At 40.9% G+C, this 57,551-nt stretch carries 61 protein-coding genes and 1 pseudogene (2 of these 62 only partly in view); 22 read left to right on the forward strand and 40 right to left on the reverse strand.

Going from position 1 to position 57,551, the window contains the following annotated elements; genetic code table 11:
- The 4 genes from J7I90_RS04910 to J7I90_RS04925 form a co-directional block, all read right to left on the reverse strand.
- A protein-coding gene (locus J7I90_RS04910) for a dihydrolipoamide acetyltransferase family protein (RefSeq protein ID WP_214768728.1) crosses the window boundary here: on the reverse strand, positions 1-532 show its start. 827 nt of this gene lie to the left of the window's left edge; the window shows 532 of its 1,359 coding nt (coding positions 1-532); it begins with the start codon at positions 530-532; its stop codon lies beyond the left edge, outside the window.
- Positions 533-652: 120 nt separating this feature from the next.
- The gene (locus J7I90_RS04915) at positions 653-1,630 is read right to left on the reverse strand and encodes an alpha-ketoacid dehydrogenase subunit beta (protein WP_034314063.1); all 978 of its coding nucleotides are present in this window, start codon (positions 1,628-1,630) and stop codon (positions 653-655) included.
- Positions 1,631-1,633: 3 nt separating this feature from the next.
- Positions 1,634-2,749: a pyruvate dehydrogenase (acetyl-transferring) E1 component subunit alpha gene (gene pdhA, locus J7I90_RS04920; protein WP_214768730.1), complete on the reverse strand. Its 1,116-nt coding sequence runs from the start codon at positions 2,747-2,749 to the stop codon at positions 1,634-1,636.
- A 643-nt stretch (positions 2,750-3,392) separates the two neighbouring features.
- On the reverse strand, positions 3,393-4,052 hold the full coding sequence (locus J7I90_RS04925) for a YkyA family protein (protein ID WP_214768732.1): 660 nt from the start codon (positions 4,050-4,052) through the stop codon (positions 3,393-3,395).
- Positions 4,053-4,266: 214 nt separating this feature from the next.
- Between J7I90_RS04925 and J7I90_RS28030 the strand changes: the two genes are divergently transcribed.
- Complete coding sequence (locus J7I90_RS28030; RefSeq protein WP_063576945.1) at positions 4,267-4,422, forward strand: YjcZ family sporulation protein; 156 nt, start codon at positions 4,267-4,269, stop codon at positions 4,420-4,422.
- 238 nt (positions 4,423-4,660) lie between these two features.
- Positions 4,661-5,215, forward strand: a complete 555-nt coding sequence (gene def, locus J7I90_RS04935; RefSeq protein ID WP_096338302.1) for a peptide deformylase — start codon at positions 4,661-4,663, stop codon at positions 5,213-5,215.
- Positions 5,216-5,262: 47 nt separating this feature from the next.
- Here the strand turns inward: def and J7I90_RS04940 are convergent, their stop codons facing one another.
- Complete coding sequence (locus J7I90_RS04940) at positions 5,263-6,030, reverse strand: Cof-type HAD-IIB family hydrolase (protein ID WP_214768734.1); 768 nt, start codon at positions 6,028-6,030, stop codon at positions 5,263-5,265.
- Positions 6,031-6,913: 883 nt separating this feature from the next.
- Here J7I90_RS04940 and J7I90_RS04945 point away from each other — a divergent pair.
- Positions 6,914-7,123 carry a DNA-dependent RNA polymerase subunit epsilon gene (locus J7I90_RS04945; protein ID WP_034314070.1) on the forward strand — a complete coding sequence of 70 codons (210 nt, stop codon included), beginning with the start codon at positions 6,914-6,916 and terminating at the stop codon, positions 7,121-7,123.
- Positions 7,124-7,126: 3 nt separating this feature from the next.
- Complete coding sequence (gene rnjA, locus J7I90_RS04950; RefSeq protein ID WP_034314071.1) at positions 7,127-8,797, forward strand: ribonuclease J1; 1,671 nt, start codon at positions 7,127-7,129, stop codon at positions 8,795-8,797.
- Between the two features lie 562 nt (positions 8,798-9,359).
- Here rnjA and J7I90_RS04955 read toward each other — a convergent pair.
- The 4 genes from J7I90_RS04955 to J7I90_RS04970 all read right to left on the reverse strand — a co-directional run bounded on the left by J7I90_RS04955 (position 9,360) and on the right by J7I90_RS04970 (position 13,000).
- A complete protein-coding gene (locus tag J7I90_RS04955; protein ID WP_034314073.1) occupies positions 9,360-10,019 on the reverse strand; it encodes a potassium channel family protein in 660 nt (219 codons plus the stop codon).
- 61 nt (positions 10,020-10,080) lie between these two features.
- Entirely contained in the window at positions 10,081-11,205 is a 1,125-nt protein-coding gene (locus tag J7I90_RS04960) for an N-acetyldiaminopimelate deacetylase (protein ID WP_214770068.1), read from the reverse strand.
- A gap of 75 nt (positions 11,206-11,280) precedes the next feature.
- On the reverse strand, positions 11,281-11,991 hold the full coding sequence (dapD, locus tag J7I90_RS04965; protein WP_034314078.1) for a 2,3,4,5-tetrahydropyridine-2,6-dicarboxylate N-acetyltransferase: 711 nt from the start codon (positions 11,989-11,991) through the stop codon (positions 11,281-11,283).
- A 124-nt stretch (positions 11,992-12,115) separates the two neighbouring features.
- Positions 12,116-13,000: a transcriptional regulator CcpC gene (locus tag J7I90_RS04970; RefSeq protein WP_034314080.1), complete on the reverse strand. Its 885-nt coding sequence runs from the start codon at positions 12,998-13,000 to the stop codon at positions 12,116-12,118.
- A 449-nt stretch (positions 13,001-13,449) separates the two neighbouring features.
- Between J7I90_RS04970 and J7I90_RS04975 the strand changes: the two genes are divergently transcribed.
- The gene (locus J7I90_RS04975; RefSeq protein WP_311380990.1) at positions 13,450-13,932 is read left to right on the forward strand and encodes a TSUP family transporter; all 483 of its coding nucleotides are present in this window, start codon (positions 13,450-13,452) and stop codon (positions 13,930-13,932) included.
- Here the strand turns inward: J7I90_RS04975 and J7I90_RS04980 are convergent.
- The 4 genes from J7I90_RS04980 to J7I90_RS04995 form a co-directional block, all read right to left on the reverse strand.
- A complete protein-coding gene (locus tag J7I90_RS04980; protein ID WP_214770069.1) occupies positions 13,889-15,379 on the reverse strand; it encodes an MDR family MFS transporter in 1,491 nt (496 codons plus the stop codon). The genes J7I90_RS04975 and J7I90_RS04980 overlap by 44 nt on opposite strands.
- Positions 15,380-15,520: 141 nt before the next feature.
- Positions 15,521-15,961, reverse strand: a complete 441-nt coding sequence (cbpB, locus tag J7I90_RS04985; protein ID WP_034314084.1) for a cyclic-di-AMP-binding protein CbpB — start codon at positions 15,959-15,961, stop codon at positions 15,521-15,523.
- 120 nt (positions 15,962-16,081) lie between these two features.
- Positions 16,082-16,228, reverse strand: a complete 147-nt coding sequence (locus J7I90_RS04990; RefSeq protein WP_094246583.1) for a hypothetical protein — start codon at positions 16,226-16,228, stop codon at positions 16,082-16,084.
- Between the two features lie 115 nt (positions 16,229-16,343).
- Complete coding sequence (locus J7I90_RS04995) at positions 16,344-16,583, reverse strand: YkuJ family protein (RefSeq protein WP_214768737.1); 240 nt, start codon at positions 16,581-16,583, stop codon at positions 16,344-16,346.
- Positions 16,584-16,766: 183 nt separating this feature from the next.
- On the opposite strand from J7I90_RS04995, the gene J7I90_RS05000 reads away from it, so the two are divergent.
- Both J7I90_RS05000 and J7I90_RS05005 read left to right on the forward strand, forming a co-directional pair.
- Complete coding sequence (locus J7I90_RS05000) at positions 16,767-17,726, forward strand: MBL fold metallo-hydrolase (protein WP_214768739.1); 960 nt, start codon at positions 16,767-16,769, stop codon at positions 17,724-17,726.
- A gap of 89 nt (positions 17,727-17,815) precedes the next feature.
- Positions 17,816-18,049 (forward strand): glutaredoxin family protein, encoded by a 234-nt coding sequence (locus J7I90_RS05005; protein ID WP_214768741.1) that lies wholly within the window; start codon positions 17,816-17,818, stop codon positions 18,047-18,049.
- 71 nt (positions 18,050-18,120) lie between these two features.
- Here the strand turns inward: J7I90_RS05005 and J7I90_RS05010 are convergent, their stop codons facing one another.
- The 3 genes from J7I90_RS05010 to J7I90_RS05020 all read right to left on the reverse strand — a co-directional run bounded on the left by J7I90_RS05010 (position 18,121) and on the right by J7I90_RS05020 (position 20,277).
- A complete protein-coding gene (locus J7I90_RS05010) occupies positions 18,121-18,600 on the reverse strand; it encodes a DUF3993 domain-containing protein (RefSeq protein ID WP_214768743.1) in 480 nt (159 codons plus the stop codon).
- Positions 18,601-18,769: 169 nt separating this feature from the next.
- Positions 18,770-18,997, reverse strand: a complete 228-nt coding sequence (locus J7I90_RS05015) for a hypothetical protein (protein WP_034314096.1) — start codon at positions 18,995-18,997, stop codon at positions 18,770-18,772.
- A 74-nt stretch (positions 18,998-19,071) separates the two neighbouring features.
- Positions 19,072-20,277, reverse strand: coding sequence for an EAL domain-containing protein (locus J7I90_RS05020; RefSeq protein WP_214768745.1), 1,206 nt, complete (start codon positions 20,275-20,277; stop codon positions 19,072-19,074).
- A gap of 466 nt (positions 20,278-20,743) precedes the next feature.
- Between J7I90_RS05020 and J7I90_RS05025 the strand changes: the two are divergent.
- Positions 20,744-20,916 (forward strand): annotated as a pseudogene (locus tag J7I90_RS05025) (transposase); the annotation flags it as partial.
- Here J7I90_RS05025 and J7I90_RS05030 read toward each other — a convergent pair.
- Positions 20,917-22,773 (reverse strand): SLC13 family permease, encoded by a 1,857-nt coding sequence (locus tag J7I90_RS05030; protein ID WP_251025099.1) that lies wholly within the window; start codon positions 22,771-22,773, stop codon positions 20,917-20,919.
- Positions 22,774-22,936: 163 nt separating this feature from the next.
- Here J7I90_RS05030 and J7I90_RS05035 point away from each other — a divergent pair, with 163 nt between their 5' ends.
- Positions 22,937-23,800, forward strand: a complete 864-nt coding sequence (locus J7I90_RS05035) for a metallophosphoesterase (RefSeq protein ID WP_214770071.1) — start codon at positions 22,937-22,939, stop codon at positions 23,798-23,800.
- Between the two features lie 171 nt (positions 23,801-23,971).
- Here J7I90_RS05035 and crcB read toward each other — a convergent pair whose 3' ends face one another.
- Together crcB and J7I90_RS05045 are read right to left on the reverse strand one after the other, a co-directional pair.
- Positions 23,972-24,334 (reverse strand): fluoride efflux transporter CrcB, encoded by a 363-nt coding sequence (gene crcB, locus J7I90_RS28035; protein ID WP_214768749.1) that lies wholly within the window; start codon positions 24,332-24,334, stop codon positions 23,972-23,974.
- Complete coding sequence (locus J7I90_RS05045) at positions 24,331-24,711, reverse strand: fluoride efflux transporter FluC (protein WP_214768751.1); 381 nt, start codon at positions 24,709-24,711, stop codon at positions 24,331-24,333. The genes crcB and J7I90_RS05045 overlap by 4 nt, the downstream gene beginning before the upstream one ends.
- 162 nt (positions 24,712-24,873) lie before the next feature.
- Between J7I90_RS05045 and J7I90_RS05050 the strand changes: the two genes are divergently transcribed.
- Positions 24,874-25,182 (forward strand): hypothetical protein, encoded by a 309-nt coding sequence (locus J7I90_RS05050; protein WP_396020056.1) that lies wholly within the window; start codon positions 24,874-24,876, stop codon positions 25,180-25,182.
- A gap of 295 nt (positions 25,183-25,477) precedes the next feature.
- Complete coding sequence (locus tag J7I90_RS05055; protein ID WP_095389989.1) at positions 25,478-25,984, forward strand: YkyB family protein; 507 nt, start codon at positions 25,478-25,480, stop codon at positions 25,982-25,984.
- 55 nt (positions 25,985-26,039) lie between these two features.
- On the opposite strand, the gene J7I90_RS05060 is transcribed toward J7I90_RS05055, so the two are convergent.
- Positions 26,040-26,945, reverse strand: coding sequence for a chemotaxis protein (locus J7I90_RS05060; protein ID WP_048678203.1), 906 nt, complete (start codon positions 26,943-26,945; stop codon positions 26,040-26,042).
- 548 nt (positions 26,946-27,493) lie between these two features.
- Complete coding sequence (gene corA / locus J7I90_RS05065; protein ID WP_214768755.1) at positions 27,494-28,468, reverse strand: magnesium/cobalt transporter CorA; 975 nt, start codon at positions 28,466-28,468, stop codon at positions 27,494-27,496.
- 154 nt (positions 28,469-28,622) lie between these two features.
- Here corA and J7I90_RS05070 point away from each other — a divergent pair, with 154 nt between their 5' ends.
- Positions 28,623-29,771 (forward strand): aminotransferase A, encoded by a 1,149-nt coding sequence (locus J7I90_RS05070; protein WP_214768757.1) that lies wholly within the window; start codon positions 28,623-28,625, stop codon positions 29,769-29,771.
- A gap of 101 nt (positions 29,772-29,872) precedes the next feature.
- Here J7I90_RS05070 and J7I90_RS05075 read toward each other — a convergent pair whose 3' ends face one another.
- The 7 genes from J7I90_RS05075 to J7I90_RS05105 all read right to left on the reverse strand — a co-directional run bounded on the left by J7I90_RS05075 (position 29,873) and on the right by J7I90_RS05105 (position 35,904).
- A complete protein-coding gene (locus tag J7I90_RS05075) occupies positions 29,873-30,238 on the reverse strand; it encodes a hypothetical protein (RefSeq protein ID WP_034314117.1) in 366 nt (121 codons plus the stop codon).
- Positions 30,239-30,303: 65 nt separating this feature from the next.
- Positions 30,304-31,206: an NAD(P)-dependent oxidoreductase gene (locus J7I90_RS05080; protein WP_285289407.1), complete on the reverse strand. Its 903-nt coding sequence runs from the start codon at positions 31,204-31,206 to the stop codon at positions 30,304-30,306.
- A gap of 6 nt (positions 31,207-31,212) precedes the next feature.
- Positions 31,213-31,998 carry an SDR family oxidoreductase gene (locus tag J7I90_RS05085; RefSeq protein ID WP_214768761.1) on the reverse strand — a complete coding sequence of 262 codons (786 nt, stop codon included), beginning with the start codon at positions 31,996-31,998 and terminating at the stop codon, positions 31,213-31,215.
- A 304-nt stretch (positions 31,999-32,302) separates the two neighbouring features.
- Positions 32,303-34,021, reverse strand: a complete 1,719-nt coding sequence (ptsP, locus tag J7I90_RS05090; protein WP_214768763.1) for a phosphoenolpyruvate--protein phosphotransferase — start codon at positions 34,019-34,021, stop codon at positions 32,303-32,305.
- Complete coding sequence (locus J7I90_RS05095; RefSeq protein ID WP_034314127.1) at positions 34,021-34,287, reverse strand: phosphocarrier protein HPr; 267 nt, start codon at positions 34,285-34,287, stop codon at positions 34,021-34,023. Before J7I90_RS05095 ends, ptsP begins: the two co-directional genes overlap by 1 nt.
- Positions 34,288-34,489: 202 nt before the next feature.
- Positions 34,490-35,275, reverse strand: coding sequence for an ABC transporter permease (locus J7I90_RS05100; protein WP_214768765.1), 786 nt, complete (start codon positions 35,273-35,275; stop codon positions 34,490-34,492).
- Positions 35,275-35,904, reverse strand: coding sequence for an ABC transporter ATP-binding protein (locus tag J7I90_RS05105; RefSeq protein WP_214770074.1), 630 nt, complete (start codon positions 35,902-35,904; stop codon positions 35,275-35,277). The genes J7I90_RS05100 and J7I90_RS05105 overlap by 1 nt, the downstream gene beginning before the upstream one ends.
- Before the next feature lie 179 nt (positions 35,905-36,083).
- On the opposite strand from J7I90_RS05105, the gene J7I90_RS05110 reads away from it, so the two are divergent.
- A complete protein-coding gene (locus J7I90_RS05110; protein ID WP_214768767.1) occupies positions 36,084-36,902 on the forward strand; it encodes a thermonuclease family protein in 819 nt (272 codons plus the stop codon).
- A gap of 646 nt (positions 36,903-37,548) precedes the next feature.
- Entirely contained in the window at positions 37,549-38,043 is a 495-nt protein-coding gene (locus J7I90_RS05115) for a sigma-70 family RNA polymerase sigma factor (protein ID WP_214768769.1), read from the forward strand.
- A 47-nt stretch (positions 38,044-38,090) separates the two neighbouring features.
- Here the strand turns inward: J7I90_RS05115 and J7I90_RS05120 are convergent, their stop codons facing one another.
- The gene (locus tag J7I90_RS05120; RefSeq protein ID WP_095389998.1) at positions 38,091-38,285 is read right to left on the reverse strand and encodes a hypothetical protein; all 195 of its coding nucleotides are present in this window, start codon (positions 38,283-38,285) and stop codon (positions 38,091-38,093) included.
- Between the two features lie 452 nt (positions 38,286-38,737).
- Here J7I90_RS05120 and J7I90_RS05125 point away from each other — a divergent pair, with 452 nt between their 5' ends.
- Both J7I90_RS05125 and J7I90_RS05130 read left to right on the forward strand, forming a co-directional pair.
- Positions 38,738-38,914 (forward strand): YkvS family protein, encoded by a 177-nt coding sequence (locus J7I90_RS05125; protein WP_064505160.1) that lies wholly within the window; start codon positions 38,738-38,740, stop codon positions 38,912-38,914.
- 193 nt (positions 38,915-39,107) lie between these two features.
- Positions 39,108-39,734, forward strand: coding sequence for a hypothetical protein (locus J7I90_RS05130; RefSeq protein WP_214768771.1), 627 nt, complete (start codon positions 39,108-39,110; stop codon positions 39,732-39,734).
- Positions 39,735-39,784: 50 nt separating this feature from the next.
- Here the strand turns inward: J7I90_RS05130 and J7I90_RS05135 are convergent, their stop codons facing one another.
- The 3 genes from J7I90_RS05135 to J7I90_RS05145 form a co-directional block, all read right to left on the reverse strand.
- A complete protein-coding gene (locus J7I90_RS05135) occupies positions 39,785-40,825 on the reverse strand; it encodes a YkvI family membrane protein (protein ID WP_214768773.1) in 1,041 nt (346 codons plus the stop codon).
- A 424-nt stretch (positions 40,826-41,249) separates the two neighbouring features.
- Positions 41,250-42,944 (reverse strand): M3 family oligoendopeptidase, encoded by a 1,695-nt coding sequence (locus tag J7I90_RS05140; protein ID WP_214768775.1) that lies wholly within the window; start codon positions 42,942-42,944, stop codon positions 41,250-41,252.
- A gap of 223 nt (positions 42,945-43,167) precedes the next feature.
- On the reverse strand, positions 43,168-43,605 hold the full coding sequence (locus tag J7I90_RS05145; protein WP_214768777.1) for a MarR family winged helix-turn-helix transcriptional regulator: 438 nt from the start codon (positions 43,603-43,605) through the stop codon (positions 43,168-43,170).
- Between the two features lie 235 nt (positions 43,606-43,840).
- On the opposite strand from J7I90_RS05145, the gene J7I90_RS05150 reads away from it, so the two are divergent.
- The 3 genes from J7I90_RS05150 to J7I90_RS05160 all read left to right on the forward strand — a co-directional run bounded on the left by J7I90_RS05150 (position 43,841) and on the right by J7I90_RS05160 (position 47,472).
- Entirely contained in the window at positions 43,841-45,259 is a 1,419-nt protein-coding gene (locus J7I90_RS05150) for an ATP-binding protein (protein WP_214768779.1), read from the forward strand.
- 144 nt (positions 45,260-45,403) lie between these two features.
- Complete coding sequence (locus J7I90_RS05155) at positions 45,404-46,627, forward strand: MFS transporter (protein WP_214770078.1); 1,224 nt, start codon at positions 45,404-45,406, stop codon at positions 46,625-46,627.
- A gap of 113 nt (positions 46,628-46,740) precedes the next feature.
- Entirely contained in the window at positions 46,741-47,472 is a 732-nt protein-coding gene (locus tag J7I90_RS05160) for a ZIP family metal transporter (protein WP_034314151.1), read from the forward strand.
- A 285-nt stretch (positions 47,473-47,757) separates the two neighbouring features.
- On the opposite strand, the gene J7I90_RS05165 is transcribed toward J7I90_RS05160, so the two are convergent.
- On the reverse strand, positions 47,758-48,000 hold the full coding sequence (locus J7I90_RS05165) for an aspartyl-phosphate phosphatase Spo0E family protein (protein WP_034314155.1): 243 nt from the start codon (positions 47,998-48,000) through the stop codon (positions 47,758-47,760).
- Between the two features lie 465 nt (positions 48,001-48,465).
- Positions 48,466-50,625, reverse strand: coding sequence for a PAS domain S-box protein (locus tag J7I90_RS05170; protein ID WP_214768781.1), 2,160 nt, complete (start codon positions 50,623-50,625; stop codon positions 48,466-48,468).
- A gap of 276 nt (positions 50,626-50,901) precedes the next feature.
- On the opposite strand from J7I90_RS05170, the gene J7I90_RS05175 reads away from it, so the two are divergent.
- Positions 50,902-51,927 carry an acyltransferase family protein gene (locus J7I90_RS05175; RefSeq protein WP_214768783.1) on the forward strand — a complete coding sequence of 342 codons (1,026 nt, stop codon included), beginning with the start codon at positions 50,902-50,904 and terminating at the stop codon, positions 51,925-51,927.
- A 204-nt stretch (positions 51,928-52,131) separates the two neighbouring features.
- On the forward strand, positions 52,132-53,892 hold the full coding sequence (locus J7I90_RS05180) for a B12-binding domain-containing radical SAM protein (RefSeq protein WP_095391730.1): 1,761 nt from the start codon (positions 52,132-52,134) through the stop codon (positions 53,890-53,892).
- Between the two features lie 36 nt (positions 53,893-53,928).
- Here J7I90_RS05180 and J7I90_RS05185 read toward each other — a convergent pair whose 3' ends face one another.
- Both J7I90_RS05185 and J7I90_RS05190 read right to left on the reverse strand, forming a co-directional pair.
- Positions 53,929-54,075 carry a hypothetical protein gene (locus J7I90_RS05185; protein WP_164468810.1) on the reverse strand — a complete coding sequence of 49 codons (147 nt, stop codon included), beginning with the start codon at positions 54,073-54,075 and terminating at the stop codon, positions 53,929-53,931.
- Positions 54,068-54,232: a hypothetical protein gene (locus tag J7I90_RS05190; RefSeq protein WP_057278994.1), complete on the reverse strand. Its 165-nt coding sequence runs from the start codon at positions 54,230-54,232 to the stop codon at positions 54,068-54,070. Before J7I90_RS05190 ends, J7I90_RS05185 begins: the two co-directional genes overlap by 8 nt.
- A gap of 122 nt (positions 54,233-54,354) precedes the next feature.
- Between J7I90_RS05190 and J7I90_RS05195 the strand changes: the two genes are divergently transcribed.
- The gene (locus J7I90_RS05195) at positions 54,355-54,690 is read left to right on the forward strand and encodes a DUF3905 domain-containing protein (protein ID WP_214768785.1); all 336 of its coding nucleotides are present in this window, start codon (positions 54,355-54,357) and stop codon (positions 54,688-54,690) included.
- A 70-nt stretch (positions 54,691-54,760) separates the two neighbouring features.
- On the opposite strand, the gene J7I90_RS05200 is transcribed toward J7I90_RS05195, so the two are convergent.
- The 4 genes in view from J7I90_RS05200 to J7I90_RS05215 are tightly spaced (at most 34 nt apart) and all read right to left on the reverse strand, a layout consistent with a single transcriptional unit that may run on beyond the window.
- Positions 54,761-55,738: a quinone oxidoreductase family protein gene (locus J7I90_RS05200; RefSeq protein ID WP_214768787.1), complete on the reverse strand. Its 978-nt coding sequence runs from the start codon at positions 55,736-55,738 to the stop codon at positions 54,761-54,763.
- A gap of 13 nt (positions 55,739-55,751) precedes the next feature.
- Entirely contained in the window at positions 55,752-56,531 is a 780-nt protein-coding gene (locus J7I90_RS05205; protein WP_214768788.1) for an enoyl-CoA hydratase/isomerase family protein, read from the reverse strand.
- Positions 56,532-56,548: 17 nt separating this feature from the next.
- Positions 56,549-57,328, reverse strand: a complete 780-nt coding sequence (locus J7I90_RS05210) for an SDR family NAD(P)-dependent oxidoreductase (protein WP_214768790.1) — start codon at positions 57,326-57,328, stop codon at positions 56,549-56,551.
- Positions 57,329-57,362: 34 nt separating this feature from the next.
- Positions 57,363-57,551, reverse strand: the end of a protein-coding gene (locus tag J7I90_RS05215) for a 2-phosphosulfolactate phosphatase (protein WP_251025101.1). Its footprint extends 570 nt past the window's final position; only the last 189 of its 759 coding nucleotides appear in the window; its start codon lies off the right edge, out of view; the stop codon is at positions 57,363-57,365.

A 57,551-nucleotide genomic window follows, 5' to 3' on the forward strand; every position in this document is an offset into this window, starting at 1 on the left:
CCTTCATGACGCGGCCGTTATCCCCAGAACCAGTGATCTCACGAATATTTACCCCTTGTTCGCGTGCATATTTCCTGACAGAAGGCATGGCGATAATACGACGTGAAGGATCTGCCTCAACCTGTGGTTGTGCTCCCGCGCCCGTTACTCCGCTATTTTCTTGAACCGGAGCAGCCTCTTTCTTGACTTCCTGTCCAGCTTCAGCAGTTGCTTGAACCTGGGCCTCCGTATTCTTCTCGCCTTCTGCCTTCGCTTCTTCTCCATGATCCCCTTTAAACTGAAGATTTTCATAACCTGGAGCATCGAATGTTACAAGTACATCGCCAACAACGGCAACCGTTCCTTCTTGAACAAGGATTTCTTCAACGGTACCTTCCACCGGTGATGGGATTTCAACAACGGCCTTATCGTTTTGAACCTCGCAAAGCACGTCATCTTCTTGTATCTTATCTCCTGGTTTTACAAACCATTTCACTATTTCACCTTCGTGTATACCTTCTCCGATATCAGGGAGTCTAAATTGGAATGCCACTGAGTTCAACCTCCTATATTAAATCATACTTAGTGCTTTGAATAAAGTCCTTTATCTTGCATTACCGTTAATGCAAAATCACTTTCCCAAGCAGGACATTCATTCCATTACTTAAGATTGTTAAAACTTCAAGACTTTAGTCGCCGTTTCAATAATGTCTTTATAATTAGGGAGCCATACTGTTTCAGCTTGTGAAAACGGGAATACCGTATCAGCTGCCGCTACGCGCAGTACTGGAGCATCCAAGCTCAAAATGGCACGTTCGTTAATTTCCGCTACGACATTCGCTGCTATACCAGCTTGCTTTTGTGCTTCTTGAACAACGATAGCGCGTCCTGTTTTTTCTACAGAAGCAATGATTGTATCGATATCCAATGGTGATACAGTCCGCAAGTCGACCACTTCGACGGAATGACCATCCTTAGCCAATTCCTCAGCTGCCTTGATGGATTCCTGCACCATCGCACCATAAGTAATAATGGATAAATCCGTTCCTTCTCTTTTCACATCCGCTTTTCCTAATGGAATTGTATATTCTTCTTCAGGAACTTCCTGACGGAAAGAACGGTACAATTTCATGTGCTCAAGGAAAATGACAGGGTCATTATCACGAATTGCTGAAATCAATAAGCCCTTTGCATCGTAAGGAGTGGAAGGGATAACTACCTTTAACCCTGGTTGCTGAGCCATTAAGCCTTCTAAGCTATCAGCATGCATTTCCGGAGTATGCACTCCGCCCCCAAAAGGTGAGCGAATTGTAACCGGTGCACTGTAACGTCCGCCTGAACGGTAGCGCATACGAGCAAGCTGACCGCTTACGGAATCCATTACTTCATATACAAACCCAAAGAATTGAATTTCAGGAACAGGACGGAAACCTTGTAAAGAAAGACCGACCGCCAATCCACCGATTCCAGATTCAGCAAGAGGTGTATCGAATACACGATCTTCACCGAATTCTTTTTGAAGATTTTCCGTTGCACGGAAAACCCCTCCATTAAGACCTACATCTTCTCCAAAAACGAGTACATTCTCGTCATTTTTAAGTTCTGTACGTAATGCTTCTGTAATTGCTTGAATCATCGTCAATTGAGCCATGGCTTACTTCGACTCCTTCTCTTTATAAATTTCATATTGTTCTTTTAAGTTATAAGGCATTTCTTCATACATGATTTCAATTAGGTCTGTAACCTTTTGTTTAGGTTCTGCATCAGCCAATTTGATTGCTTCTTTAATATCGTCTTTGGCTTTCTCTATCGTTTCGTTTTCTAATTCTTCATTCCAAAGTTTTTTGCTTTCCAAGAACTTGCGGAAACGAACCAATGGATCTTTCAGTTCCCACTCGTTATCCATTTCGGAAGTACGGTAACGTGTCGGGTCATCCCCAGCCATCGTATGTGGTCCATAACGGTAAGTTAATGTTTCAATCAATGTAGGGCCTTCACCATTGATCGCACGTTCACGCGCTTCTTTAACGGCTGTATAAACGGCCAACGCATCCATACCATCAACCTGGATTCCAGGAATACCTGCAGCCACACCCTTTTGAGCCAATGTTTTCGATGCTGACTGCAAATCAACTGGCGTAGAGATTGCGAAACGGTTATTTTGCACGATGAAGATAGCTGGCGCTTTAAATGCACCTGCAAAGTTAATCCCCTCATAGAAGTCACCTTGTGAAGTTCCACCGTCACCCGTATATGTAATGGCAACAGCTTTTTTACCGCGTTTCTTCAACCCAAGAGCCACTCCGGCAGCTTGGATATATTGAGCGCCGATAATGATTTGAGGAGAAATTACATTGACGTCTTCAGGGATTTGATTTCCCTTAAAATGACCCCGGGAGAATAAGAATGCTTGCCAAAGCGGCAGGCCATGCCAAACGATTTGCGGAACATCACGATAACCAGGTAAAATGAAATCTTCCTTTTCCAGAGCATACTGGGAAGCGATTTGAGAAGCTTCTTGACCGGCAGTCGGTGCATAGAAACCTAATCTTCCTTGACGGTTCAGTGATATGGAACGTTGGTCCAAGATGCGTGTATAAACCATACGGCGCATTAATTCTTGCAATTGTTCATCACTTAATTCAGGCATAGCCGCTTCATTCACGACTTCTCCCTCTTCATTTAAAATTTGAAAAGTTTCAAATTGTTCTTCTACTTTCTTAAGCTGATCCTGAACATTAATTTTAGCTTGTTTAGTTTTTTGAGCCATTTGGCACCTCATCCTTTCATTAAAAAGGTTTGCTATTATTATTCTATAAAGCAAAAATAGTTTGCTTTTTAGTTTCTGCAACAATACATTCTTTTATTTTTCCCTTAAGACCAATCCTCAAACGTGGATATGCTTAATATGTCTCAATCTTATTCTGTACCATAAAAAAAATCAAGGAAAATGATACAAGAATTTTTATAAATTAAGTTTACAAGATGAATTATTATCAAGTCAATCACTTGGAGTTCCTTATAATTTTTGATTAATAGAATTTCCAATACTCATACTTCTTCTCTGTATTAGTTTTCAATTTACAACTGTACTATTAAATTTCCCGTATTTATCAATTTAAAGGTGGCGAAGGATAACATTTCAATTCCCCAGCATATCCCATCGATTCCAAAACCGCTTTAACTAAAGGCATTTGAGCCTTTAAGATAATATTCCGAAAAAATAATCAAACGCTTTCATCTAAGTCTGCTGTTAGATTTTTAATTATCGTTTTTTTTTAGTACAGGTATGAAAATTTCACATCAGGCTGGTTGCCAAAAAAATGACCATTCTAAAATTTCCCAGCTCAAAAATGAACTGGATTAAAAAAATATGGGCTGTGAGTGAGGATCACAGCCCATCATTATTTATATTATTTTGTTGAATCCGCCATTTCTATGCCGGAACTATTATAAAAACTTTCTTTTTTTTGATTTGATTTTTCCGTTAATGCATTAAATTCCTCATTCGCTTTCAAAACTTTTGAATAAGAGGTATTTATTTTCTCGATTTGCACTTGTAATTCATCCATTTTCAAATCCTCTTTTTTGAAAAGATCATATAATTCACGATCATAAGCGAGACTTTGTTGATAGGCATCATATAAATCATCATAAGTGCTATAGCGCTCACTCATGATCTTTTTCATTTCAGTCGCTTCTTTTTTTATCTTTTCATCCTCTATTTTCCCGATTTGTTCATCTATTTGATTGAATTGTTCTTTTGAGGATTGCATACGGCTTTGTTCCTTTTCAATTATTTTTTCCCTTTCGTCGATATTCTTGGTTGCTTCATCTGAAAGCTCGACGATCTGTTCATAATCATCCAATCCAAGTTTAATGATTTTCTCATATTTTTCTTTTTCCTTTTTCTCCAAATCATTAAGCGGCTCTTGATTCTCGGTGAAACCACTTTCCTTTTCTGCAGTTTTCTCCAGGATTTTGTGGATTCTTTCTTCCGGTGAACCATTAAAACAACCAGTCAAGATCACTAAAGAAAGAAGTAAGATAACAAATGGACCAAAACGTTTCAACATAGCCAACTCCTTCTGATAGTTCTTCGAAGATTCATGTTCCTCAATACATTCTTAAGCCGCAGACAATTTGTTTCAATCATATTCCGAACAGGTTTTTTTCATTACTGGGCGCTAGCCTACACCCTTTAAACCATACTGCATAGGCTGTAGGGACCGTTTCAAATGAAAATGGTCAGCATTTTAATAAATACAAAAACGGAGGTATGAAATTATGTATGGAGGTTTCAACCAAGAATGTTGTTATCCGGTTTCCGCTGCACCTAGCTATGGATATGGCGATGGTGGAGGCTGCGGCTTTGGAAGCGGCTTTGCCCTGATCATTGTCCTGTTCATTCTGTTAATCATCGTCGGCGCGTGCTTATGCTAACCAGGTAATTACTATTACCTTTACCCGAAAATGTTAACGATTTACCCTGATTCACAAAAAATGATAATATTTTTTAAATAGACCAACATGCAATTAAAATAATGGCAGGGATAGGAAATCATCGACTTGACTCCATCCCCTCCATTTTTCTTTCATTAAACCATTCATTAACTTTCAGCCTTTTTTTTGTTAAAATAACCCTATACATACTATAAGAATTTTTATGGGGTGAAAGATTATGCTTACCATGGATGATTTTGTTAATGAAGACGACCCAATCTTAAGGCAAGTCGCGGTAGAGGTTCCGCTTCCGGCATCAAATGAAGATAAGCAACTTTTAGCCAGCTTGATGGAATATGTCCAAAACAGCCAGAAACCTGATATTGCCGCTCTATACGGGTTAAGGGCAGGAATTGGCTTGGCCGCACCACAGGTTAATGTTTCAAAAAGGATGATTGCGGTTCACTTAAAAGAAAAGGATGATCAACTTTATAGCTATGCACTTTTCAACCCTAAACTCGTTAGCCATTCAGTCGAAAAAGCATACTTGACATCCGGAGAAGGCTGTCTTTCCGTAAATCGTCCCGTTTCCGGCTATGTGCCACGTTATGCCAGAATAACGGTTGCGGGTACGGACCTGGAAGGAAAACCGGTTCAACTCCGCCTGAAAGGCATCGCAGCCATTTGCTTTCAACATGAAATCGACCACCTTAATGGTATCATGTTTTATGATCATATCAATCCGGAAGACCCCTATGCCATTCCGGAAAATTCAATTGCGGTGGAAAGGTAACGTAATAAGCAATACCCCCGTCTGTTGGTTGACGGGGGCTTTATTTTTTATATCAGTTCAAGTTCCTTCAAACCAAAAAGTATGCCATCATCATCGACATCCTTCGTTACAAAGTCGGCCTCTTGCTTCACAAGCTGACCGGCATTCCCCATAGCCACGCCATATCCCGCTACTTTTAACATCTCTATATCGTTTAAGCCATCTCCAAAGGCGTAAACATCCTCAAGAGCAAACCCGACTTTTTCCATTAATATTTTAATGCCTTCAGCCTTTGAACCCCCGAATGGAAGTACATCCGTCGAATACTCATGCCATCTAATGAAGTGAAAATCATCATATTTCCCAACAAAGTTCCCTTCTTCATCTTCCGAGCAGAATAATAAGGCCTGGTATATATCATGATCCACATAAAAATCCGCTACATGTTCAGGGTGGGGAAACTTAAGGCTGCTTAATGCTTCTTCAATTCTGCTATGATGTGGAACACTCGATTTCATGGTCTCCTCATTCATGAAAACGATCGGTATTTCATTTTTTTCAGCATGTTCGTGAAGGCGTTTTATCTCAGGTATGCTTAAAGGGTTTTTATAAACGACTTTCCCTTCAAAAACAACGTATTGTCCATTGAAACTTACGAATGTATCGATGCCAAGCTCTTCCCTTAAAGACTCGAACATGAACGGAGCCCTTCCTGTGGCAATCGCTACAAAGACCCCGCTATCCTGCAGTTGCTTAATGGCTTCTTTTGTTGAAACAGGTAACTTTTTTTCATGATCAAGCAATGTTCCGTCAATATCAAAGAATACGATTTTCACTTACGATTCACTTCCAATTCATTCATTTTTTCCTTTTTAATATGTACCCATTTAATAATTGTCATCAAGATAAGTCAAGTAACTCTACCGGATCCAACTCAAAGTTACGTTTTTTATTCAGGAATGGGCATATACTATCCTTAATAGAAACCAACTCAGGCTTTCCAGATTACACTTCTCCCACTCTTCGGTCTCTTATATCCCAGTTGCTTGTTTGAAAGAGCCTTTTTTTTCAAAAATGGGCCATGTACCTGTAAAGACGTATTTACATTATTGAATAATCCTATACAATAATAACTAAGGGAGCGTGATCGCCATGTTAAAAAAGCTTCGTAAAAAGCTTGCTAAACAGTGGAATGATCTTTTAAGAAAAAAATCTATCGCATGATTTGCCATTCATTACTGCCTTGGCCGTCATCCATATGCGAATTTTTTTCGGACAGCCCTTCAAAAACTTGCGGAGGGCTTCTTCCTTGTTGTAAAGTTCTTGTTAGGCATTCTTTCTATCTTGGCTTTTATTTGGTCAGGTGAATACATATTTCAATCAATATATGAGTTGCTGTGTTTTCTGAAAAGCTGTACACAGTGGTACTGTATTAACTTAGAAAGAAATCGTTTACGAAAAAAGATCCCATGATTTAAGTTTTACACATGGCAAAAACGGATAGGATATAAGATAGAGGAAGCTACAATTGGATTGATACCAGATTCGGCCATCTATTTTTTTATATACTTTTAGACATTGGTATATTTAATTCATCAAACCCCTTCCGTTTTTATGGCGGAGCTGGGTTTATTTTTACATGATGTTGAAAAACATGAAAAAATTGTTGTTTTTATATATAATGAAAAAAGCAATGCAAACAAGTGAGGAGAGATTAAAATGGTTTTTAAGGTATACTATCAAGTAACCATATCAGAGGTTCCCATCAGGGAGAATACTAAAACAATGTTTGTCGAAGGTGAATCCGTTCGTGACGTTCGTTTAAAATTAAAAAAAGAACCTTATAACGTAGAAATCGTACTACCCGTAACCGGAGCATATTTAGAATATGAAAAACAAAATGAAGATTACAAAGTATTGGAGCTATAATTTATGAAATTCGTAAAAAACGATCAAACAGCTGTATTCGCCCTGGGCGGTTTAGGCGAAATCGGTAAGAACACATATGCTGTACAGTTTCAAGATGAAATCATCATCATTGATGCTGGAATTAAATTTCCTGAAGATGAACTCCTCGGTATTGACTATGTGATTCCAGATTACAGCTATTTAGAGAAAAATGTAGATAAAATCAAAGGTGTCTTCATTACCCATGGTCATGAAGACCACATTGGTGGGATTCCTTATTTACTTAGAAAAGTGAATGTCCCTGTATACGGCGGGAAGCTTGCACTTGGACTGCTTCGTAATAAGTTGGAAGAACACGGCCTTTTACGTCAGACAACCATGATTGAAATCAGTGAAGATGAAGTGATCAAGTTCCGGAAAACGTCCGTCTCCTTCTTCCGTACAACTCACAGTATCCCTGACTCATATGGAATCGTCGTAAAAACCCCACCTGGACAAATTGTCCATACTGGTGATTTTAAATTCGACTTCACCCCAGTGGGTGAGCCTGCAAACCTGACCAAGATGGCTGAAATCGGTAAAGAAGGTGTTTTGTGCTTACTCTCGGATAGCACAAATAGTGAAGTGCAGAACTTTACTATGTCCGAAAGCCGTGTCGGTGATACCATTCAAGACATTTTCCGCAAGGTTGACGGCCGGATTATTTTTGCAACGTTTGCATCGAACATCCATCGCCTACAGCAAGTTGTGGAAGCAGCCGTGGCTAACGGCCGTAAAATAGCCGTTTTTGGCCGAAGCATGGATTCAGCCATATCAATCGGACAAGATCTTGGTTATATCGTTGCGCCTAAAGATACATTTATTGATGTACAGCAATTGAATCGTATGCCTGCGAATAAAGTAACCATCCTTTGTACAGGCAGCCAAGGTGAACCAATGGCAGCACTATCGCGCATAGCGAACGGCACTCACCGTCAAATTCAAATCATTCCTGGTGATACGGTAGTATTTTCATCTTCACCCATCCCAGGTAACACAATCAGTGTTTCCAGAACGATCAATCAATTATATCGTGCAGGAGCAGACGTCATTTCAGGTCCTCTTAATGACATTCATACATCAGGACATGGCGGACAGCAGGAACAAAAGCTTATGCTCCGTTTGATAAAACCAAAATTCTTCATGCCAATCCATGGTGAATACCGTATGCAAAAACTGCATGCCCGCCATGCAGTCGATTGCGGCGTTCCGGAAGAAAATTGCTTTATCATGGATAATGGTGAAGTTCTTTCCTTAAGTGAGAACACAGCTCAAATCGCTGGTAAAATCCCTTCAGGTTCGGTTTATATCGATGGAAGCGGCATTGGGGATATCGGTAATATCGTTCTCCGTGATCGTCGGATTCTTTCCGAGGAAGGCCTTGTCGTTGTTGTTGTCAGCATCAATATGAAGGAATTCAAAATTGCATCCGGTCCTGACATCATCTCTCGCGGATTTGTTTATATGAGAGAATCAGGAGACCTTATCAGCGATGCTCAATCCTTGATCACAAAGCATTTAAATAAGGTGATGGATCGCAAAACTACACAATGGTCTGAAATCAAAAATGAAATTACAGACACTCTATCTCCATTCCTATATGAAAAAACGAAACGCCGTCCGATGATCCTGCCGATCATCATGGAAGTGCAATAAATAATAGAAGAAGCCCAGCCATCATTTGGCTGGGCTTCTTTTGTTTAGGTTTGTAAATCCCCAACCTTGAATTCCACTCCAGACACACAATTTCCGCGGCTGTCCGGGAAGCTCCCCGGATCCTTAGAAGCCTGTGGGTTCTACCTGGACACTTTACTCCCGCAGGAGTCTCGAATACCCGCTCCAATCAACTTTGTTTTAACAGTAGATAGAACTCCTTTTGCCTACAGTCTTTTTTGTTTTAAAAAAGGATTGTTAAAACTTGAGGTGACAAGGATGCTTGAATAGATTTTCTATTGCGTCTTAATGGAAAACATCCGAAAGTAAGCTGATACGAAGCATGTATTTGTTGATTCCACACTGCGGAAAGCCAGTGCCGGAAACACGAGTTTATCAAGTATGCAGAAATAAAAAGGGGATTGAAAAATTGTCGATGCAGGCTATTCTCTATAACTCCTTAAGATCCAATTAAAAAACAAAAAGGTTTCGGAATGAGGCCATTCCGAAACCTTTTTGTTTTTTAATTGATAAAAGCGCTACTCGATTTTAGCAGGACGCTTACTTATTCCACAATTTTCTTTTCAAAGCGATTGATGTCCGAATCCGCGCCGATGACGATCAATATATCACCTTTATGTATTAAATCGCTCGCCTGTGGGGAAACATTAATTTCGTTCCCTCTTTTGATTGCGACTATATTCAGTCCGTAGTGGGCACGGATATCAAGGTCAATTATCGAGTTTCCATTCATCTTTTGGCTTGCAACAATTTCGACGATGGAGTGTTCATCAGAAAGCTCCAAATAATCGAGAATATTATTGGAGACGATATTATGGGCAATCCTTCTCCCCATATCCCGCTCGGGGTGCACGACAAAGTCGGCCCCGATTTTACGAAGAACCTTCTCGTGATAATCATTTTGCGCTTTAACCGTAACATTTCCGACACCCAATTCCTTAAGCATGAGAGTCGTCAATATACTAGCCTGAATATTCTCGCCAATCGCTACAATGACGTGATCAAAATTTCTAATCCCTATATTCCTTAGTACATTTTCATCTGTCGTATCCCCTACTACGGCATGTGAAGCTATTCTGGCAAATTCATTCACTCGATCTTCGTCGGCATCGATAGCCAGAACCCCTAATCCTTCTTCAGCTAATGTCTTGACTATGCTGCCGCCAAAACGGCCAAGTCCAATCACCGCAAATTCTTTTTTCACAATAAGCCCTCCAACGTCATTCGTTCTTTCTTTAGAGCATGTACTGCACTGAAAATCATTTTTATGCTTCGCTTCCTTTAAACGTTATATAATCCGTTAAGTGATCGATCGCGAGTTCAATCGCTTTTTCATCCGGGCTTAACTTGGCGTGATGCAATCCGTATTCCGATGAGACCCCCAGCCAGAACATGAATCCTGGAATCTCCTTTAACATATAACCAAAATCTTCACCAGTCATTGCTTCAGTACATTGATGCAAATGAACAGAAGTTGACTTCTCTGTGAATTCCATGAATTCCCGGGTCAACCGTTCTTCATTATATACCTGGTGATACATCGCGCCATAGTCGATTTCAGCCAAGCACTCATATCCTACTTGTATACCATCCACAAGCGCTTTTATCCTAGACTTGACCTTTACCATCGATTCGGGGTTAAGAGTGCGTATTGTGCCCTCTAACCTCGCTGTCTCCGCAATAATGTTTTGAACGGTGCCTCCAGTAATCTTCCCAACTGTAATGACAGCTGAATCTAGCGGATTGACATTCCTGGAAACGATTGTTTGAAGCTGCCCTACAAGCGAGCAGGCCGCAATGACCATGTCATTTGTTTCGTGCGGATAGGCTGCATGTCCTCCTTTCCCCCTCAAATCGATGAATAACTCAGATGTATTGGCAAATAGAAGCCCTTCTTTAACGGCAATCGTCCCAACTGGATACTCCGGAGCAATATGTAAAGCAAGAATCATATCAGGCTTCCATTTTTTCATCGTTTCCGACTTAAGCATTGGTTCAGCTCCGCCAGGACCCTCTTCTGCAGGCTGGAAGATGAACAGCAAGTCATCATCGATCGGATTTTCCGTGAAATATGTCAACAATCCCAAACCTATGCTCATATGAAAATCATGACCGCAGGCATGCATATATTCCTCGTGGTTGGATGCAAACGGCAATCCGGTTTCCTCTTTTATCGGCAAACCGTCTATATCAGCTCTGTAGCCAATGGTTTTTCGCGGGTTCATCCCCTTCACTTTCACGAATACCCCAGTTCGCCAAGTTTCTATTTCCATTCGCTCCTGGGCCAGATTCGTTATGTAATTCAGTAGGTATTGCTGCGTCTTGAATTCTTTGAACCCTATCTCCGGTATTTGATGCAAATCACGCCGGATCTTGGCAAAAGGATTTATTTTCACATTATTCCCTCCCTATACAGAAAGCGTGGATATAGTTATCCACGCTTCAGGCAATATTCACTAAAGAAATTAAAGTTGACGAAGTTCTTGCATGATTTCTGTTTTTGATTTTGTTTTTTCGTCAATTTGTTTAATGACCCTCGCCGGGATACCAGCAGCCACGGAGTATGGAGGAACGTCTTTCGTTACGACCGCACCAGCAGCAACAACGGAACCTTCTCCGATTTTGACACCTTCCAGTACGACCGCATTGGCTCCGATCAATACATCATCTTCCAAAATGACCGGCTGTGCGGAAGGCGGCTCGATGACACCTGCTAAAACGGCACCAGCACCTACGTGACAGTTTTTGCCCACTGTTGCACGTCCGCCCAGTATTGCGTTCATGTCGATCATTGTACCTTCACCGATGACAGATCCAATATTGATTGATGCACCCATCATGATGACTGCGTTATCCCCAATGGAAACTTGGTCACGGATTATTGCGCCCGGCTCGATACGGGCTTTGATGCCTTTTAGGTCCAATAAAGGAATGGCAGAGTTACGACGATCATTTTCAACTACATAATCCTCGATTTTTGTTCCTGCTGCCTTGATCGCTTCTTCGATTTCAGACCACTCACCGAATACAACCCCTGTATTTCCTGTTATGAAAGTTTTAGAAGCTGGACCAAAATCCAGGCCTTCTAAATCGCCTTTGACATATACCTTTACAGGTGTGGATTTTTTACTATTCGAGATAAAAGAAATAATTTCGTTTGCATCCATTTTATTCATTCCGGGTAAACCTCCTAAATATGTATCATTACTCGTTTTAAATTTACCAGACAACAGCCGGCAAGACAAGTTGAATGTCACTCATATATATTATTCTGCCCTATTGACATTTTCGTCGGCGGACCTATAACATTCCTTGGTCGCGAATATGCTCTTTAACCACTTCCGTGAATGCCTGGACTTGCTTTAACTGGAAGGCAGATTCATAGCCGCAAAGCCATGTATCACGTTCGATTGAGTGGTTATGCCCATCCAGTAGAGGGATTTTAAATACATTCGTATCTTTATCATGTAAAGTGATGGCTGGCAGGATCGCATATCCAATACCATTAAACACCATTTGTTTGCATGTTTCGATTTGATCAACGACTATGGTGTTTTTTGGTGTCGTTTGAAATTGCCGATGCCACCAATCTTGGATTTCCTGATAATAATTCGAATCGCTTTTAAACTGAATGAATGGACGGTCCGTTTCGAACACTTGATTCAGTTCCTTCATTTCAGTATCCACCAAATACAGCATATCCGTGAATAAATGCTGTTTTACGCCTTTCCAATCCGGTGCTCCCCTTATGATGCCAATATGCACTTGCCCTTCATACAAAGACTTTAAAATCTCACTGCTCCAGCCAGTGATCAAGGAAATTTTTGCATACGGATATTTTCGGACGAACTTTTTCAATACTTGCGGCAGCCAATTTTGACCGACAATCGAGGCACAGGCTATTTTCAAAGTGCCATATACTTCATGGTCCATGGCTTGAATACTTTCCCTGACCTTCTCTTCTTTTTCTATAACCTCGTTGGCCAAACGAATTACCGCTTCGCCTGCAGGCGTCAGTGACAGCCCTTTTTGAGAACGCAGAAACAGTTTCGAGCCCCAATCCTTTTCTATTGATTGTAAACGCTGGGATAAAGCCGGCTGGGAAACGAACAACCGCTCAGCTGCTTTTCTCATATTCATTTCCTGAGCAAGCACTGATAATAAATGAAATTCTGAAAATGACATACACACCAACCTCTTGATAATTAATTCTTATCATAATGATTTAATTTATTTAAATTTTATTATCAACAAAGTCCTCTTATAATACAAGAGAAAAGAAACGGAGTGAATATCCTTTGACAATCATTTTATTGCATGCCATCAGTTTTGCAGCATCCTTTGTCGGCACATTGGCAGAAAGCGGCGGTCTCATGAGCATGCCGTCCCACTTTTGATAGGTCTACCCATTCACCAGATTATAGGATAGTCAAATTCCCCAATACGTTTCCTTCTTTTTCTAGTTTTTAAATTTTACTCAAGAAAAAGCAGCTAAAATTGAAGGAGACCCTCCAGTTAATCCCATTTGCCCTTTTTTGGTGGCTTATGCGGCGGCCCGCTTGCTAATTCATTCTCCGAGAAGGCAATGAATTTGTTAGCCTTCTGCCTTTTGACTGCCGCTTTGATCGCTTTTCATCAAAAAACCGCGACCTTCAGATGAATCGGATTGGCATCTCCCAATAAAAGTTTATCCATCCCTATTCGGAATCAGTGTCTATGACGAAATGTTCGGACCGGGACAGGCGACCATGCTCATGTATACCTTTTTAAGAAATGGCGCCACCTACCTTCAATCACTGGACTTTACTAGATTCCAAACTTTCATTAGCTGTACACAGGCATTCATTACCTATTTCATGGCCGGTAACATTGCAGGGGGAATTGCCCTTTATTACACGTTCGGTTCCCTGATTGGATCACAGCTGACCTTGCGTGTGGCTCAAAAAATCTCCACTGGACAGTTGAAATTCATTTTACATTCGTTCACGATTCGCATAATTGATTCAATTGGTCATCAGGGTTGCGTAAGGGAAAATCCATTTAACGAGCCATCCCTTTTCCTATGCCTTCCTTTTATCCCTTATTCCTCCTTAGCCTCGTTAGTAACAGGAAGCTGATTACAGAGAAGACTAGAACAATGAGATAAATCGTCTGTAAAGACAATGTAAGTCCTTCCTGTAAAACATTTACCACATTTTCAGGAAGCGACGTGCGTTCTTCACTGTTCAACAATTTATTTGCCGTATCTATCGACACTCCCGATCCGGCCGGAGCATGCTCGTTCAGATAGGCGTGAAGCCTCATATTCATGATTCCTCCAAGTAATGCAGCACCTACAGTATTTCCTAAATTACGCATGAACATATTGGAAGCTGTCGCAATACCCCTTCGTTCCCAGCTGACAGTTTTTTGAATGACGACAATGAATGAGGTAGAAGTCAAGCCCATGCCTACACCGACAAAGAAGGATCCCATGGCGGCGATAATGGGCCCAGCTTCCGGCTTCATCCATACTAGGATCAGACTCCCAAGGATCAATGAACACCCTCCAAGAAGGGAGGTTGATTTAAATCCTATTTTCAACAATAACTTGCCTGACACCATAGATGCGATCGGCCAGCCAATTGACATGGCTGTCAATGTAAAACCAGCTACCGTAGGTGAGCGCTCCATCACGCCCTGAACGAATGTGGGGAGGAAACTTGATAATCCAATCATCATCACCCCTGTCGTCAAGGATACTAGGTTCGCAATCAGAATGGAACGCTCCTGCCAGATTTCAAATGGCATCATCGGTTCGGGTGCTTTCTTTTCCTGAAGAATGAATAGGATAAAGGTGATGATGGCCACTAATGCCAAGGATATGACCGGAGCTGAAGTCCATGACCATTTTACTCCTCCTTCTACGAGCAGCACCATGAGAGTGGATATGGACAATGTCAATAGCGTTGCACCTAGGTAATCGATATCACGTTTTTTCTTTTCGATATTTTCATGAAGGAATATCCAAATTCCAATAAAAGATAGTACGCCCAAAGGGATATTAACCCAAAAGACAAGTTTCCAAGTCAGGGATTCAACGAGCAAGCCGCCCAACGCTGGCCCCATGACCGCAGAAATGCCCCAAACGCTCGATAGATACCCTTGAACGCGTGCCCTCTCTTCATTTTTATAGATATCACCAATAATTGTCGAGGCTACAGGTGCTACAGCTCCCGCCCCAAAGCCTTGTACAAAGCGATAAATGATGAGTTCCGTCATTGAATTGGCAAAGCCGCAAAGAAGGGAGCCGCTTAAAAAGACAACGATTCCAAATAATAAGACGGGTTTTCTCCCGAGTATGTCCGATAGCTTTCCGTAGATCAAAACTGTTACGGCGTTCATTAACAAATAGCCTGAAAACACCCAGCTGTATAGTGAAAAACCACCTAAATCACTAACAATGGCCGGCATTGCCGTCGAAACGATCGTTCCTTCAATAGCATTCATAAACATCGCCAACATGATGGCAGCCAATATGAAGGGCCGTTTCAATTTTTTATTCTGCACATTTGCACTATCCATTGCATGGCCCAATTTTTGCATCCTCTCCTAATAGATCCTACCTGTTAATAGACTTCACCACTAACTGGATCAAATATGTAAAAAAACAAGAAAACTCGCCAACTGGCGAGTCTTGAGGTTAACCGTCATTTTATGCCTTGCTTATTTATCAGGTGTATTTTGTTTAAATACTTTTTTCAAGATTGCCCTTCTTGTTAAGATGCCTTCAAATACATGTTCGTCATTCTCTACACAGACAAACGGATGATCAATCAACAATTCCACACCCTTGGTCAATGTATCTTCAATATGAAGGCGAGGTATTTCTATATTCATTATTTCGGAAACTTTTTTATGCTCAAGATTATCAAATTCAATTCGTTCCAGTCCCAAGATTGAATCGAGAATGACTGGTGTGCTAATTAAACCATGCAGTTTATACATCGGATCTAACACAGGAATGGCCGTATAACCGCTCTTTGTTAATACCAATAGTGCATGTTCTAAGTTATTGGTTACCTGCACGTGGGCCACGCGTTCAGAAGAAATCATTAAGTCTTTAACGCTGGATTCCAATAAATCCCCATCATGAGTACCGATCATGTTAAAACCCCTTACCATATGTTTTTATATACAGCTCTTTCTATAGTTTAACATATGTAAGCAGAAAAGGCTCATTCCTAGACCAATAAAATCCCAATTGGCGGGATTCGTGAGAGACCCTTAGCCCTTACTAGTTTTGATGTTAACCTGCTTAAAACCGCATTCCGGGCATTGATAAATCACATTTTGGTTGGATTGTGCCGTTAATACATTTTCCATTTCCCTTTCCTCACCGCATTCCGGGCATATTACCATCGGATTTTTCATTTACATCCCTCCAACTAATAAGATGTCGTAAAAATCACTACTTCATTCAATAAAAATTGACCGTTTTTCACAATAAAAAAGCCGCTTCCAATGGAAGGCGGCTTTTTGTGTTTTTTTAAGATTGAAGAAGATCAATGATTTCAATGGTAATCATATCAATATTATCAAATTGATATTTTGATGATTTCCCTTTATCACTGTATACTTCAAGCTCGAACATTTCTGTTTTGCTGAAATATGTAACCTGGCACTTTTTCACACCATCTATTTCAAAAAAACGTTGAGCAGATTCAGATTCCTTCGCTTGCTCTTGAAGACTTTTCAATCTGGTAAGGATGCCCTGTAATTGAGACATACTCCCTCTCCTTTCTGAATAAAACCTTTTCGATAGGTTTCACTATACCATACTTTTCTATCCAGTAGCCACGCGGAAATAAATTCAGAATAATTTAAAACTTCATTCTTTACATGGCACTATTAACAGAATAAAATAAGGAATGGATTTTGTACATGAAAAATTTTCTGGGGGTAGATTCTGTTGCAAAACATTAGTGAGCTTGGTTTTCGAATTTCATTGATTGATGGTTTTGATTTGGATAGAAGAAATCGTACAGGAACATATGTAATTGCCGATGAGGACATCACCTTAGTCGAAACTTCCGCCAGCCCTTCCATCCCCCACTTAATGAAGGGGCTCGAACATTTGGGAATCGCCCTCGAAGATATTACATATATCATTCTTACCCATATTCATTTGGACCATGCAGGTGGAGCTGGACTTTTTCTACAGCATTGTCCGAATGCAAAAGTGATCGTCCACCCAAAAGGCGCAAGGCATCTAGAAGATCCGACGCGTTTGATCGCTGGGGCTAAAGCAGTCTATGGTGAAGAATTCAACAAGCTTTTCGATCCGATATTACCTATACCTTTTGAAAGAATGCTGATTAAACAAGATAGGGAATCCCTAAAAACAAGTGATACTTCCACGTTGACCTTTTATGATACGCCAGGGCACGCGAACCATCATTTAAGTATATACGATTCGGTTTCAAAAGGGATGTTTTCAGGTGACACCGTAGGCATCTATTATCGTGAACTCGATGAAGAAGGTTTGGAATTTTACTTACCGTCCACATCGCCAAACCAATTTAATCCCGACTCGATGCTCGCTGCAGCGGAATTGTATGAAAGCATCGGCGTCGAACGTATATATTTTGGCCATTACGGCGTATCGGAAAACCCTAAGGAAGTATATAAACAACTTCATTACTGGCTGCCTAAATTTGTGGAGACTGCCAAATCGGCATATAGGGAATACGCTAGCTTCGAGGATCAAGTGGCAGCAACCAGTAAAAATATTTTCACGGAAGTAGCTGTTCATTTAGGCGAAAAAGGAATCACTGCTGATCATCCAGTTTTTGAAATCATTGCCATGGACTTGAATGTTTGTTCCATGGGATTGATAGACTATCTTGTAAAACAGGAGAAAGATCGGTAAAACGTCCCTTGAGGTTTATCCCTATTCAAATGTCTTGGCATTCTCTATAATGAAAAAGTACCTTACTAAAGCATATATGGAGGAATGAAATGAAAGACGTTACACTCTATACCCAACCTGATTGCCCTCCCTGCAAAATCATGAAAATGTTCTTTGATGATAATAATATAGTATACAAAGAAAAAGATATTAAAGCAGATGGGCATGCACGTAAAGAACTAACCAATAGATATGGGGCTTATTCCACACCAACGGTCGTCATCGACGGGAAAGCCATTATTGGTTTTGAATTGGACGAAATAAAAAAGGAATTGAATATATAACAAAAAGCCTAGAGAAGGCTGTGGCCTTCTCTAGGCTTTTTCATTTCAGCTTCCTTTAAAAATCCCCAATTCTATTTTCTGTTTTCATACTTTACATCCGTTACCTTCCAAGCTCCATTTTCCTTTTTCAAAGTAACTGCTTCAACATGTTTTTCCATCGATACAGGTCCGTCCCCATTGTCCTGGAATTCTTCCTGAACATAAATGACATCACCATTTTTCCCATATACAATTTCCGTATTCTTATCGTAACTGAAGAAAGGGATATAATACGGAGCAAAATCTGAACCAAATGCGGTATAACCGCCATCCACTTTCACTACATTCGCTTGGACGAACTTCTCGATGAAATCACCAGTGAAATGTTTTTCCAACTTCCCTTCAATCGCTTCCTTAGAACGTACTTCCTCACTGATCGAAACCTGATTCTCCATGGCATCATGTATTAAAGATAGTACTTCCTCTCTATGTAAGCCCTCCGCCGAAGCAGTGACCTCCCCACTTAAAAATAAAAGGACGCTGGCAAGACATGCAACTAAATACTTACTCATTACAATCATCTCCTCGTTATAGAATTTCTCCTAATGATTCGGATTTTTGCCTATGTCTTTCAATACCCGTCCAGATCAAAGCCAAACTACAAAATCAAACCTTGAACCCATCGCCCATTTTTCACAATAAAAAAGAAGATTTCATGATATTGAAATCTTCTTCTTACAACTATCGAAAAGCATAGTAAAAAATAAAACCGGCAACCAAAATCGTCCCAATAAATAGAGAAACGAATATCGGGTTCTTTAAATAAGGATGTTCCTTAACTGAATCATCGATAGTCGAATCATAACTGGCTTTCACTTTCTGTGCCCTTGCTACAGAATAAGTATAAAAGAGCAGATATAACGCCATGACTGTAACGATTATGATTAGAATCCAGATGTACGTGCTCAAAATATGTCTCCTCCAAGCGCATCATTTCTGCTTATCGTTACACATTTAAAGCGATTATATTCATGAATCGTTTTTTATAATAGTGCTTCATTTTCATATAAATAACTATAAGAAAGATCACAGAAAATATATTCTTTATTATTCAGTGGATAGGAAAAGGTCCGAATGGTTTCCCCCGTTTCAATATCACTGTATAAATCGGATAGCCTTCCTTTTTTCTCGTTACGCATCTTTACAATATTTTCGAGGAAATAAGGTCTCCAGCTCCAATTTTTATTCATATAACTCGGTTGGACTATCCATTGACCGTCCTTATGGAGGATATTGGGGGATTTTTGATACCCCTCTTCATCACATATATATAGACGAAAACATATGGAATCCAATTTTTCCGCCAAAACTCCGAGAAACTCTTCATGGGAGCCGGCCCGCTTATGATGTTTTAAGAAGTTTTGCATATTCTCGTTGAATTGCAAAGTCTTTTGATAAACGGCTTCAAGCTTCTTGGTCTCTAAAGAAATGAAGGACTGGCATTCTTGATGGAATTTTTCACGAAGTAAATCTTTATTAATGAATTCGCCCTCCGGTTTCGCCAAGAAATACCCTTGATAATACCGTCCCCCATTCTTCCATGCAAAGCGAAGCTGGTATTCGGATTCAATGTTCTCAAATAGTAAGTTGGCGCCGATTTTACGTGCGAGCATGCTTAAAGAAAACAGGATGACCTGATAGGCATCTCCACCTGAGATGCGAAGCTGGTCCAGGTTAACTTTTAAAATATTCGGAGAAATCTGTGCGATTCGGTCCAGTTGTGTATCTTGTCCTAAATGATCTAAAGCTATCTTAATCCCATATGTTTTAAAGTAAGCAAGCACATGCTGCAGAGGATCTAAGTTTTCCGGACTGATCGTGTCTGATAATTCCAACACGACCCGGTGCATTTCCTCCGGTTGAAAATGACGATGTAAAATCTCCATGAATTCTTCGCCATGATCCAGCATAAGCAAATTAGGATCTCTGTTGATAAAGATAAGAAAATCTTCACCATAGTCCTTTATTCTCTCCAAGGCAATTTCAAGTACGTAATTATCCACTTCCACCCTATACTCTTCCGGCACTGCAGAATCGTGAAAAAATGGGCCAAGGCTTTTATATTCAGATTGTTCCTCATAGCGCCCTAGAATTTCATACCCGATTACCTGATGTTGATCTGCACTGAAAATCGGTTGAAAGAATGGTGTCACCCTGTCTAAATTCTTTAATATCTTTTCTGTATCCATGATGCATCTTCCCCCTAATTACGAAAACACCAATATGCCAAAATTATACCATTAGTTTCTTGCATTGATAATAAATAATTTTAATTCCTACTGCATAACTCTTTTTTCAATACACTAAAATTCCCCATTCATCCTATCGTTTTGAAAAGAAATACATTGAAAAGGCATTGTCCGGAACAATGCCTACCATTTTTTATGGTTTGTAAATGAACGCTGATTTCCTCTCCAGGCACTCGCTTTCCGCGGGCGGTCCGGGAGCCTCCTCGGCGTCTTTGCGCCTGCGGGGTCTCCCCTGGCCTCGCTTTTCCCGCAGGAGTCTCGAACACCCGCTCCAATCAACTTTGTTTAACTCTTAGATAGAGCCCTTTGCCTAAAGTCTTCATGGTTTTAAATAGAATTAATAAAACTAGATATGACAGGATGCATATCTTTGTCATCATCAAGATATAAAACCTATATATGCTAACGTAAAGAAACGATTGAGCTTGTATCCGCAGGTGCAAAAGAAAAGCATGGTATGCATTGAATACCTTAAGGGGACTTAAAAAATTGTCGATTGCTGCGATGCTTACTTTCGCTGCGATTAATTTAAAGAAACTGAAGGCATTGTCCATAAATGGAACAATGCCTTCAGTCTGATCAAAAAGGGAAGAACCATGGTATCGTGATCACCATGATAACGCCAATGAAAATCTGTATGGATATCCCGAGCATGATAAAATCTTTATGCTTGTAATCACCTGCCGTCATGACAAGCGCGTTGGTAGTGGCAACCCTTGGAGTGGATAACGCCAAACTGCCAGCAACGGCAAGGCATAGAAACACAGGAAGTGGATCGATTCCTTGATTAACCGCAGATGTCAGGGCGATGGGCGTCATGATAACCGTCGCGGCTCCATACGGGATGAATTGGCTCAGGATCAGTGTCAGGAGGTAAAAGACCGCTAAAGTGCCGTGTGCTCCGATATTACTGAATAAAACGGCGAGCCAATCACTTATCATTCTCACTCCACCCGTATTATCCAATGCAGCCGTTATTCCGAACATGGCGGCTATCAATAGCACAGGTTCCCAGTTAATCTTTTGGTAAGCATCCTCCATCGAACGGACACAGCCAGTAACCACCATCAATAATGCGGCCGTCAATACCGACAGTACAGCAGGGACGGATTCCATCGATAAAAGAATGACCATCAAAGCAGTGATTCCCAAGGCAATCCACGCTTTGCCCCTGGAATTCACCGGAGAGCCATCTTCCGATGTACTCCCAATAACGATGACATCCTGCAAATCCGAGGAAATCCTTTCAATGTTCTCCCATTCTCCATGTATCAGGATTGCATCCCCCGGTTTCAGGCGTTCCGTTCCGACATCCGCTTGAATATATTCACCATTCCGATTGATTGCCAGTACATTACATTGGTATTTCTCACGAAAATGGACATCTATCAAAGTTTGATTTTCATAATCCGAGTTCGGGACGATCAATATTTCCGTCAATCCAAATCTACTGCTAAGAAAATGTTTCTTTATTTGTTCGGTATTGAAATGTTTAAATTCCAGTTCATAGTTAAGTGCCAACCTCTCAACTGCTTCTTCTTCTCCAAACACCAAAATGATATCTTCAGGGTGAAGAACCTCATCCGCCCTGGCTGAAATCGTCTGCTGCCTTTGCAGCAGCGGCAGTTGCTTATCCTTTGGCTTCCGCTGGATTTCAATTAAAGTCAATTCATACTGAATAGGAAGCTGGAGGTCCGACAGCCTTTCCCCAACAATATCGGAAGTAGCGGGTATATGCAGATAATGCAATCGGTCATATACTTTGTACATGCCGGCAAGCTCCCCTGCCGACAGTCCCTTTACACTATTGTTCGCTGCAATGGTCTTCTCGGGAAGCAACAGGCGTCCGAGTGTCAACATGAAGAATACCCCTGCTGCAAAGGCGACTAAGCCCACAGGCGTAAAGTCAAAAAATGATAAATTCCCTATTCCATTTTGCCGTAGTACATCAGCGACGATCATATTGGAGGGAGTACCCGTAAGTGTTAATAGCCCTCCAATACTGCTTGCATAGGCAAGGGGCAATAAATACCTTGTAGGACTTGTTTTTTGTTGTAAGGCCATGCTCATGACGAGCGGTAGCAGTATGGAAACAATTCCAGTTCCGCTTAAAAAAGCACTTAATATTCCTGCTGTCAGCATGACGATAAGCAGCGATTTCCATTCACTGCCCCCACATAAACCCAACAACTTATTACCTGCTTTTTCAACGATCCCTGTATTTAACAGGCCTGCACCGACTATAAATAACCCAGCCAGCATGATGACCACTTGATTCGCAAATCCTGCCACTAGTTCATCCAATGTAAGAATCCCCAGTAACCCCAGAATGGATAGTGCACTAAGTGCAATTAAATCTGCTCGAAATTTTCCTTGTATAAAAAGCGCAATCGCGCATAGAAGTATAATCAGTGTAATAAACATTGGTTCGGTCATCATGTTACCTCCGTATAGATGTTCAATTTCAAACCGGATACGGTTTCATCAAACCCCAGTTTACATGTTTTTCATAAGCTTATAGAAGATATTTTCTTCAATTTATGTATATTGTTTGTTAGTATGAGGAAGTAACATTTTTATATTAGATAGGTTGATTAATTTGAATAAACCCATTTCCAGAAGAACATTCCTAAAGAAAAGTCTTGGTACTTTGGCTACCTTAACTGGTTTAGGTATTGGCGGAAACTATTATGCCCATAATTTGGAGCCGAAATGGTTGGAAACCAAGCATAAAATCGTCAGCCATCCGCTTATCCCAAAAGGTTTTCATGGCATGAAAATGGTCCAATTCAGCGATACGCATTTAGGCTTTCAATTTCAGCTTAAAGATTTACAAGCAATTGTCAATAAGATAAACGAACTGGACCCTGATGTCATTTTATTTACTGGAGATTTAATGGACCAGCCTAATAAATACAAGGCTCACCAGAAAATCCCTCTCGTTTTGAATCAGCTCAAAGCACCGCTTGGCAAATTCAGCATCTACGGTAACCATGATCATGGGGGATATGGCTCAGAAATTTACAGCGATATCATGGAAAAATCCCATTTCACCATGTTGCAAAATACTTCAGCTACGATAACCTTATTAACGGCTGAAGAAATAATCATTGCCGGTGTTGATGATGCCATGCTAGGAAAGCCGGATTTTGAAAAAGCCCTTTTCGGCATCCCGAAAGAAGTGTTCACCATCATGCTTTCACATGCACCTGACCTTGCCGACATATCAAGGACTTACGACATCCAGTATCAAATAAGCGGTCACAGTCATGGAGGTCAAGTGCAAATTCCCTTCGCCGGTGCCCTGGTAACTCCCCCATACGCTGAAAAGTACCGGGAAGGCACGTATGAAATCGATTCATTAACGTTACATGTTAATAGAGGCCTTGGCACTACCCGTCTCCCCTATCGTTTTCTTTCACGTCCGGAGTTAACTGTTTACGAATTCCAAGCTGAAAAATGATAGAAAAAGAACACAGGTGAAAACCGCCAGACTTATTAACAAAACCTGTGCGGATAAAACAACTAGTTGCCATGAATCATTTGTAATCGACTCTTATGAATTATAGCATTAGATGTATATCTGAGAAAACCAGGTTTTTTTTACCAGCACCCATGGTAATTGCCATAAAGGTTATACCGTACTTAAATACCCACATAGGAAAGTGCCGATACAACCTAAAACAGACACCGTTATATAGATAAGGCAATCTATATAACGGTGTTTTCTAATAAGTTCAAGTGTTTCCATACTGAATGTTGAAAAGGTCGTAAAAGCGCCCAGGAAACCTATCGTCAGAAAAACCTGCAAAGATAAAGCCCAGCTTTCTTTCTGTGGCAACACCATTCCCAGCCCAAAGGATCCTATAAGATTAATCAGTAAAATGCTAACGGGTATCGAGACGGCTGGCAATAGCCTATTAAAAATAATCTGCAAGACAAATCTAGAGGCTGCCCCACAAAAGCCTCCTATAAAAACTGAAAGAACCTCAATCAAAGAGCCTCACCTCTCCGTTTTTTAAACAGGCCCAGTCCAAGGAAACCAGCGGCCAAACCAAATAAAAGCGTGGCTCCAAGATACATTGCCGCCAATGGCAGAGAAGTCTGCAGGAGATTCACCACTTCCTGAGAAAATGTGGACATCGTGGTGAAACCGCCGCAAAACCCGCTGCCTAGCGCCATAAAAACCAACGATTTCTTTTTTGAGGCGAAATACCCATTTATCATTCCAAGTAAAAAGCTGCCTACTATATTTATTAAGAGGGTTCCAAGCGGGAAGAAGGAATGCCCGGCAGTCAAGATTACGTAATAACGCAATATCGCTCCAGCCGCTCCTCCAAAACCGACTGCAAAAATGCTTTTAAAGCGATCCATCAAGGTCACCCCAAATTTTTATCATAAGTAGCTTCATTATAACAGATTATGATGAAACAGGCTCTTTTCTTTAAAAAATCCATACTATGTAAAGAATTTGAGAAAAGGAGGCTAATTATGCAAACACAGTATTTACCTTACTATCATTATCCACAAACCATAATGCTGCAAAACGATTACAGAAATGCATATGGGAATGAATATGGACCTGAATATTGGAATGACGAGCGCTTCTTTCCTTTCTTTCCGCTATTGGCTCCTGTAGCTTTTGTGGCAGGATTGGCAATTGGACCGTTGCTATTCAATAACCGTCCACCTGTCTATCCTCCATATCCTCCTCCATACCCCGCCTACCCTCCTTACCCTGCTTATCCAGCGTACCCTCCCTATCAAGGCTTTCAGGGTTACCAGCAACAACAATTCGGCGCACAGGCTGGGGTATCTGAAAATATCAATATCTACACACAATAAGAGTTGGACAGAAGGCGACATAAACGCCTTCTTTTTCTTGGACCAAAAGGGAGTCCGATTGAATTTTACTTCCCTATATATTTTGAAGTGGTATAATATGAAAATGAATAGATGGTAAAGTGTTGGGAAATGATGGTCATACCCTAGAGATGTACATGCTTAATCTTTTCACTATTTTCTGCCTAGTTGCACACACGTCTCTATTTCAACCAATAAGCATATAAAACGGGTTTTTCCTGAAGGAAGTCTGTATGTAACGTCCTTCTAACCTTATTAAGAAAAGGAGTTTCCACTAATGAACCAAACGAAAGGACATTCTGAAAGGGATGAGTTTTCGATAAACTCCCTTGCCCAAGCCGTGTTTATTGTCAATAAACATGCAAAGACTGCATTGGAGCCAAAGAATTTATATAATTTAAAAAGGCTCGCATTAAGCAAGCTTATGCAAGAAGGAAAAGCGAAGAAGATTGGACTTCATTTCTCTGATAACCCTCGCTTTGCAGCACAACAATCCGACGTCATTGTCGAATGCGGATCATATGTTTTTCATTTACCTCCCACTAAGGAAGATTTGAAAAAACTACCCCATCTCGGCAGCCGGGCAGCCTCCATACGGAACCCTAAAGCCGCGTTGTCATTATCAAAGGCCAAACAGATCCTGCAATCTTACGTTGGACAAGCAGGTGAAAAACAACCGAACACAACCAATACCGAGAAAAGGGCTCACGGGCGCAGGTCGGTCAAGCAACCTTTTCACAATCCATTCCCATCCTCCTTTTTAGGAAAAGGTTCCAAGTATTGATCATTGATAAACTAAACGGGCCGTGAGGTAACGCCTCATCGGCCCATTTCCACATTCATAATACCAATCTGTCTATCAACTTTATAAGCTCTGCAATTTCAGGCTTGCTGATTTGCGCGTCAGCCCCTACGACCTGACCTTTATGACGCAGGCTGTCAGTAATCAAAGAAGAGAAAATAATCACCGGCAGCCCAGCGAGTTCCCCGTTTTCCTTTATTCTTCTAGTCAAATGATGTCCATCCATCTGAGGCATCTCAATATCGGTAATCACCAGTTGCACTTCATCTTCAACCACTTTTCCTGATTCAATCAAATTTTCAAGATAATTAAATGCATCAAGTCCATTCTCATAAAACTCCAAGTACTTGAATCCTGCTTCTGACAATGTATCGAACAGCAGCTTTCTCAGTAATGGTGAATCTTCAGCAATCAGGATTCTCTTGTCAGAATTTTGCCTGATACCAAGCTTTTTTACCTGCTGGATGTTTATTCCTGATTCTGGATTGATTTCGACCACTATTTTTTCAAAATCGAGTAACAGTAACATTTCACTATTTAATTTTATTACTCCGATAATCTGACTTTCAAGGCCCTGATACATATCCGAAGGCTTTTCGATTTGGGACCAGGAAATACGGTGGATCTGTGTTACCGTATGGACATGGAAAACCACTTTTTGCTGATTGAATTCAGCCACTATGAATTTATCCTGCTCAGGAGTTTCAGATGGAGGAAACCCTAAAGCATCCGCGACATTCACAACTGGCAGGACTTCTCCGCGAAGCTCGATGATCCCCTCCACATTTGGATGGGAATGAGGGACAAGCGTGATGGGGACAGGATTGATGATTTCCTTCACCTTAATTACGTTAATGCCGAATTTATTCTTTCCGAGACCGAATTCCACTATCTCAAGCTCATTCGTTCCACTTTCCAGTAATATTCCTTTATTTGCTTCCACTGTTTCATCTCGCCCTTCTGCTTTTTCATTTCAAAATTCCATAAATCATTAAACCGCTTGGAAAAATATCATGGTTTCATCAATGAACTTCATACCTAATAATTCGGTTAAATATTTCTTTTGTTTAGAGCATGGATAAAAAAAATCCAGAAGTGATCATTTATTAAGGCTGTTTTCACATACTTTGTTGCTATTTACCAGGTAGTGAGTTGTGGTTGATTTCCCCTCCAGATGCTCGCTTTCCGCGGGGCGGGCGGTGAGCCTCCTCCGGCGTAAACGCCAGTGGGGTCTCTCCTGTCCCGCTGCTCCCGCAGGAGTCTCGCACTTCCGCTCCAATCAACCTTAAATCGTTTCGTTTTAAAAACAACAATCTTTACGAAAAGAGCCTTTATTAAAGCCCAAACCAAAAAGGGACCCCTCTGAGTCCCCCTTATTCCAAGCTATTTTTCACCACTGTCATTCCGCCACCATTTCGTTCGTAAGCCTATCCCTTCAAACCCCTCCGTGCAAACAAAATACTGCATACTCAACAATTTCCCAACTAATTCTTATCTCTTTCCCGACCTTTTCTTTGGATTGAGCCAACCTTTTTTTACAAAGAATAAAAACATCATCAAGCCAATACCGCCCATCGTTCCAAGAATGAGAAAATATCCATAATGCCAATTTAATTCGGGCATATATTCAAAGTTCATCCCATATACGCCCACTATGAAGGTCAGCGGCATGAAAATGGTAGTGATGACAGTCAATGTCATCATCGTCGAATTCATATTATTAGAGTTCACAGACAAATAGCTATCACGGATATCGGACGAAAAATCTCGATACGATTCAAGCATTTCAGTCAATTTAAGAAGATGATCGTACACGTCATTAAAATAAAGATGCTGATCTTTCAAGTAATTCAGACGCTCCGATGAAATCATCCTGTACAATAAGTCACGCATCGGCAATATGGTCCGACGGAGCCTGGACATATCTGTACGTAAATCAAAAAGCTGATCCATCAATTCGTTAATCGCGTCATTTTCAGTATTTTCCTCTATGCTGCCCAATTCGCTTTCAATTTTATAAACAGGCGGGAAGAATTCGTCGACGATCCTGTCAATTATCCTATGCAATAAGAAAAATGGACTTTGCTTCAACATTTTATTACCGGCAATTTCTTCCCATACCTTTTCCAGTTCAAGTAAATCTTCCTTATGAAAACTGACTATCCATTTTTCACCAACAAACATATCCAATTCCACTGCTTTAAATACCTTCTCCCTTAAAGCATGAATCACTAGAAATTGGTAGCCTTCATAAAAATCCATTTTGGGACGTTGATTAAAATCATCCAGGCAATCTTCAATTGCCAGCGGATGAAAGTGAAAATGATTGGTTAAAAGTTCGATTTCCTGGTTTGTTGGATTGGAAAAATCCACCCAGTACCACTCGATATCCGGATTATCCATTTCCGTTAGCGGTAAACCAAAACTGACTTCATGATTTGAAGTAATTGCGCAAGTCCTTATCATATGTATCAACCCTCAAAATTTTCTTATCATACATTATACCTTTAATTCATGAATCTCAAAAAGATTTCTCCCCCTACACACTAAATGATAAAATAGAATGAATGAGTCAAACAGGACATCATTCATGTAGTTAGAAAAGGGAGGATATTCATAGATGGAACATTTAATAAACCCTCTAGTAAAAGACGTTCAAATATCAGGAATCCGTAAATTCTACAATATGGTCGCTGATATCGAAGGCACCATTTCCTTAACGATAGGGCAGCCTGACTTTCCAACTCCGATGCATATCAAAGAAGCGGCAAAACAAGCCATCGATAATGACCATACCGTTTATACTCACAATGCGGGCTATCTGGAATTAAGGGAAGCCGCTTCAAATTATGTAAAAGATAAATACAAGCTTAACTATGATCCGGCGAATGAAGTGATCGTGACCTCTGGTGCCAGCGAAGGCATAGACATTGCCTTTCGGACGATCCTCATCCCAGGGAACGAAGTAATATTACCGGGTCCGGTATATCCGGGATACGAACCCATCATTAAGATGTGCGGCGCAACACCTGTTTATGCCGATACAACAAAAAATGGATTTCGTTTGACGGCAGATATACTTGAAAAGTACATAACTCAACACACTCGGTGCATCGTTCTGCCCTATCCATCGAATCCGACCGGAGTTACATTAACTGCCGAAGAATTATTGGACATCGCAGAACTTGTTAAGGGCAAGGACATCTTCATATTGGCTGATGAGATATACAGTGAGCTGGTATTCGATCAGGAGCATGTTTCGATTGCCACTTTCTTAAAAGAACAAACCATCGTCCTGAACGGATTGTCCAAGTCCCATTCCATGACCGGGTGGAGGATCGGCCTTCTATTTGCGCCTGCAGCCATCTCTCAGCATCTCCTGAAGGTTCACCAATACAATGTGACATGTGCCGCCTCCATATCGCAGAGAGCTGCCTTGGCAGCATTGACGGCAGGCAGAAATGATGCAATACCCATGAAGACTGAGTATGCACGGAGACGGGAATACGTGTACGGTCGCTTACAAGCGATGAAACTGGAAATAGTCAAACCGAATGGTGCCTTTTACTTCTTTATAAAGCTGCCTGAAGGCTATGCCTCTTCCCTTGATTTTTGCCTCAAGCTTGTTCAACAGGAAAAAGTGGCAGTGGTCCCTGGAGATGCATTCTCTCCCCTTGGCGAAGGGTACTTCAGGATATCTTATGCCTATTCCATGGAGACCCTGGAAAAGGCCTTGGACCGTATTGAAGCATTTTTAGCTAAAAAGTAGTCGCAAAAAAAATAGTGGCCTTCAATTGAATGGACAATTGAAGGCCACTTTCCAATTTTCAAGGATGTCAGGCTACCTAAGGTTTTTCACCTTGCCACCAACTAATACAATCTTCGTAAAAATCGAATTTCCCGATATCCTTCTTCCTTATTTGTCGTGGTAAGGCTCACTTCAACGATGGACCCAAGTAAATCAGCCATCACTTCTTCAAATTCCTTTGCGGAGCGCGGCTTTGAAAAACCTAAGCTCTTCAATTCGCGCATCAATATCTGAAAACCGGCATTCGTTTCGATATGACTGAATTTCACCGGCAAGATTAGCGGACTTTCATTCATTAATTTCAAATCCCAACGAATGGGCTTTGTTTGATGAATGGTTTTTTCTCGTTTAAAACCTTCAATCCTTACAATATATCGACCATCTTCTAATTCCTGGAATTTCATATTGATATCATCGAATTCGCCCATAGCTTTCACTCCTTTTTGTAAAGGCTGTCGCTATCAGCTTATTCATGTTAAAGAAATGCTAGCACTTAATTGTAATGTTTATATAATGCCTGTGTACCGCTATTTTCTTCGCCAGCTTCTGCCAGCCCCTCATACAGGGATTTGCTCAGGCTTAATCCAGGAGCGTCCATCCCCATTCTTTCCGCTTCATCAAGTGCAATCTTCATATCCTTGATAAAATGCTTAATATAAAAACCAGGTTCAAAATCCCCTTCAACCATCCGCGGTACGAGATTGGACAATGACCAGCTCCCGGCAGATCCCGATGATATGCTTCTTAATACCCGGTCCGGATCCAACCCCGCCTTTTTGGCATAGGAAATCGCTTCAGTCACTCCGATCATGTTGGATGCGATGGCGATCTGATTGCACATTTTCGTATGCTGTCCTGAGCCAGCGGGGCCTTGATGGACAACATTGCTGCCAAGGATATCAAAAATGGGCCGGACCGCTTCAAATGCCTCACTAGACCCGCCGACCATGATCGTTAGCTTTGCATCACGAGCACCGATATCCCCTCCGGAAACCGGTGCATCCAATGATTCCATGCCCCTTTTCTTCGCTTCCTCTGCTATCTTTACTGCCAAAGTTGGAGTCGAGGTAGTCATATCGATTAAATAGGTTCCTTGTTTCGCGTTCTCGATAAGGCCATTTTCCCCAAGATAGATTTCTTCCACATCACTGGGGTATCCCACCATGGAAATGATCACATTAGCTTTTTGCGCAATTTCCTTTGGAGCAGCTGCCCACTTCGCTCCCTGTGAGAGCAGTTCACTTGCCTTATCTTTAGTCCTTGTATAAACAAATACCTCAAACCCCGCCTTAAGTAGATGTGCGGCCATGCTTTTTCCCATAACTCCTAAACCAATGAAGCCGATCACTTTGTTCGATTGCATCAATGCAGATTCCTCCCAATCATTTTGTTTCAAAAAAACTTAAATGGACTTTATCATTCCTCCGTCAACTAAATAGGACTGCCCCGTTATATATGTATTAGCACCTGAAACAAGGAAAGTAACGAACTTTGCAAATTCCTCGGGTTCCCCATAACGCCCAAGAGGGATTTTGTTAATGGATTGTTCAGTCATCTCCTCAGGAGTGACGCCTTGTTTCTCTGCATTCATCTTATCAAGGTGCTGAACGCGATCCGTTGCGATTCTTCCTGGACCGACTGTATTGATCAAAATCCTGTCTGGTGCTAATTCTGAAGCTAACGTCTTCGACATACCAACGATTGCCGTCCGGAATGTATTCGATAATATCAGTCCCGAAATCGGCTCCTTAATGGATGAAGAAGCAATATTAACGATTTTCCCGCCTTGTTTTTTTAAGTGTGGCAAGCTCTCGCGGATCGTCCTTATGAAGCTTAGTAAATTAAGTTCAAAAGATTGTTGCCATTCTTCATCATTGAAATCTGAAAAAGAACCTCCTGGAGGACCTCCGGCGTTATTTATAAGAATATCGATACCGCCGAATTCTTCAGCGGTTTGCGCAACCAGGCTTTTAATATCTTCAGCTTTTGTTATATCCGTTATCATATAAGAAACTTTACCCGTCCCAAGCTGCGATAATTCCCTTTGTACGGCGGCTAGCTTTTCTCCATCACGGCTGGCTAGCATGACATTTGCTCCTTCTTTAACCAATTCGGCTGCCATAGCCTTTCCCAAACCTTGACTTGAAGCTAAAATCAAGGCATTTTTCTTTTCCAGATGTAATTCCATATCATATTTAACCTCCATCTTCTTAAAAATATAATTCCATTATATCGTTATAACCGTAAAGTGAAAAATCTGAATAATCATTCTCATGCTTTTTTATTTGCAAAAAAATAGCCGGTTGGATAACCAACCGGCTTCAAAGGGGGAAATGAGAATGTCAGCTGCCCTAAAAGAGCTAAACAACTGTGCTTGGTTTTTATTTACCCCTATTTTGGTGCAATAAACATTTTTTCTTTAAATTAAACCATTACAGGACAGCACCCCATCCGAAGGTTCTAATTGATGCGGTGCTGTTTTCCTGATTTAATTACTTCTTCAAAGCGTTAACAACCGCTTCTTTCACATTATCATTCGTGTCCAGCCCTAGAACTTCCTGTGATAGTTTTTTCATCTCTTCAAGCGAAAGTTGGCTAATTAAAGAACGTGCTTTTAAAATCGAAGTGGCACTCATTGAGAATTCATCAAGGCCCAATCCGATTAAAATCGGGATGGCCACTTCATCTCCAGCCATTTCCCCGCACATTCCGGCCCATTTCCCCTCTTTATGAGCTGCATCTATGACCATTTTAACCAAGCGTAAAATCGCTGGATTGTATGGTTGATATAAATAAGATACTCTCTCATTCATTCGGTCAGCGGCCATCGTATACTGAATCAAGTCATTAGTGCCTATGCTGAAGAAATCGACTTCCTTAGCAAATATATCCGCCATCACTGCAGTTGAAGGGATTTCAACCATGATTCCGACTTCAATCTTTTCAGCAACTTGAATACCATTATCAAGCAATTCCTGCCTGACTTCAGCCAAGACGGCTTTAGCTTCGCGGAATTCCGCCAGTGTGGCAATCATCGGGAACATGATCTTCAAGTCCCCGTAAATGCTTGCACGAAGCAGGGCACGGAGCTGAGTCCGGAAAATCTCCTGCTCATTTAAGCAAAGGCGAATCGCACGGTAGCCAAGGAAAGGGTTCATTTCCTTAGGAAGCTCTAAATAAGGCAACTCCTTGTCTCCGCCTATATCAAGCGTCCTGACGACTACAGGCTTCCCTGACATTCCTTCCAGCACCGCTTTGTATGCCTCGAACTGTTCTTCTTCACTTGGAAAGTCATTTCTGCCCATATAAAGAAATTCCGTACGATATAACCCGATGCCTTCACCGCCATTTTGATGTACGCCCTCCAGATCTTTCGGCGTGCCAATATTGGCTGCCAATTCCACATGATGGCCATCCTTCGTAACGGTTTTTTCATGAACAAGTTTCGCCCACTCAGCTTTTTGCCTAGCATAGGCTTCCTGTTCCTCTTCGTAGCGTTTCACGAGTTCAGGAGTGGGATTGATGTGGACTTCACCCTTTAACCCGTCAATTATGACCAGGTCACCATTTTCAATGGAAGAGGTCACTGACTTCGCTCCAACGACTGCTGGAATTTCCAATGAACGGGCCATTATGGCTGAATGGGATGTACGTCCACCGATATCGGTCGTAAATCCTTTAACATATGCCGGATTCAACTGTGCTGTATCGGATGGAGTCAAATCCTCCGCAATGATGATCACTTCTTCAGCAATCATGCTCGGATTAGGAATATGAACACCTAAAAGATGTGACAGCACCCGTTTCGTGACGTCACGGATATCCGCTGCTCGTTCCTTCATGTATTCATTATCCATTTGTTCAAACATCGTAATGAACATGCTTGCGGTTTCATTTAAAGAAAACTCTGCGTTGACGTTTTCTGATTGAATTTTATCCTGAATTGGGGTGATAAGTTCCGGATCAGCCAAAACAAGCAGGTGTGCGTCAAAGATTGCGGCTTTATCGGCCCCTAGATCCTTTTCGGCTTTATCCCTGATTATTTCCAATTCATTTGTTGACTTTTGAATAGCTTCCTTAAAACGGGATATTTCAGCCCCGACATCTTCTATGCTTCTTTTTACAATCGATAAATCTGGCTCAGTCAGTCGATAGGCTTTAGCGATGGCTATTCCGTTTGAAGCTGCTATTCCACTAATCAAAGTGGACATTATTCTGCTAATCCTTCTCTGTTCAACGTTTCAGCAAGTGTGTTCAGTGCATCGTTTTCATCGCTTCCTTCAGCAGAAATCGTAATTTCCGCCCCTTTGCCGATACCTAGGGACATTACACCCATAATGGACTTAAGGTTCACTTTTTTCTCTTTATATGCAAGGTTTATTTCTGAATCAAATTTTCCTGCAGCTTGTACTAGCAATGTTGCCGGACGAGCATGAATTCCTGTTTCTGCAGTTACTGTAAATGTTTTTTCTACCATATAAATCAATCTCCTTTAAGATAAATTAACTAAAATAGGTTATGTAAGGGGTTTTCTCTATCCAAATGAAAAAAGAAATGCCCTTTTCCTTATCAGGATAGCATTATCATTCCCAACAAACAAACCAAAACTATTGGTACCTACAAAATAGTACAAAAATATAGATGGAACTGCAACTATTACTTTTCAGATTCTTCAATGATTAAATGGACAGTTGGGCATTTTTGTTGAAAAAAGCCCTGAAACTCAGCATAATGAAAAGGACCACCGTTAATGAAACACTTCCGAGAATACCAATCAGAATCGCAATCTGGTACTCAATAGCAATTAGCGGGCTTATCCCCGACATGATTTGCCCTGTCATCATTCCTGGAAGGAAGATAATCCCCATCCCGAGCATATTGTTCAAAGTCGGGAGCACAGCCGAGTCGAATGCAGCATCCACATAATTCTTCACAGCCCTCGCTGGAGTCGCTCCAAGCATCAACATCGCTTCTACCTTTTCACGATTACCGCTAATCCCATCATGGAGGTTTTTAAGCGCCAATGTCACTCCGGTCATGGCATTCCCCACGATCATCCCTGCAATTGGAATGAAGTACCTCGGCTCGTACCATGGCGTGAAATGGATCACGACCACATTAAAATAAAACAATGCAGCCATGGGACCTGACAACATACTTAAGATAACCATCCTTTTAATTTTCTTGTTAAGAGTATGGGACACTTGCTTAAAAATATTATGGATGGAAAACAGGGCCATCGCACATAAAAATCCTAAAGAAAGTAATGGATGCGGATTTTCAAAGATATATGTCAAAACATATCCTGCGAGAATGAGTTGGACAGTCATCCGCACCGTGGCGAGCATGATTTGCTTTTCCCGTGCAATCCCGCGCCATTTCACGATTATGAGCAGAATCACTACAAACACGTAGGCCGCACAAAGACGCCAGAACTCAATATCTATTATCCCATTCGACTCCATTAATAGTCACTCTCCCTCGCCTTTTTCAGAATGATCCTCTGTTCAGCACACATGTCCGCCAGCTGTTTTGAATGGGTTATCATGATGACCGTTCCTTTTTCCCGCTTTACTTCTTCTAAAAAACGGCCCATTACCGTCAGCTCGGCTTCCTCATCAAGAGCTGAAGTCGGCTCATCCAGTAAATACACCTCGGGTTTCAATAAAAGTAACCTCGCCAGTGCCAGTCTCTGTTTCTCCCCGCCAGAAAGATTCTCCACACTCTCGTCTAAGGACTTCTGCAACTGGACGGTTCCTAGTGCTTTAACCAATTCTTCTTTATCCTTTTTCTCCCGTTCTGTCAGTTCCAGGCCAATCTGAAGATTTTCTTCTATCGTACCCGGTAAAATGAATGGTGCCTGAGAAAGCATTGTGACTTTACGCCGGAGCTCTATCGGGTTGAATTCATCCAGCAACTGATCATGATAATAAATCGAACCGCTATCCGGGTCATCCATCCTGTTCAATAATCGTAGCAGTGAGGTTTTTCCTGCACCGCTTTCCCCAGTCAAACAAGTAACCATACACGCCGGTATTAACAAATCATCAATATTCAAAATCCCTTTATATTTAATATTTTCCAGCCTAAATATCATTTGAACCGCCTGCCTCCCTTACTCCACCATATCATTATAAGAAACAATCCTGATCCGGGGTAGCGATGCATGTAAAGATTTTCATTTTCTTTCGCATTTTTATAGGTTAGTATTATTCCTGCCGAATATATCCATGACGGACGTGGAAAACACCTTAATAAATGGAGGGACTTATCATGAACGGAAATTCCTTTTTACATTCTTACCTGAATGTTTTTCTCCTTACTGCACTTTGCCTGATCACGTTGTCTGGCTGCCAGGCAGCTTCAGATAACGTGATCAATCAATCCCAACAGGAAAATTCACTTTCCAACGAAGACACCCGTTCCAGTGCGGATTCTTTAAATGAAGAAAAAGGCAAGACATTCACAGCCGAAATCATCAAAGTTATTGACGGAGATACAGTAAAAATCAAAATGACTAATGGAAATGAAGAAACGGTCAGGCTCCTGTTGATAGATACTCCAGAAACCGTGCACCCATCCAAGCCCGTTCAGCCTTTTGGACCTGAAGCAAGCAAGTTCGCAAAGGGACTCATGCCTACGGGCTCTAAAGTGGAAGTAGAAACCGGCATAGGTGAAAGAGATAAATACGGCCGGCTGCTGGCCTATTTTTATGTTGATGGTAAAATGGTGAATAAACTCCTGCTGGAAAAAGGCCTGGCAAGGGTAGCCTATGTTTATGCACCGAACACGAAATACCTTGATGAATTGGAAAATATTCAAAAACAAGCCCAACAAGACGAAATCGGTATTTGGTCAATTGAAAACTATGCAACTTCAAAAGGGTTCGATGATTCGAAGTCAAAAGAAGCATCCGTGGAAAAGCCCACTGGGTCTTGCAATAACCCGCAAATTAAAGGGAATATTAATTCCAAAGGCAATAAAATTTATCACATTCCTTCGGGCCAATATTACGAAATAACTAAACCAGAAGAAATGTTTTGTACGGAAAAAGATGCACAGGATGCTGGATTCAGAAAATCGCAAAGTTAACAAATACATTGGTTTTATTAAAAAAAGATCGAGTTGATTTCAAAAATCCGCTCCCCTTCCGCCTACTGTCTGCCAAGCCTACTCGACGTAAGCGTCTGCGGGGTCTCGGCCAGCCAGTTATTCGGCTGGAGTGTAGCAAATTCCATCCATTAAGGATTACAGAAAAAAACATGAAATACAAACTAGTCTTAAATAGGATTTGGGATAAGACGAGCCAGCTGTTTTTTTAAATAACACAAAGTTGATTGGAACGGAAGGTACGAGACCCCTGCGGGAAAAGCTCGTCTAAGGAGACCCCCGCAGGCGCGCCGAGGAGGCTCCCAGATGATGAAGTGGAAATCAAAGTTGAACTATAAAATATATCCTTGTTTTAAATGAGGCCATTCCAAACTCCCCTTGTCGACAAACGGAACATCATGTTTCGGCACATCCAATCTTAGGATGTGTTTTTTCATTTGGTCCCACACACTCATCATTTCCTCAATTATCCTTTTCTCATCAATAAGGTTCTCTTTAGCTCCTTTAAAACCCACTTATTAATACCGCCATTTTTCGGTTATGCCATTTGGCTTTATCCGATCGATTTATTTATGGTATAAGCACCCGGGAATACAGGAAAGTGCACTTTCTAAAGGTGACTTGCTTAATGAAAGATTTCTCGACGCTAACGGAAGACTTCACCCCGATGATCCATCATATTATCCGCTCACTTTCCATCTATAAAAATAAGGAAGAATATTTTCAAGTAGGCTTGATCGCTTTATGGGAGTCATTAGGGAATTTCAATGAGGAATACGGACACTTCTCCAACTATGCCTATACGGTAATCAAAGGCAAAATTCTGAACGAATTAAAGCATCATCATAAATATGAAATCCGTACCGCCCCCTTTGATTCTTTCCTATTAGAAATGATTAAAGATCCTTTTTCAATGCATGAAGAAGCCTTTGCCATCGATAATATATTAACCTACACGGAAGGATTGACACTGAATCAGCAACGCTGGCTTTTACAGACATACCTTGAAAATAAAACCGTGACTGAAATCGCTGAGATATATCAAGTTACTACTGCAGCCGTCAAATCATGGAGAAAGTCCGCCTTAAATAAATTAAGGAAACAATTGATTTTTCCATTATAAATAATTGGGGGTGGCTCAATCATGAGCCACCCCCAATTATACATCCATCAACTTCTCGCTTCTTCTAAATACGTATAAATTATCACACCGTTATGTTGAGCATTTCCCCGAAAATGTTTAAAGTCATCCCTTTTAACAAGAACCTCACGAAAAGCTAAAAACTCTTCTTTTGTTATCCGGAACTCTTCCATTTCCCGATTTGCCAATTTATCGAGTACTTCTTTTGCTTCCTCTGCATTCATATATTATCCTCCTTAATTATCGAATGTTCCATCATTTTCAGACAGGAGAAATTCCGTTTTCATTTTAACATAAGCTTGCCACTTAATATAAATCAGAATTTTTTGTTGCCCACTTACTACATTATTCTTTACGAATGCTTTAAAATAGTGCAAACTGTATATTAAAATATCATAATGTAAAATGATTGGCATTTTTTGTGCATATAATTACATACTGGTACGCATAACTGCGTTTGCAAGAAATACCAAATTATGCCACATCTTTACAACGCTCCATTACAAGAATCGTACCTCCTTTTAAAAGTTTAGCTTACTGTACCGACATAAGAGATAACTAATTCTCTTACTAGCACTTCCCACGTCAAAATCTAAACGGCAAGATGTTCGAATAATCCAATTACTCCATTGTTACTTTTTGATCATTGGAAACAAAATGGGAAAGGATGATTACCATGAAGAAAGCGGAAGTTGGAAATATCATTGAATTTAGAGAAGGCTTAAAAGGAATCGTCGAGAAAGTGAACGAGAACTCAGTAATCGTGGACGTCACGTATATGGAAAATTATCGTGATTTGGAGCTTGAACAAAAAACAGTCGTAAACCATAAAAATTATAAAATCATAGGATAATTCAATTTATCAAACGGGATGGTTACTAGATGACCATTCCGTTTTTCACTTTTTAGCAATCGTCCCATTCGATTCCCCCGCTTTTTGTAACCATTTCCATTTCATGCCGTCTAATTCATTAAAGGGCAAAGCACCTGTATGTGATTCAGGTATATCCAGTTTGAAATTTCTATCAGAAAGATGGGGGAAACACATGACTTGTTGGACACGTTATATTGGCAGTGTCACATTCGCCGCTTTTCTGCTGACTGGCTGCGGTACGACCACAGGCGAAAATGCAGATGAGCCACAGGAAGATTCAATAAAAGAGGAGAACGGAGGCAACACTTCTCAACGAGGCAATCGTAATAACCGAAGCGATAACAAAATAAGACTGATGGAGCAAAACCTGCAGTATACAATGAATGGGGAAGCAAAAGAAAAAACAGCATTCCTAAAAAAAAGCGATAATCAACCGTTCAGCCTCTATGTTTTGCAACAATTCAGGTTAAGTGCCGAAGAACCTGGAAAAGATATTGTGTTCCTGATTGAAGATGCCTCCATTTATATGAGAATCGAATTGTTGAAGGGCGATGTCAGTTGGGATGAGGTGGAAGAAAACGTTCAAGCCCAGCTGAAAAGCATTTCAGAAACGATTAGGGATCCTTCATTCGATATCGAGAGCGGCACAGGATTTGAAGTGGAAAGTGGCGATGATGTCATCACTTCCATTTTGCTCAAGGATGAAAAAGCACCCGTCCGCTTAACTATGTTCACGAAAAAAGATAAAGATTACCGGGATGCTTTTCTAGAGATGGCTAAGACGCTGATGAAAAGGTGACCCTAGCCCCCCCTGGTACGGAGGGCTAGGGTCAGGCCCCCCGTTCTCCATTACTCCTTGCCTGCCTTGCTCTTCCAGACCAGCACTAAAAAAAGGAGGCTTATGTATCCAAAAACCGGATAAATATATCCTAGTAACCTTCCATATCCGAATTCACTAATGATTAATGCTATTAAAAAAATCACCGCTATGATCAGCATGCTTGGCAATTTAATATAACTGCTGATTTGCCTCTGTAAGCCATATATGTTTCCGATGACCGAAGTGAATATCTCGCCGTATATCACCAAAATGAACATCCAATACAACTGACTGGCCGCCGTTCTCATAATAACTGCTGAAGGAATTTCATAACGATTCACGTCGGAAAGTGTCATAAGTGAAAAATGCCCCGTCAATAAAATGATGGTCAGGAATATCCCTCCAAGAATTGCTCCATGCTTAATGACCTTCTCATCTCGAACTTCATAAGCAACCGGAACCAGCACAGCCTGTGCCAAAGCGAGGTTAAAGGCTGTGTAGGCAAAGGGTGACAAAATCATTTTCACGGTGATCACTTCATCCGGAACTTTTGTAAGGGTCTTAAAGAAATCCCCATTACCTAAAGTCGAGAAAAAAAGAATCACGCTAAAGCAGATCATGATTGGCACAACAAATGAGTTCACAGTGAAAACACCACGCATGCCCATCATCAGGACCAAGGATGCCAGGATGATCGTAGACCAACTTCCTATACTTTTAGGCACGCCAAGTTGTTCTTCGAAAACGGCTCCTGAACCCGAAATCATGACAGCCGTCACCCCTAACAGCATGATAAGGAAAAAGAAGTTGATGATTCCTGCTATTTTCTTCCCAAATAGAAATTGATTGAACTCCTCATACGAAGATGCTCTGATCCTTGCTGAAATGATCATGATTTTCGTCCCGGTGAAAATGAAAATATAACCTGCTATTAAAATCCCGATAAAGCCATAAAAACCATAACGGGTAAAAAACTCGACAATCTCTTTTCCAGTTGCAAATCCTGCACCGACGACTGTGCCTACATAAACCGCTGCAATCTGAAAACTCCCTGACCACCTTGACAGCATACTCTCCCCTCCTCCCTACATTTATATGTAAGGAAGGGACATTTAAGACAAGCCGGGCAATATTCCTTTCGTCGGCTGTTTTTTTCCTCGGTTTCATTCTCTCACAGTGCAGTCTGAAACCCCCTATGCATTTCACTTTGAAGCATCATTCCAAATGCATGAAGATTTAAAAAAACGCTTGGAATAATCTCCAAGCGTTCAGATTGTATACTAATTAATAAACGTACCAGTTGATTCCAGAAATTCGCTCCCTTTCCGCCGGCTGTCTTTCATGCCGCATCATTGAAAGCGCCTTTGAGGTCTCGGCTAGTCAGTGATTCGGCAGGAGTGTCGCAAATTTCTTCAATCCAATCTTTCTATAAAAAAGTGTTCATGAAGGATAACCAAGTCTTCTTTTATAATCATGGTTCGGAGTTAGACGGTTTCATAATGCCTTATCATCAACAGTGGAGAGCCATTCGTCTATCACCTTCACAACGGACTGTACAGTACCGTCAACAAACGGGGATTTCAGATTCGCGGATTCAACGAGATCAAGGAAGGACTTGCTGCCTCCAAGTTGGCACAGATTCAAATAATCCTCCCAAGCCGTTTCATCTTTTTCAGTCGACCTTTTCCAGAATTGGAAAGCACAAATCTGGGCCAATGTATAGTCGATATAATAAAAAGGTGATTGATAAATGTGGCTTTGCCGCTGCCAATACCCGCCATTCTCCAAGAATTCATTTCCTTCATAATCGCGATGCGGCAAATATTCCATCTCGATTTTACGCCAAGCCTGCTTTCTTTCAACGGGGGAGGCATTAGGATTTTCATAGACAAAATGCTGAAACTCATCAACCGCTACCCCATACGGGAGGAATATGAGGGCACCGCTTAAATGGGAAAACTTATATTTTTCCGTATCTTCCTTGAAAAATAGCTCCATCCATGGCCAAGTTAAAAATTCCATGCTCATCGAATGGATTTCACATGCTTCATATGTAGGCCAATAATACTCAGGTATGTCAAGATCACGGCTGCGATAAACTTGGAATGCATGACCTGCCTCATGTGTCAAAACATCAATATCCCCGGAAGTACCATTGAAATTAGAAAAGATGAATGGAGCTTTATAGTCTTCTATAAAAGTACAGTAGCCACCGCTTTCCTTTCCTTTTTTCGCCACAAGGTCCATCAGGTCATTATCAATCATATAGTTGAAAAACTGATTCGTTTCAGGCGATAGTTCCTGGTACATCCTTTTCCCATTTTCGATGATCCACTCAGCATCGCCTTTTGGAATGGCATTACCCGTTCTGAAATGAAAATTCTCATCATAATAGTTCAGGTTCTCCAATTCAAGACGTTCCCGCTGCCGTTCCTTCAGCCGGGTGACAAGCGGTACCACTTCCTCTTTCACCTGCTTGCGGAATGCAGCAACCATATCAGCGTCATAATCAGTCCTTGTCATTCGATAATACCCAAGTTCCACGAAATTCCCATAACCCAGCGCTGTTGAAATACCATTCCTCACCTTGACAAGTTCATCGAATATACGATCCAATTCCTCCTGCTTTTCTTCAAAGAAACCGTAATATGCCTCACTTGCATTTTTCCTTAACTCACGGTCCGAGGACTCCATAAAAGGCTGAAGCTGCGCAAGTGTTAATTCTTTTCCATCAAAGTGAATTTTTGCAGAGGCAATTAATTGTGAATACTCACTTGATAATTTATTTTCTTTTTGCAGCTGTGGTATGATTTCGGGCGAAAAGGTTTTGAGTTGGGCCTCTGCCAGGTCAAATAGTTGAGTTCCCCATTTCTCCTCAAGCTCCTTACGGAATTTCGAGCGAACGAGTTCATTGTAAAATTTCGAGGTCAATTCTTCCATTTCAGGGGAGAAGTCATCTAAGTAATCATTCTCCGCTTTATAAAAAACATCATTGGTATCTATGGAATGCCGGATATAGACCAAATTAAACATCGTACCTACATAATTTCGAATTCCGTTAATTTCTTCCATGGCTTTTATTTGTGCATCGGCATTTGCAGCCTCCGTAAACTTTTCCAAAGCTTTCATGAACCGGGTTTTAATTTCATCCATTTCAGGACGTTTATATTGATACTCATTAAATTTCATATGTAGGCTCCTTTTCGAATATAAAACATTTTTTATAAACCATAGTGACATTATCCAACCGAATTCGTTTCCAAGAAACATTGACAATTATCACGGTTATCGTAATGTAATTTAATTCGCCACAGCGTTATTAAAAACCTTTTTATGTCGCTAAAACAAATTCATGTTTTATCAGACATAAAAAACCAGCACCTGTAGTCAAATCCAGGTGCTGGTTCTTTAGCTAATTTTGAGCGGAGTACCCAATCTTTTTAAGCAATTCAATCACGGTCGCCTTTTCCTCTTGCGTAAGTACACTCATGATATCATCAATTCTTTTTTCATGCTCAGGAAATACGCCTTCAATAAAGGCCTTTCCTTTGTCGGTTATCTTTGCAAAGGTTACACGGCGATCCTCTTTACATGCTATGCGCTGCAGATATTCCTTCTGTTCAAGTTTATCCACGACATAGGTAATGCTGCCGCTGGCTAGCAGGATTTTTCCGCCTATTTGCTGAAGAGGCTGATCCCCTTTATGATAAAGCAATTCCAGTACTGCAAACTCAGTTGGATTCAAACCCTCTTCAGCTATATGTTTATTAACTACATCATTAATGGATCGATGAGCTCTAGACATCACAATGAACAGTTTCAAAGACTGTTGGATGTTATTATTCTCCATAACTTCACAACCTTAAAAATTTTTAATTAAAATATCTTGAATTAAAAGTTATTATATGACATAAAGGATTTTTTGTCAATCTGCCCTGTTAGTATGCACTATTGTTTAATCAATCATTTTGATATACTTGAAAAAAAAAGCTAAAGTAGTGACAAACATGAAAACGAGGCATAAATTCACCACATATCTACTTATTGTTATTTTACCATTAATTTTTCTCTCTATCATTTATTGGATGCATTTAGAACGTTCCCTTCTAAAAGAAAGACAGGAACAAGCTGAATGGGCGGGAACGGTTTATCAAGAATACATAGATCAAGTTATAAGGGAAACGAAGGAAAACCTTGAGCTGCTTAGCCTTAGCAGTTCCGTGCTTTATATGGATGACAAAAAAACCGAACTTCTAATGAAATGGATCAAAGATACAGATTCCCGGTATGCCGGAGTATATTGGCTAAATCGCGACGGTGTTTCCATTTCGGGTACGAATAAGAATTTCCATCATTACTATTTAATTGAACAAAATGATATGGAACGTGCAGTAAAAACTAAAAAAGCAGTTGTTGCAGGAACAAATGAGCTTTATAACGCTCATTTTAATTATTTTTCCATTTTTGCTCCCATACTGGATCAAGATAAAAAAGTGCAAGGGTTTTTATTGGCACATATCAGGCTGGATCATATGGAAAAAATATTAAAAATGCTCAGCCCTGGTCATTCCTTTATATTGGAAACACAGGACAAAACCCGAATTTTAGATATAAATGCCGAGGGATTCAATGGACATTCAACATGGGTGGATGTTCCTTTGACCGAAGTCGATTGGACACTGTCCGTCAAAGTGCCCGACAAGATTGGCACAAATAACATGAATGTTTTTTTAATGCTTGTCTTTTTCACTTTCTTTATTACTCACATGATTTATATCATCATGGAGGAACTGATCGTTCGCAGGCATGACAAAAAACAAAAATCACTAAACGATAGCCAAAAAATAGATTTTGTCGGTACATTGGCTGCAAGTACTGCACATGAAATAAAAAACCCACTTACTGGCATAAAGGGGCTAGTGCAGTTACTGGTTGAAAAACACCCTGAGGAGCAAGATCAGTTCTATTACTCTGTCATCATGAAGGAAATTGAACGGATCAATAGCATCGTCAGCGAGTTTTTGATTTTAGGGAAGCCAATGATACAAACTTTATCCTTATATGATATTCGCAGTATCATTGCTGAATTGAGACCAATAATAGAATCAGAAGCACGTCACTTCAATATTGAAGTGGAATGGAATATCATAAAGGAGCCAATCCTGGTTCATTGTACAAAGGACCAACTCAAACAAGTCATTCTCAACATTGCCAAAAACGGTTTCGAGGCCATGGAAGTTGGGAAAAAGTTAAGGATTCGAATTCACCATGAAAATGATCGGGCTAAAATCATGATCATCGATAACGGGCAAGGACTGAATGTAAAAGATATAGGGAAAGTGTTCGATCCCTTCTATACATCGAAGAAAGAAGGAACGGGATTGGGGCTATTTGTGTGTAAACGAATCATTGAATCTTTTAACGGCACCATCGAGTTTTCAAGTAAACCTCTGGTAGGTACAACCGTTACAATCAGCTTGCCGCATATAAAAGACCAAACTTAGCAATACTTTGAAAAGTTTTCGATTTCTTCATGAAGACTAGTGACGATCCCGATTTAGTTAAAGGTGTCATGCATACGGTGCATGCTTCTTGAATCTATTTATGGAATAGGTAAAAATCTTAATCAGGAAGAAGGATATATACAGATGGGAAGTATCGCTGCCATTAAAACAAAACCGCAAAAACAAGATATGACTCTGAAAATCATGATCATCATAGGCATATGCCATTTAATGAATGATTCTCTTCAGGCCGTCGTACCGGCCATGTTCCCAATCCTCGAAAAATCAATGTCGCTTACGTATACACAGCTTGGAATGATTGCATTCTGCCTGAATATCGTCTCCTCGCTCCTGCAACCGGCAGTTGGTTTCTATACGGATAAAAAACCATTTCCATATGCATTGCCCATTGGGTTGACCAGTACCTTAATAGGTGTCATCATTCTCGCAATTGCCCCAAACTATACCATTATCCTTGGTGCAGTCATCCTGATGGGTTTAGGGTCGGCCATATTCCACCCGGAAGGCTCCAGGGTCGCCTACATGGCAGGCGGACCGAAGAGAGGCCTGGCACAATCCATTTATCAGGTCGGCGGGAATAGCGGGCAGGCACTTGCCCCGCTCATCACAGCCATCGTACTTGTTCCATTTGGTCAAAAGGGCGCACTCTGGTTTGCCCTGGTTGCCTTAATGGCCGTTATCCTATTGCTGTATATCGCCAATTGGTATTCCCAAAAATTAGTTCACTTCCAGCCTAAAAAGCTTGCTGCAAAAATAATCAATAAAGAGCGGTCCCACAAAGTGGCCAAAGCCCTGGTATTGATTTTATTCATAATCTTTGCCCGTTCCTGGTATGTATCGTGCATGACGAACTTTTATAGTTTTTATTTGATCGATCAGTATTCATTCACGATAAAAGCCGCACAATTTTTCCTATTTGCCTTTTTGGCAGCTGGTGCTGTAGGTACATTTTTCGGAGGCCCGCTTGCTGATAGATTCGGACGTAAAAACATCATTTTCTTTTCTTTCGCTGCCAGCATACCAATAACCGCACTTTTACCATTCGTACCTCCTACAGCCGCTTTTATCTTATTATTGATAGCGGGATTCATTATAATGAGCAGTTTTTCCGTCACGGTAATATACGCACAGGAATTGGTCCCGGGAAAAGTCGGTACGATGGCAGGCTTGACCGTAGGTTTAGCCTTCGGAATGGGTGCCATTGGATCCGTTTCATTGGGAGCCATTGCAGATATAATTGGAATTGAATCCATGATTAAACTAGTGGGATTCCTGCCATTACTGGGAATCATCAGCATATTGCTACCGTCTGATCTAACATTGAAAAAATGGTATGCAGAAGATTGATGCAAAATGGTTTTTTCCAGGAACATATTCTTTATGTCTAAATACAATGAATTATTGTTTCACCCAAAAATTCGCAAAGAAGTAACGATAAGTACCTTATAAAGGAGAAATTTATGAGTGGAGTTTTATTAGGAAGCATCCTATCTGCTATGTCTACAGGGTTTGGTGCGTTACCGATCTTGTTCATTCAAGGTTCAATCACACATCGATTCAGAGACACGCTACTGGCATTTACCGCTGGGATCATGATGGCTGCTTCGTTATTGAGCCTGATCCCGGAGTCTCTGGCCACCGGAGGGTATATTCAGCTGGTAATTGGGGTTTTTCTCGGGGTAATGACATTAACGATCATGGAACAAAACATTCCTCATATCGATCTCAGCCATACGAAAAGTGGTATTCAGTTCGATGAAAAGGCCTTGCTCATCATCACTGCCATTACACTCCATAATATTCCTGAGGGGCTTTCTGTCGGGGTCAGTTATGCCTCTGATACAGCTGATACAGGTAACTTGATCGCTTTTGCCATCGGCCTGCAAAATGCTCCGGAAGGCTTACTGGTCGCCTTGTTTTTAATTAATCAAAAAATCGGTAAACTCACAGCATTCCTGATTGCAACCTTAACCGGCACCATCGAAATAATTACAGGCTTACTTGGTTATTATTTAACCTCTTACATTGGGTTCCTGGTTCCATACGGCCTAGCTTTCGCCGCCGGGGCCATGCTTTTCATCGTTTATAAGGAACTGATTCCCGAAAGCCATGGGGATGGTAATGAACGCACTTCCACCTATTCCTTCATTATCGGCCTTTTGTTCATGGTCATATTATTGGAAATTTTATAATTGCGGTACTTCCATGGCTGGCTCCATCAAGTGAGTCAGCTCTTACTTTTTATTTATCCGTTTAATCCATTTAAGACTTATAAACCAATCCGATGCACGAAGGACACCTTCTGGTGACCTCCCCTCGATATATACCCCAAATCCAAAGGAAATTCAAAAGATATATTCTTGTTTATATAAGTCTTTCTTTATTTGTTTTCAGATATGATTCATTTCACCAGAAATCACACAAAGTTGATTGTCTCTTGCCTGCTAATATAAAAAGTCATGGGCATTCATTTCCTTCTAAAAGGAAATGTCTTCATTAAAGGGCTGCTGTACAATAACAACCATTTCATCTCGCTTATTTCTCACTTCCACTGATGAATGATGTTGAAGGATCAGATACTCATTTATAAGTTTGTCAAGCTGCTCACTTTGGCGAAGGGTATACTCATGGCCAAGTCCATACATTTTCGCCAACTCCATCATTTCCCAACGCTTCATTCGAATCTCAGAACAAATTTCCGTTGCACACCTAGAATTCATAACTACATTCACTACTCCTGCCCTTTTAAAGTTACATTATCATAAAGAAGTATTACAAAATATGCCTTATATGTAAATAGATTCGCAAAAAAAGACAAAACTTCTTAAATTGCGATATGGCTTGGTCCATCAGCAGACAGGATATGACGGAAATTCCTAAGCATAAGCATCTATATTGATCAAGAAGATTTCATATGAAGACAGCTCCGAAAATCGCTTTGAAAGATTCCCCTATTTGGATGCTATTATTAGTTTTCGCTTATTCGAGCAAATAACTTCTCAATGATTTAAAAGCAGGACAGCTCCTTAATTGAAGCAAAAATATTTATCATTGTCACAACCCTCATTTGTAATCCCATGATGATAATAATGATGGAACAAAAAAAGGAATCCGATAAAGGATCCCTAATGGAATATCCATGCTTTCCGTTAACTTAAGAAAGGTATAAGGCATCCCCTTCTACATTACTCGAATGGCAAATAAATATGAAAGCTTGTCCCTTTTCCCACTTCACTTTCCACTTCTATATAGCCATTGTGTTCTTCAATGATTTTATAGCTGACCATGAGCCCCAGCCCTGTTCCCCTATCCTTCGTCGTATAAAATGGTTCCCCCAATTTTTTTAGCATTTCCGTTGAAATCCCCATGCCTTTATCAGTAATTGAAATGCAAACGTATTTCTCTGAAAATCGGCTTGTTTTAATATGAACAGATCCGCCATCCGGCATGACTTCCAATGCATTTTTGATGATATTAATGAACACTTGCTTTAACTGGTTCGCCTCACATAAAACCTTACATTCATCTTCTTCAAAGTTTGTCTCGAATTGAATATTTTCCAACAGTGCCTGAGCGGCCAGTAATTCCAGTGTCTCTCTCAATATGGTATGAACATCCTGTTTGAAAATTTTTAGCGCCTGCGGCTTTGCCAGTACCAAAAATTCCGTGATAATGGTTTCGATTCGTTTAATTTCGGATGTAATCACATGAAAATATGTGGAAAACTCCCCTTTAACACCATCCTCAAGCAACTGGATAAAACCTTTTAATGCTGTCATTGGATTCCTGATTTCGTGAGCAATGCCCGCCGCCAATTCACCAACGACATTCAAAGTATCCGATTTACGGATTTGTTCCTGCATTTCGAGATTTTTACTCACATCACGGAAAATGCTTAAATTCAGGTTCGAATATAAATTTTTCCTCGTCAAAAATTCAATATGCTTAACTCTTCCATCTTCGAATGTTATCGGAATGATGGAGGAGTATACCTCATGCTTATAAACATTTTCAATGTGAGAGTTCAAGTCTGGAGCATTTTCAGGAATTTTTTCGATGAACCCCTTAACAGATAAAGAAAGCAGTTTGCGCTTCGAAATCTCCAATATTTTCTGACCCGCTTCATTAATATCCGTGAACCCTTCATGATTCCATAAAATCAGGCCGTCTAATGTGCCCTCAAAAATCTTCCTGAACTTCTTCTCACTATCCCTTAATTCCTTCTCAATCAGCCAGCGCTCACTGACATTTCGAAAGATCGTTACGTTATATCCGTCACCTTCATGTTTTTTTGCAGTCAATTCTAGCAATTTAATTTGGTTATTAGGCATTTTATAGATCAGCTCACCCCGCACCTGGGTGTCTCTTTCAAACGTTTCCATCATTTGGACGAAATGGTGATTATTGCTGTATACGTATTTCCAGATATAACTGCCAATCAGATCCTCCCTGCTGGATTCGAATATTTTACATGCTGAATGATTGACCCGAAAAATGATCCCGTCATCATTCCAGAATATGATTGCATCCATGGACTGGTCGAATAATTCCGCAAAAATCCGTTCGCTCGTCTCTAACTTTTTTTCTATTATATTTGATTCTGTAATTCTTCGAAGCACAGACATATATAGTTCATTTCCTACCGTTGAACTTATCGAAAAAGTGAAATGAAGCAGTTCATCCCCGACCTTTATCTCTACCTCCCCTTTATAGTTCGACTCATCAAAGGCTCTTTGTATGCTCTCATCCCAATATCCCCTATAATCTGGGGAGATGAGGCCCCTCATATTCTTACCGACAATCTCTTTTTTCGGAATGCCCAAGGCATGGATAAAGGCATGGTTCACTTCCATTATTATTCCTGAACTGTCGAATAGAACGATGCTTTCTATGGCTGTGTCGAAAATGTCCAAAAACATCTGTCTTGACATCCCTGTTTCCCTTGACGAAGAAACATCCAATGTCACATCCCCCAAACGATAGAACTGCTGTCCTTCGGAAAGAGATCCCATTCGTATAAACTCTATTTGCTTAAGGGCTCCGGTATGTAGCTGGATAATTTGCCTTTCACTTTCGTTCGAGGTTTTTAGGGTGCTTGACACTTCCTGGTTATTTAAAGGGATGACATCGAGAAAATCAGTTATCCTCATGGACTCCAGTTGATCTTTAGGTGTTTCCAGCAGGGCACAAGCGGCATCATTGGCATAAGTGAGACGCAGTTCCTCATCAACCCTGATATAAGGCTCTGACATTGAATCGAACATATTCAGAAACCCTTCGATCTGTTTATTCAATTTTATAATTTCCTGTTTATATTCCGTTTCATTCTCATAACCGATATTCATATTAACCCCCCTCATCAAAACCCATACCTACCCAACTTTATTCGACATCCATCTTGATTTTCCTCGGTATTTTTCGAAAATCGGCACAAACACCTTTATCCAAAATTAACCTATATATCAAATGATAGTATATTGAATGCTGAAAAAATTAGCGTTAAGCTTAATTTAAGGTTTTTATAATAAATTTAATAAATAATGATTTAGTACAAGGTATTTAGGGAATAAGAAATAACAATGCTTTCTAGCTACCTTAAAATTTATTAAATGGAGGCAATAATGAAACAACGTGATTTTTTCTTCGATAACGCCAAGTTCATTCTCATGGCATTTGTCGTCTTTGGTCATTTGCTGAATACGTATATACATGACAGTGAAACGATATATGCTTTATATAAAACCATTTATTCCTTTCATATGCCTGCCTTTATCCTTGTTTCAGGATTCTTTGCGAAAGGTTTTTATCAAAAAGGGTATTTGGGTAAAATTACTAAAAAGCTAATTTTACCCTACATCATTTTCCAATTGATATATACCGTTTACTATTATTTCTTATATGAACGTTCTGCCATCACTGTAGACCTGCTTGACCCCCAATGGTCGCTATGGTTCTTGATCAGTTTATTCTGCTGGAACATCATGCTGCTTGGTTTCTCAAAGCTAAAGCCACCAGTAGGCATAGGTTTATCTTTAATAATCGCATTATTGATTGGTTATATAGACAATATTTCCAATTACCTTAGTCTCTCCAGAACATTCGTTTTTTTCCCGATGTTTTTGATCGGATACCATTTAAGCAAGGAACATTTAAAAAAACTATTCACTCCCAAAGTTCGTTTGGCATCACTTATTGTCATGTTAGTGATTTTTATCGGTTTTTATTTTAATACCGATATTAATTATAAATGGCTGCTCGGTTCGAAACCATATGCCGAACTTGAAGATGCGACAATCGTGTCCATGTTTAAACGACTGGGATTTTATGGATTGAGCATCATTTCAGTGTTCAGCTTCCTTTCGTTCATCCCACGCAGACAATATTTCTTTACGAATTGGGGGAAACAAACCCTTTATGTGTATCTGCTGCATGGTTTTTTCATACGGTTCTTCCGCGAAAGCACCATACAAGAATACTTCAGCAATACAGAGAGCTTTATCATGCTCGCCGGACTCTCTTTCTTGATTACCGTGTTATTATCAAGTGAAATGATCGCTTCCATGGCACAGCCGATCATCGAATTGAAGGCGACCAAAACAAAACGATTCATGACTAAAACGAAAGACTATATTAAACAAGCTTTTTAAATAAAACGGATGAAGCATTTTCTGCTTTATCCGTTTTTTTAAATTCGATTTCTTGTCCGACTTTCAAGCAGAAAAGATTCCCCTTCAATACCATAACTCATTTTTCAAATGGAGCACGCTATGGTAAAATTACTCGTTAGTGCTTGTTGGCTTAAAAAGACATGTACACGAAAGGAGCCAGGCGTTTCTTTTACGCCCTTTAACATGAATATAATAATCAGTACTCTTAACGCAAAATATATCCATACATCGCTATCCATCCGATATTTAAAAGCATACGCCCAGCCTGATTATGATGTACAGCTGGCAGAATATACGATAAAAGATCCAATTATGAACATAGTTGGTGACCTTCATTCCAAAAAACCTGATGTCATAGGGTTCAGCTGCTATATTTGGAACATCGAGGAAACAATGAAAGTCGTAGCCATGCTTAAAAAAATCAACCCGGAATTGGTCATCATTCTCGGCGGACCTGAAGTCACCTATGATGTTGGGGAATGGCTTGATCAGATTCCCGGAGCTGATTTCATCGTAATCGGTGAAGGTGAAGTCACCTTCAAGGCACTTTTATCTGAAATTGAAGGTTCGAATGACTATAAGAAGATCGGCGGCATTGCGTACCGACAGGATGGAAAAAAAATCATCCAGCCTCAGAACGGCAAGGTTGATTTAAAATCCCTCCCTTCTCCATATCGTTTGGAGGAAGACCGCGGCGACCTATCTAAACGTGTTACCTATATCGAAACTAGCCGAGGTTGCCCGTTCAGCTGCCAGTTTTGCCTTTCATCGATTGAAGTGGGTGTCAGGTATTTTGATCGTGAAAAGATTAAAGAAGATATCAGGTACCTTATGGCTAATGGTGCAAAGACCATTAAGTTCGTTGACCGAACCTTCAATATCAGCCGAAGCTATGCCATGGAGATGTTTCAATTCTTAATCGATGAGCATCTTCCCGGTGTGGTTTTCCAGTTCGAGATCACGGCGGACATCATGCGTCCGGAAGTTATCCAGTTCTTGAACGACAATGCCCCTGCAGGACTGTTCCGCTTTGAAATAGGGGTACAATCGACGAATGATCATACGAATGATCTAGTAATGAGAAGGCAGAATTTCGAAAAACTGACCAGGACCGTAACCATGGTAAAAGATGGTCAGAAAATTGATCAGCATTTAGACCTTATTGCCGGTTTACCGGAAGAAGATTATCATTCTTTCCGAAAGACCTTCAATGATGTTTTCGAGCTTAGACCCGAAGAGATGCAACTTGGTTTCTTAAAGATGCTTCGTGGAACCGGCTTACGGATACGAGCCGATGAACACCAATATATATACAGCGAACATGCTCCTTATGAAATATTGGGGAATAATGTTTTATCCTTCGATGACATTGTCCGCATTAAACAAGTTGAAGATGTACTTGAAAAATACTGGAACGATCATAGGATGGATCATACTACGGAATATCTTGTCAAAACGGTATTTCAATCACCGTTCGACTTCTTTCAAGATTTCGGTACCTATTGGGATGAACAAGGGTGGTCACGAATCGGCCATCAGCTTGAAGACTTGTTCAGACGTTTACAGCAGTTTTTGGCTTCCCGGGAATCTGCCGAACTGAAAAACATTATCGGACTCATGAAATTGGATTATTTCATGAATCAAAAATATAAACCACGTAAACCTTGGTGGGAAGCTTCATTAGATAAAAGTGGTCGGAAAGAGATATATGAATATATTCTCAATAAGCCTGAACAGCTTGGTTCCTCTTTCACCGCTTTGGCCCTAAATGAAAAAGAAATACACAAACACACGTTGCTCGAGGCACTTCCCTTTGATTTGGAAACGTATTTAGCCGAGGGAACAATCGTCGATAAACCTTCATTCATGCTTGCCTATTTTGATCCGAGTGGTAAGGGATCAACGATTTTCCCTCTTTCAAAATCAGGCAGCATCATGCTTTAATAAAAAAGACGGACCCAAGGCTGGGTCCGTCCTTTTTTACTTATCACTTTCACGTTTTTTATTTTCTTTTGCCAAAATTTCATAAATCTTAGTTGCGTTCATATCCCCGCTGAATTCGATTCCAAATTCAGTTCGTACATGTTCACCCATCTTTTCCCCGCTGTTCCGTTTTTCTTTATCCATTACTTCTTCCTTTTCTGCCTTGCTTTGAATTGCGGTTGGCACCTTTCATTGCATTTTCCTCCATTGCGAACTCATTGGAAAATTCATTTTCAGCTTGATTTCTTTTTGGCGTTTTACTTGCTTTGACAGCTCCATCCACATTGGCTTTCCGTTTCATTTTCATCCACCCTTTTTAATATAGTTTACCTTATAGAATGGGGTAAACATGCCGGAAATTATTCAGGGATAATATAGGGACAGACGAGAAAAATAACCGTAAAACGAAAAGGGAGACACTACATGAAAAAGAAATTGGATTCACCAATTATCGACGATACACAACCACACCAAATTAACGCACCAAGCTATAAAGGGACCGGCATAAAACCACAGGCTCCATTCGTCAATGATTATGGAGTCGTCATTGGCGACAGTAAATATGCCTCTGATAACTCACCACTCGAAAACTGGAGCGAAGATATAGACCCGGAAATCATGGCTGGAGACGAATGGATACACCCCACCAACGATATAGGCTGGAATTCAACTGAAAACCGTGAACTGTTAGAGTCTAAAAAAGCGCCGCAGCCGCCTTTCATGCATCCAGATAAAGATGTTAGCACTGATACGGATTGAGGCGTGCTTTCTTTAGGTTCAAATGAACTAAGTGAAATCCAATAAGGGGTGCATCATACACCCCTTATTCTCATTTAACCTGCAAAATCAACTTCCCTTTCGTTTGACGGGCGTTCATTTCCTCATGAACGGCTGCTGCCTTTTCAATTGGGTAGATGCCCCCGATAGTTAACTTAAGCTCCCCAGACGCAACGTATGCAAAAAGGTCTTGAATGCTAGGCAACAGCAAGTCCGGGTGTTTCATGATCTGTGGCAGGAAAAAACCCACGACGGATTGATTACGCCTCATTAATTGCTGCGGGTTCATCGTATAAGGCTTACGGCTTGCATTACCAAAAACAACAAGACGTCCAAAGGGAGCCAAACATTTCAACGTTTTATTGAAAATATCCCCTCCAGCCATTTCCAGCGCGACATCTACTCCCTTTCCTCCCGTGACCTCACGGACTTTCATTTCCCATCCTTCTTGCGTGTAATCAATAAGTTCATCTGCCCCCATTTCTTTAGCCAGTTCCAACTTTTCCACTGTGCTGGCGGTGGCAATCACTTTTCCAGCCCCGAAGATTTTGGCTAACTGTACGGCAATCGTTCCCACTCCCCCAGCAGCAGCATGGACCAAAACCGTTTCCCCCTGTTGCATGCGTCCCATTGTCTTAAGAATATGATAGGCGCTCAGACCTTGGAGGGGCAAGGCAACAGCTTCGTGGAACTGAATGGCATCGGGAAGCGGAATGGCCAAGAATTCATCAGAAAGGGCATATTCTGAATATCCACCAGATTCAATTAAGCTGACTACCCTTGTACCAGGTTTGATTTTGGTCACCTTTCCACCAACTTCCACCACTACGCCAGCCACTTCCGCACCTGGAATGAACGGAAGCGGCGTAGGCACTACATATTGCCCTTCCCTTCTGGCTGTATCTGCATAATTGACGCCTACACAATCGATTTCAATCAGAACTTCATGCCCTGTTGGCACAGGTCTTTCCATTTCAGTCAATTTCAGTACTTCCGGTCCGCCGTATTCTTCAAAATGAATTGCTTTCATCTTTATCCCTCCCTTAGTTTCCTGTAAATTCCGGCTTTCTTTTTTCTTTGAATGCTGCAACCCCCTCCTGATGATCTTCCGTGGAAGCCATCAAGGTTTGCGTTATACGTTCCTGTTCCAGAATTTCAGCAAGTGTAGCCGTAAATGAATGGCTGACGAGCTTTTTCATCATCCCATATGCTTTTGTCGGTCCATTTGCCAGTTTTACCGCAAGCTTCAATGATTCCTCTTCAAGTTGATTGAGTGGATATAAATAATTAATGACCCCCAGCTGATATAAGCGTTCCGCAGAAATTGGCTCGGCCGAAAAGAAGAGTTGCTTTGCAAGGTGGGGCCCGACTAATTTAGGTAAAAAATACGAACCCCCTCCATCAGAGATCAGGCCTACCTGTGAAAAACTCATGGCAAATTGACTATCATCGGAAGCCACGATCAGGTCACAGGCGAGTGCCAAATTGAATCCGGCACCAGCAGCAAATCCATGGACGGCAGCGATTACCGGAACCTCGGAAGCATCCAGAGCCAATATGCATTCATTCATTCTGCCAACATGATCATACAATTGACCTGCAGAGGCCTGCCCCATTGACTTGACGTCGCCTCCTGCAGTGAATGACCTTCCCGCCCCTTTGATGATGACTGCCCTTATATGCGGTGTTTGTTTTACATCCTTAATCTCTTTCGTTAAGCTTGCAATCATATCCGGACTAAATGCATTCAAGCTTTCAGGGCGATTCAAAGTCAGGATCATTACATTATCGATTACTTCTTTCAATAAGTGTTCTTTTAACATTTACCCATCCCCTTTTTCTATTTGATCAACCAGCCGCCATCCACCAATAAGTCCGTCCCAGTCATATAGGAAGCCTCCGGGGAAGCAGCAAAGGTAATGACATTACTTATTTCCTCCGCTTTCCCCACTCTTTCCAGTGCCGTGTTCCGTTGAATGGACTTTACGAATTTTTCATTTTGCAGACCATCTTCCGTCAATGGCGTTTCAATGAATCCCGGTGATACGGAATTGACCCGAATGCCGACTGCAGCGAGTTCCAGTGCCAAAGATTTCGTTAAACTGATGACGCCGGCTTTAGCAGAGCTGTAATGGGGGATGAACGCTCCTGCCTGATGTCCTGACAGTGAAGCCACATTGACGATTGCCCGATTGCTGGAACCTTCATTTCCGCTGCTGGCCCCTTCTACCATCAATTTCCCCAAATACTTGGAAACTAGAAAGACACTTTTCAAATTGACATGTTGAATCATATCCCAATCAGCTGCGGATGTATCCAGGAGCTTCGAGGACTTTGAACCACCTGCGTTATTGATTAAAATGTGAAGGTCACGATATTGTTCCTTCACATACTTGGCCAGCCCCATTACTTCTTCCTCGACGGTAACATCTGCAGGGAAAATATCAGCAGCTGGAATCGGGTGCCTGGCATTGATTTCTGCAGCTGCTTCCTCCAGCTTTCCTTTCGTCCGCCCTACCAACAACACTTTTGCCCCTTCGTCGGACAAGCGCATCGCCGTAGCTTTCCCAATACCAGAGCCTGCACCTGTCACCACCGCTATTGACTGCGAAAACCGCATCCCCTTCACTCCTTATCTGTATTTTTGAACAACGCTACGTTTCCTGCCTTTTCAATTCCGCTTCAATCCTTCCATCCACCAACTCTGGGACAAGATCCAACGAACCTTTTCGCGCCGCCAATTCCAAATCGGCGCTCAAACTATGTTTGTCAAACAACTGTCCGACATACGATGATTTCAGGATATTAAAGGCATTTTCGCTATTCGTGCGATAAAGCGCATT

It is taken from the genome of Bacillus sp. ISL-57 (assembly GCF_018613135.1).
Taxonomy (GTDB): domain Bacteria; phylum Bacillota; class Bacilli; order Bacillales; family DSM-1321; genus Peribacillus; species Peribacillus frigoritolerans.

Excerpts from the sequence above, each read along its gene's own strand:
- J7I90_RS04915 (WP_034314063.1), bottom strand. The coding sequence starts at position 1,630 with ATGGCTCAATTGACGATGATTCAAGCAATTACAGAAGCATTACGTACA.
- pdhA (WP_214768730.1), bottom strand. The coding sequence starts at position 2,749 with ATGGCTCAAAAAACTAAACAAGCTAAAATTAATGTTCAGGATCAGCTT.
- J7I90_RS28030 (WP_063576945.1), top strand. The coding sequence starts at position 4,267 with ATGTATGGAGGTTTCAACCAAGAATGTTGTTATCCGGTTTCCGCTGCA.
- def (WP_096338302.1), top strand. The coding sequence starts at position 4,661 with ATGCTTACCATGGATGATTTTGTTAATGAAGACGACCCAATCTTAAGG.
- J7I90_RS04945 (WP_034314070.1), top strand. The coding sequence starts at position 6,914 with ATGGTTTTTAAGGTATACTATCAAGTAACCATATCAGAGGTTCCCATC.
- rnjA (WP_034314071.1), top strand. The coding sequence starts at position 7,127 with ATGAAATTCGTAAAAAACGATCAAACAGCTGTATTCGCCCTGGGCGGT.
- dapD (WP_034314078.1), bottom strand. The coding sequence starts at position 11,991 with ATGAATAAAATGGATGCAAACGAAATTATTTCTTTTATCTCGAATAGT.
- J7I90_RS04970 (WP_034314080.1), bottom strand. The coding sequence starts at position 13,000 with ATGTCATTTTCAGAATTTCATTTATTATCAGTGCTTGCTCAGGAAATG.
- J7I90_RS04980 (WP_214770069.1), bottom strand. The coding sequence starts at position 15,379 with ATGGATAGTGCAAATGTGCAGAATAAAAAATTGAAACGGCCCTTCATA.
- cbpB (WP_034314084.1), bottom strand. The coding sequence starts at position 15,961 with ATGATCGGTACTCATGATGGGGATTTATTGGAATCCAGCGTTAAAGAC.
- J7I90_RS04990 (WP_094246583.1), bottom strand. The coding sequence starts at position 16,228 with ATGAAAAATCCGATGGTAATATGCCCGGAATGCGGTGAGGAAAGGGAA.
- J7I90_RS04995 (WP_214768737.1), bottom strand. The coding sequence starts at position 16,583 with ATGTCTCAATTACAGGGCATCCTTACCAGATTGAAAAGTCTTCAAGAG.
- J7I90_RS05005 (WP_214768741.1), top strand. The coding sequence starts at position 17,816 with ATGAAAGACGTTACACTCTATACCCAACCTGATTGCCCTCCCTGCAAA.
- J7I90_RS05010 (WP_214768743.1), bottom strand. The coding sequence starts at position 18,600 with ATGAGTAAGTATTTAGTTGCATGTCTTGCCAGCGTCCTTTTATTTTTA.
- J7I90_RS05020 (WP_214768745.1), bottom strand. The coding sequence starts at position 20,277 with ATGGATACAGAAAAGATATTAAAGAATTTAGACAGGGTGACACCATTC.
- J7I90_RS05030 (WP_251025099.1), bottom strand. The coding sequence starts at position 22,773 with ATGACCGAACCAATGTTTATTACACTGATTATACTTCTATGCGCGATT.
- J7I90_RS05045 (WP_214768751.1), bottom strand. The coding sequence starts at position 24,711 with ATGGATCGCTTTAAAAGCATTTTTGCAGTCGGTTTTGGAGGAGCGGCT.
- J7I90_RS05050 (WP_396020056.1), top strand. The coding sequence starts at position 24,874 with ATGCTGCAAAACGATTACAGAAATGCATATGGGAATGAATATGGACCT.
- J7I90_RS05055 (WP_095389989.1), top strand. The coding sequence starts at position 25,478 with ATGAACCAAACGAAAGGACATTCTGAAAGGGATGAGTTTTCGATAAAC.
- corA (WP_214768755.1), bottom strand. The coding sequence starts at position 28,468 with ATGATAAGGACTTGCGCAATTACTTCAAATCATGAAGTCAGTTTTGGT.
- J7I90_RS05070 (WP_214768757.1), top strand. The coding sequence starts at position 28,623 with ATGGAACATTTAATAAACCCTCTAGTAAAAGACGTTCAAATATCAGGA.
- J7I90_RS05075 (WP_034314117.1), bottom strand. The coding sequence starts at position 30,238 with ATGGGCGAATTCGATGATATCAATATGAAATTCCAGGAATTAGAAGAT.
- J7I90_RS05085 (WP_214768761.1), bottom strand. The coding sequence starts at position 31,998 with ATGGAATTACATCTGGAAAAGAAAAATGCCTTGATTTTAGCTTCAAGT.
- ptsP (WP_214768763.1), bottom strand. The coding sequence starts at position 34,021 with ATGTCCACTTTGATTAGTGGAATAGCAGCTTCAAACGGAATAGCCATC.
- J7I90_RS05095 (WP_034314127.1), bottom strand. The coding sequence starts at position 34,287 with ATGGTAGAAAAAACATTTACAGTAACTGCAGAAACAGGAATTCATGCT.
- J7I90_RS05100 (WP_214768765.1), bottom strand. The coding sequence starts at position 35,275 with ATGGAGTCGAATGGGATAATAGATATTGAGTTCTGGCGTCTTTGTGCG.
- J7I90_RS05110 (WP_214768767.1), top strand. The coding sequence starts at position 36,084 with ATGAACGGAAATTCCTTTTTACATTCTTACCTGAATGTTTTTCTCCTT.
- J7I90_RS05115 (WP_214768769.1), top strand. The coding sequence starts at position 37,549 with ATGAAAGATTTCTCGACGCTAACGGAAGACTTCACCCCGATGATCCAT.
- J7I90_RS05120 (WP_095389998.1), bottom strand. The coding sequence starts at position 38,285 with ATGAATGCAGAGGAAGCAAAAGAAGTACTCGATAAATTGGCAAATCGG.
- J7I90_RS05125 (WP_064505160.1), top strand. The coding sequence starts at position 38,738 with ATGAAGAAAGCGGAAGTTGGAAATATCATTGAATTTAGAGAAGGCTTA.
- J7I90_RS05130 (WP_214768771.1), top strand. The coding sequence starts at position 39,108 with ATGACTTGTTGGACACGTTATATTGGCAGTGTCACATTCGCCGCTTTT.
- J7I90_RS05135 (WP_214768773.1), bottom strand. The coding sequence starts at position 40,825 with ATGCTGTCAAGGTGGTCAGGGAGTTTTCAGATTGCAGCGGTTTATGTA.
- J7I90_RS05140 (WP_214768775.1), bottom strand. The coding sequence starts at position 42,944 with ATGAAATTTAATGAGTATCAATATAAACGTCCTGAAATGGATGAAATT.
- J7I90_RS05145 (WP_214768777.1), bottom strand. The coding sequence starts at position 43,605 with ATGGAGAATAATAACATCCAACAGTCTTTGAAACTGTTCATTGTGATG.
- J7I90_RS05150 (WP_214768779.1), top strand. The coding sequence starts at position 43,841 with ATGCATTTAGAACGTTCCCTTCTAAAAGAAAGACAGGAACAAGCTGAA.
- J7I90_RS05155 (WP_214770078.1), top strand. The coding sequence starts at position 45,404 with ATGGGAAGTATCGCTGCCATTAAAACAAAACCGCAAAAACAAGATATG.
- J7I90_RS05160 (WP_034314151.1), top strand. The coding sequence starts at position 46,741 with ATGAGTGGAGTTTTATTAGGAAGCATCCTATCTGCTATGTCTACAGGG.
- J7I90_RS05165 (WP_034314155.1), bottom strand. The coding sequence starts at position 48,000 with ATGAATTCTAGGTGTGCAACGGAAATTTGTTCTGAGATTCGAATGAAG.
- J7I90_RS05170 (WP_214768781.1), bottom strand. The coding sequence starts at position 50,625 with ATGAATATCGGTTATGAGAATGAAACGGAATATAAACAGGAAATTATA.
- J7I90_RS05175 (WP_214768783.1), top strand. The coding sequence starts at position 50,902 with ATGAAACAACGTGATTTTTTCTTCGATAACGCCAAGTTCATTCTCATG.
- J7I90_RS05180 (WP_095391730.1), top strand. The coding sequence starts at position 52,132 with ATGAATATAATAATCAGTACTCTTAACGCAAAATATATCCATACATCG.
- J7I90_RS05185 (WP_164468810.1), bottom strand. The coding sequence starts at position 54,075 with ATGGATAAAGAAAAACGGAACAGCGGGGAAAAGATGGGTGAACATGTA.
- J7I90_RS05190 (WP_057278994.1), bottom strand. The coding sequence starts at position 54,232 with ATGAAACGGAAAGCCAATGTGGATGGAGCTGTCAAAGCAAGTAAAACG.
- J7I90_RS05195 (WP_214768785.1), top strand. The coding sequence starts at position 54,355 with ATGAAAAAGAAATTGGATTCACCAATTATCGACGATACACAACCACAC.
- J7I90_RS05200 (WP_214768787.1), bottom strand. The coding sequence starts at position 55,738 with ATGAAAGCAATTCATTTTGAAGAATACGGCGGACCGGAAGTACTGAAA.
- J7I90_RS05205 (WP_214768788.1), bottom strand. The coding sequence starts at position 56,531 with ATGTTAAAAGAACACTTATTGAAAGAAGTAATCGATAATGTAATGATC.
- J7I90_RS05210 (WP_214768790.1), bottom strand. The coding sequence starts at position 57,328 with ATGCGGTTTTCGCAGTCAATAGCGGTGGTGACAGGTGCAGGCTCTGGT.